This is a genomic window from Chryseobacterium lacus (genome assembly GCF_003336205.1).
Classification (GTDB): domain Bacteria; phylum Bacteroidota; class Bacteroidia; order Flavobacteriales; family Weeksellaceae; genus Chryseobacterium_A; species Chryseobacterium_A lacus.
The window spans coordinates 115,344-173,014 of the sequence record NZ_QPIE01000004.1 but is presented as its reverse complement, the minus strand read 5'-3'; the positions used below and the strand labels follow the sequence as shown (position 1 = coordinate 173,014).

Here is a 57,671-nt window from a genome sequence, read left to right as displayed (position 1 = left end):
ATTCTCCGAATTTTTGGCGGTGCATCAGACTGACAACAGAAGCCTGCATTTCCTCATATTGTTCCGTGGCTTGTGGTGAAGCATAAAATCCGTTGGCTCCAAATTTCTTCTCAGAAAATCCTGCCTGAAACTGAAGCGTTCCGTTCCCGAGCTGGTATTGATTCTGATAAAAAGCACTGTTGATTTTGTAATCAGTATTGTGTCTGTAGCCTTCAGATTGTCCGGAATTTACCTGAAATAAATGCGAAAAAACTTCTGTCCCGAACTGCGAACTCAATCCCATTTGTACAGTAGAATAATCACCGCCCTGCGCTGAAATTTTCACATTATTGTTGGATGAAGTTTTGGTGATAATGTTGATCACTCCGGCATAAGCATTGTTCCCAAAACGCCTTGCTGCAGGGCCTTTTATAATTTCGATCCGTTCAATACTGTTCAGATCTACAGGAATATTCAGGGAGTTGTGGCCGGTTTGCGAATCGTTCATCCGAATTCCGTTGATGAGAATCATCGTTTGCTCGAAAGATCCGCCCCGAATTGAAATATCGCTCTGAACGCCGTTGGAACCTCTTCTGCGAATATCCAAACCCACCGTTTGTTGCAGGAGTTCATCAATGCTCGTCGCCGGCGACTGCTGTATATCTGCCTTCGTGATGAGCACCACATTTTCATTTATTTTTTTATACGGCAGATTCATCATCTTGCCATAGATTTCCACTTCTTCAATCCGGGCTTCCTGCTGCTGTCCGTTCATTTTGGAAACAAGCATCAACAGCCCTGCCATTACAATACATTTTTTCATTTATTCCGTATTAATTCAATATCATCCTGCTTCCAGACAGATCTCTTTCGTTGCCTGTGCACTATTTTTCCGCGCAAATATATTAACACTTTACCAATTTAAAAGCTATACAGTAAATAATATTATGAGAAACTTCAGAGAAATTTATTACTGAAACCTTGTCCCGATTCTTTGCTGCATTTTCCGTAATTTTGCACCATGATGATTCCCATGATCAACGAAGATAAAATCGATATAAAAAAAGAAATCTATATTAAGAATGCGCATCTTAACAATCTGAAAAACATAGATGTTATCATTCCAAAAAATAAACTGATCGTCATCACCGGCGTTTCAGGAAGCGGCAAATCGTCTTTGGCTTTTGATACTCTTTATGCAGAAGGTCAGCGCCGGTATGTGGAAAGCCTGAGTTCTTATGCCCGTCAGTTTCTTGGGAAATTGGAGAAACCAAAAGTGGACGATATCAAAGGACTTGCACCTTCTATTGCGATTCAGCAAAAGGTAATTTCTTCCAATCCTCGGTCTACGGTAGGAACTTCCACAGAAGTTTATGATTATCTGAAACTGCTTTTTGCCCGCATCGGACGCACCTATTCGCCAGTTTCGGGTGATGAAGTGAAAAAGGATCATGTGACGGATGTTATTGATTATATTAAAAACCAAAGACAGGAAACCCTTTTCGCGCTTCGGGCACCTTTGGCATTTGAAAAAGAAAAATTCAATGAAACCCTGAATACACTGAAAGTTTCCGGATTTACCCGTTTGGATATTAACGGCAATACGGTAGAAATTGAAGATCTGGAGAGTTTTGGATTTGTCCCGGAAGAAAATATGGAAATCCATCTGGTGATCGATCGTTTCCAATATGAAGAAGATGAAAGTTTCCTGCAGCGTCTGGCCGATTCTATTCAGATTGCTTTCTACGAAGGCCATGGCTATTGTTCAGTGAAAAGTACCGAAACAAATACGGTAAAGGAATTTTCAAACAAATTTGAGTTGGACGGCATTGAATTTTCTGAACCGAATGTCCATTTTTTCAGTTTTAATAATCCTTACGGCGCCTGTCCGGAATGTGAAGGTTACGGAAAAGTCATCGGTATAGACGAAGATCTCGTGGTTCCCAACAAGAATTTATCGCTTTTTGAGGATGCCGTAGCCTGCTGGAAAGGAGAAAGCATGAGCGAATGGAAAAATGCTTTTATTAAAAGAACCGGAAAAGATTTCCCCGTTCACAAGCCTTATTTCCAATTGACCAAAGACCAGAAAAACCTGCTTTGGAAAGGAGATGGGAGCCGGAGTTTCCCTTCTATTTCTTCGTTTTTCAAAATGGTAGAAGAAAATCTGTATAAAATTCAGTACCGGGTAATGCTGTCGCGGTTTCGCGGAAAAACGACCTGTCCTACGTGTGAAGGGTTACGATTACGGCCCGAAACTGAATGGGTAAAAATCAGTGGACACACCATACAATCGATGATTGAACTTCCGCTTGATGAACTTTTACCCACCATAGAGTCTCTGAAACTGTCTGAGTATGAAACCCATGTCGCCAAACGACTGCTGTACGAAATCTCTACCCGTCTTTCGTTTCTCCTGAAAGTAGGTTTGGGTTATCTGACGCTCAACAGAACTTCCAACACACTTTCCGGCGGCGAAAGCCAGCGGATTAATCTGGCTACGAGTTTGGGCAGTTCGCTGGTTGGTTCTATTTATGTTCTGGATGAACCTTCTATTGGCCTCCATTCACGCGATACCGAAAACCTGATTACCGTTCTGAAAAATCTGCGGGATTTGGGAAATACCGTTATTGTTGTAGAACATGACGAGGATGTGATGCGTGCTGCCGATTATATTATTGATATCGGTCCCGAAGCCGGATATTTGGGTGGAGAACTGATGTTTGCGGGAAATTTTGAAGAACTTAAAAATGCGGATACCCTTACTTCCCACTACCTTACGGGAACATTGGAAATAAAAGTTCCTGAAAAACGAAAAACGCCAAAAGAATTTGTTAAAGTTCGCGGAGCCCGACAGAATAATCTTAAAAATATAGATGTGGATATTCCTTTGGAATGCCTTACGGTGATCACCGGAGTTTCAGGCAGCGGAAAATCAACGCTGATGAAAGAAATTATTTCCAACGACCTGCAGATCCAATTGGGAAAAGGAGGCAAAAAAGGAGATTACGATTCGGTGGAATTTAATAAAAAAACCATTCAGAATATTGAGATGATTGACCAAAATCCAATTGGAAAATCGTCACGTTCCAATCCGGTGACTTATCTGAAAGCGTATGACGATATCCGGGATCTTTTTGCCAAACAAAAACTGGCGAAAATGATGGGTTACAAATCCAAACATTTCTCCTTCAATGTGGATGGTGGAAGGTGCGAAGACTGTAAGGGCGAAGGCGTCATCAGCGTTTCCATGCAATTTATGGCAGATATTGAATTGGAATGTGAAACCTGCAAAGGAACCCGTTTCAAAAGTGAAATTCTGGAAGTAAAATATGATGATAAAAATATCTCCGATATTCTCCAAATGACCGTGGATGAAGCGCTTATTTTCTTCCATGATAACGGCGAAAATAAAATCGTTACCAAGCTGCAGCCGCTTCAAGATGTGGGGCTGGGTTATCTGCAACTGGGACAAAGCTCTTCTACCCTTTCCGGAGGAGAAGCACAGCGGATCAAACTCGCCTCATTTCTGGTGAAAGGGGCGACTACCGAGAAATCGCTTTTTATTTTTGATGAACCTTCTACAGGACTTCATTTTCATGACATCAACAAATTACTGAAATCTTTTCAGGCACTCGTTAATCTGGGACATTCACTAATGGTGATTGAGCACCATCCGGATATTATTAAATTCGCAGATTATCTTATTGATATTGGCCCCGATGCCGGAAAACATGGCGGAGAAATTGTGTTTGCCGGAACTCCTGAAGATTTAATAGATATTAAAGCATCGCATACAGCACGTTATCTGGCAGAGAAATTGTAACCATCTACATAGTTCTAATTATAGCCATGGTACACGATTACGTAGAAAAAGCTCAGGAAGCGGTTTATGACACTTGCGGTTGGCGTGGTAAAGCATGATCAGAAGAATCCGAATTTTGTATTTTTTCTTTTAAATGCAGATGTGCGGCTTTTACTTTTATTTGTTGTTATAAGCAGTTAAGATTTAAAGGTTTGTTTAGATTTGATAACCTAATAATTTTCTTATTTGATAGAAGAAACGTTCAATCAGCCTCAAATCCTGAGTAACAATATCGGCATTGCCTTTAACTTCTTTATCAAATGGAAGAGTCTTGTTATAAGATGTTTTTAAACCTTTTGGGAGAACAATATCGACATAGTAATTTCCCTCATCATCAGGTGTTAAAGAAATATGCGCCACCTCCCCTTCCACAATCATTGGATTTTGAACATATGGTCTCTCAGGAAATGTGCATCTTTTTCATCATCGAATGAATGATTTTCTTGAGTGTTTTCCGAAATAAAAAAATCTTTATTTTTTAAAGAAAACTCACTTTTCTTTATCGATTCATCAATAGTACACAAACCAATTTTCTTTCGGTTTTCATTGAGCTGCTTTATTAAAAGAATGTAGTTCTTCTGTGCGTTTTTCAGGATAAAATCCATAAGTAACATAACAGCAATCGCGAATTGAGATCCCCTTCTCCGTTTGATCCCATATTGAAAGATTACTACCGTTGCTATAGACAAATCCATTAATAGCAAAATGTTTTGAAAAAAACTGATTTCTTCCATTATTTAAGTCTAATAAAAATGAAGCACTTTCTGGTGAAATCTTGCCTTGGTTTAATGCTTCGTTTAATTGTTTCGAAAAATTAATCACCTGCGGACTAAAAATATTATTAGCAAGTTGATGCAAAATGATCACATAAAATCTCTGAGAAAACCCCGCATGAGCAGATCCGAAACCAATATCATATTCGTTCGGAAAACCCTTTTCTGCTATGAGGCTTGCTAAATTACTGGATACAATACTGTCAGTAGTGGTTAGCTCTGTACGAACCTTGGCGTAATCACCTTTTGATAACCTCCTGTATTTCTGATCTAAAACATAAAGCGAGTCTAATTCTTTCTTTAGTTTATAATCGAGATTTATCTGGCAACGCTGCTTTTTGTTTTTAAAACGGATGGGAAAATGATTTTCCAGAAAATTTTTTTGGAAACTGAATTGCAAACATTTTAGCTTACTGTAATTCTTATATGCATGAGGATAATTTTTTATTTTTAAAAAAACTAACATGCTATTATAAAGATCTTTTCCGTGCGGTTGAGGATTATTCTCAAAAGCTTCCCTGTACAAATGCGAAGCCTCTTTCATATTTTGGTTAGTGATAGATATTTCAGCTCTGTTAATTATCTCATAATACTTAATTAAATCAGGATTAGTAATTTCCACGACTTGTGAAAATCCGAAATAACTATGCAGTATAACTAAACATAAAAACAATTTTTTCATAAAAAAAATAGAGGCATGTTAGCTTCTCTCTAACTAAAATTATGGTTCCATCATATAGGTACAACCTAAACGTTGCCATCCCAGATATCACTAGTAGGTTACAAATGTATTTACTCCTTGTGTTGGCCAGTTATACTCCACATAACTTCCTCCACCGGTAGTGTTTCGATTACCACCAACAATTTTTAATTGTTCTTCATTTTTAAGCTGAAATTCAGCTAATTTTTCAAGATTTTCCACAGTAAAAAAAATTAAATTAAGGGTTAGTATTATTTTTATAGAAATCATATTTCATTCTGGCAAATTGTAAACTGGGTAGCCCATATTTCTTTCTCCGGATATTAAACGTATCTAAAGGAACATCAAATTTTATTGTTTTTAATCCATTCGTTTCTCTATCTATTTTTCCAAAATAGTCCTGATGATAATAAAGAAGATATTTTGAGGTAATCATATTTTCGATGTCAAAAGGATTAGCTTTTCCTTCTTTAAGTTTTTCTATCAATAAATTTTTGAGTCCTGCATAATTATCAATTCTTGATAAATGGAAATACATAATCCCAAGCATTATTCTATCTTCTTCTAATCTTCCAACGGTTTTTATATCAGGATATCCATATTGGGTAATAAGCTGTATTAGTCGCTTTGCATTGTACTCATCCACAGAAGGTTCGATGAGTTTTCCACGGCTCAACTGATCTTGGGTAAACATTTCTTTAAGTTCTTTTCTGTATTCCCAATTAATCTGGGCATTAAAAATGCTGTCCAATTGTTTTATATCATTTTTAGAAAAACCGTTAATGATATAGACATTCATTAAATCACTGTCTTGTATAATCCATTTATAAGGATATCCTCTTTCTGCAATAAGATTGGTTAAGTGTGACTTATAATTAATGTTCTTTTTTGTTGATGCTGCATATTTCACATAGTAAACCAATTCTTTTGTAACGGAATAGTTAAGCGGTTCATAAATCGTGAATAAACTATCTAATTTTTTAAAGGCTTCTTCATTTTCACCTATCATTCTTAGACTGTCTGCCTTGTACAATTCTAAATAATAAGGAATATAGTTTATTTCATGTTTTGTTCCAGCATTAGTTTGGTTAGTTTTGCAACTGACAAAATAAAAAATAAACAAAACATAATAAAAATTACTTAATTTTCTATTGATAATAAATGGTTTTGTTTTTTTTAATTCCATTGATACAAACTTTAATCAAATATTTATAAACTAAAAGAAATAAACTCCTAATTTAAAGGAATTAATTTCTATACAAAAAAAATATAACATGGAAACTGGCAGTAAACTAAGAATTTTAAGAGAAAAAGCTAGATTTTCGCAATAACATAAGGAATGTATTTTTATCACTGGTTTTCATATTCCGTACGTCGGTGTTTCCTGAAAAATCAAAAGTAGCAATAGCCCAAATTTTCTCTTCAAAGAAAAAAACTCTAATTTCATATTCTTTGTGAATTTTTCCTGCAACAGCGTTGGGATAATTCTCTGTTCTTTTTCTAAAATCTCTTCCATTAGAATATCTCTTGTATAATTAAGATACAAAGCATCATCAACAAAAACGGGTTGCATTTCTGAAATAGCTTTCGTAATATACCTTCTGTCTGAACTTTCAATACATTCTAAATCTTTCGGAGAAGAAAAAATTTGACTTCCTGATATTTTAAAACCGAGTTGTTTTGTAAAATGAAGAACTTTCAATTTATTTACTTCTTTCACACGAAAGTTTCCGTAAATCTTGGCACCTGATTTTTCTAATAAATAGCTAATGAAATCTGCTATTGATTTGTACTCGGAAAAGAAGAACTTCTCCATATTTTCATCCAAATCCCACAAAAAATTTTAGAACGTTATATTTCCGTTTCTGTAGAAAACAGAGGTAATATCTTTAAGACTAAACTTATTCTCGTTTATAGAAATAAAATGTGAAGATGTATTAAAATCAAAATGTATCCCTGTTATGGACTGGCTGCTGTTGATTCGAATAAACTTTTTATTTTGCAAAGCCAACCAATTGCAGATAGTATCTGTCACCGTGTCGTTGTCTAAACTGATTAAGAGGATCATGGGATTTTGATAAGTGGTGCCTTTTGCATTTTTATTTGTTCTTCAGTAAAAACAAAAGACATTTCTATCATTTTTTGAGGAAATATATAATCATTATTATTCAAACTGAATACACTGAATTTGACGGTTTCCTCCAAGGAAGAAAGCCCTAATTTTTTTCTGTTGTTATTTACTTTATTTATCGTCTTTTCAAACTCCGTATCCCGGGTTTCCGATTTATAATAATTATGAATATAACAACAGTCCTTTTTCGAAGTTTGGTTAAAAATCTGATCTCTTATGGATTCGCCAGTGCCATTATCTGTAAGAAAACCAAAAACAGTAAAATGTCTAAGCCAGAAATCACTGGTTCCATTATTCAAATCAATTAAGAAAGATGCATGTTCCGGAAGTATTTTCCCATTATTGAGTGCTTCGATGAGCTTTTGAGAAAAATTAACTTTTTGCGTACTCACATGATTCATAGCCATTTGATGCCAAATAATAAGATAGAAATTTTGCATCAGTGAACTGTTTATTGAACTTAAACCAATATCATATTCACTGGGAAATCCCTTTTGTTCGATTAATTTTAACAATGTAGTGGAAGTAATACTATCACTTTCTGTAATTTCTTTCTTTTTATTCATAAGATTTCCTTCCGCTAATTTTCGATAATATTGATCTAATTCAAACAATGAATCTAGCTGTTTCTTATAAGTAATATCCAGATTGTTCTTACATTTTTCTTTTCTCTTACCATACTTTTTAGGAAAATTATTCTTCACAAAATTCGCAGTAAAAGGATATTGCAAACATTTCAAAGCTGAGTATTTATCGTATGCATATTCAAATATTCCGAGTTTTTTTGCATTCAGCATGCTGTTATACAAGTCTTTTGCAAATGGTCTTTGGTTAATCGAAAAAGATTTTTTATAGAAAGAATGAGCAATATGGGGCTGATTTTCTAAGATAGCATTTTCTGCCAGACGGATATTGTCAAAATATATCAACAACTCTTGATTCTTCACTTCATAGTTCTGAGAGTGGCAAAATGTGCTTAGAAAAATAAAGATTATTAAAAAGAATTTCATAAACTAAATATAAAAAATGAGAGACTACCAAGTTTTCCTTAATTAAACTATTATATAATAATTTTCCTACGACAGTCTCTCACTATATTTATGGTAAAATTGTTACAGAAGGCTCTTGACATAGAACCGTTTCATTCAGACCAAGAATACCTCCAGGACCACTATAATCTGCTGTAAATGCCATTACAGTAGTCCAACCCGGAGATGGCCAGTCGCATACGGTACGAGTACCTGCACCAGTATCAGGTCCGCCGACACCTATATCTAGTGTCCTAGATCCACCTCTGGTCATTTTCAATTTCTCATTCTCAAGTTTAAAGTTCTCCAACTTTTCTAATGTTTTCACAAAATAATTTTTAATGATTTTGTGTCATTATTGACAATTCAAAACTAAAAAGGCTTCTTTAAACCAAAGGTAAATAAAAGTTTCTTTTTTTGGTAACTTTTGTTTTTTTAACTTTTTACAAAATATACTATGACACTCGGTACCAAACTTCGTAATCTGCGAACAGATAAAGGTATCTCTATGGAAGAGTTTGCTACACAGATAGATATTTCAAAAACCGCTGTCGTAAAATGGGAAGCAGACAAAGCCAAACCAAGTTTGGATAACATTATCAAAATATGCAATTTTTACCGTATCGACATCTATGAACTCTTAGAAAATGTTTCTAATGTGGTTATTTCTCATAACAAATTCAGAAAAGGAAATTATGTGGCACATACTAACAATGTTACCGTAAACAACTATACTCCTACCGAAATTATTCAGTCTATTTTAGAAACTTGAAAAAGTATTTCCGAATTACTTGAAAAGCAAAATGGTTTTATGGATAAATTCATCAAATCATAAGACGGCACCTCTTCCACCAATGTTTTGAAATCCACCTGCACTCCCATTGTACGAAAACCCAAATTTTCTGCTGCATCGCTTAAGCCCAAAAGAGAACTTCCTTCCCTTCTGTAAAAACGGGTTGCATTTATGAAATAGCTTTCGTAATATACCCCCTGCCTGAACTTTCAATACATTCTAAATCTTTCTGGGAAGAAAAAATTTATTTTCACAACTGAGATAGTTGCAAATAGCATCCGTTACGGAATCGTTGGCTAAACTTATCAATAAAATCATTGGATTTTAATTAAGCCCATATTTTGTATATAATCAGTAATATCTTTATCGGTCGCAAAGCTACTGATGCTGACCGAAGCATCCGGAAAAACAAATGCTTTATTTTTTCTTCTGAAAAGACTTTTTTCCAGCATATTTTCCAAATTACTCAAGCCAATTTTTTTTCGATTCTGGTTTTTCTCTATAATGATTTTTCTAATTCTCTCATTCTGATTTTCGGGATATATTGCTTTACTGATATAATAATCAACTTTATTCAATGCCCTTATCGAATCTGTCATAGTTCCGTTGTTTTTAACAATTCCTTGCACTGAAAACAAACGTAATTCATAATTTGTAGTTCCATTATTAAGGTCTATCAGATACGCAGCATTAGCAGGGGTTATTTTTCCGTCGTTTAAAGCCTTCACCAAAAGGTTAGAAAAATTGACAATTTGTGGACTATAAATATTGGTTGCTAACTGATGATGAATAATAAAATAGAAGTTTTGCATGAAATCTTTATTGGCAGAAGTGAGTCCAATATCATACTCGTTAGGAAAGCCCTTTTTAGAAATTAATTGCATCAATTTTACCGCTACAATACTGTCCGTTTGGGTGAGTTCATTTCTGTACTGTGCATAATTGCCCTTAGATAGTTTTCTATATTTCTGATCTATAACATACAGCTTGTCTAACTCGGATCTATAATTCTCATCTATAACATTCCTGCATTTAGTTTGTTTGGTAGATGCATGCATGTTTTTGGCAAAATCATCCTCAAATTGGTAATGAAGGCATTGTAACGAGCGGAATTTTCCAGATGCAAATTTCTGCTTGTTCAATTTTAATGCGACAAGCATACTATTATACAAATCAATTGCCGGTGGCTGTTTATTTTTCTTAAATGCTAATTTATAATGGACAAAGGCAGAATCCCAGCTTTTTTTAGTAATATAGTTTTCTGCTTTATTTACAAGATCATAATAATGAAGTAACGGTTTATTCTGCAATGTATAATCCTGACAATGGTATGCTTTGCCAAGAAAGCATACCATAATAAACAAAATCCTTTTCATCATAAATAAAATGAGAAGATTATGATCAGTGTATTAAGGTTGAATATCACACAGTCGATCAGTGATTTTTTTATTAAAATAAATCATCCCAATCCCTTCCACATAATCATCTCCAGTATAAATATATATTGAAAGCTGACCTGTGAGGTCTGGTTGACATACCTCACCTGCTCCTGTGCTATTTCCTGCACCTTGAACATTTTTCATTGAAAGTCGATTTAGCAACTTTTCTTCCAAAATTGAATTTTGAATTTTTTCTAATGTTTTCATAAAATAATTTTTAATGATTTTGTGTCATTATTGACATATCAAATGTAAAAAGAGGAATTATATCAAAAGTAATAAATTCATTGTATTTTTTTGCAAGTTTTCGTATGCAATTGTACAAATATGTACATATGTCTAAAATCATAATCTAATGGTTAAAGAAAAACTCCGCCAGATCCGTATCAAAAAAGGCATGTCACAGAAATAGTTAGCAGCTGCATTGCCCACAGATGTTTCAAATTATTGCCGCAAAGAGTCGGGTGATGTGCGTATCACTAAGCAAGAATGGGAAAAAGTTGCTCAAGTTCTTGAGGTTTCTTTTGATGAAATATTTGAGGAGGACACTCCCGCTATATCTATAAATTATGAAAATTCTACCATTGCGGAAAACTCAGGAAATTTCAGTACCTATCACAATATTCCAGAATCTATAATCAAAAATTTAGAGGATTTTATAAAACATTTGAAAGAAGAAAATCAGCAACTTCGGACTGAAATCAGGCTATTACAGGAAAAGAAGGAATAGCATGGGGTTGGTCCCTGATCAAACACCGAAGCCTGCTCAGAAACCTGATTTAATAAAACTGTAAATTTACCAGTCCAAGACACCCATTACGAATCATCACCCCCTTAAGGTGAGGATTTTTTTGTTTTAAAACCAGTGTACTTGTGGTTTATTACAACATATTTAGTATTATATTATACTTAATATTTATAAAAAGAATGATACTTGGCATCAAAAATGTATATTTGCAGTGAATTAGTATATTGTTAAACCATTAATGAGTTACGAGTTATTAAAAAGTGTTATTGATCTTGTTCAAAAATTTGAAGAAGAAAATGCACAATCTTTAAAGTATCAAAATGATGTCAAAGGATTTCAGGAGTGGATTACGGACCGGGAAACCAATAAGCCGGAACCGCAATGGGAAGGGAAAGAATTGGGCAGAAGTGCGGAAAGTGTGATCAACACGCTCATTGTCCACATGAACCGGTATGCAAAAAGTTATTCAAAATCTGTGATTCACGATTCGGAATTTTCCACACAGGAAGATTTCATTTATCTGATCAACCTGAAAGCTTTCGGAGCGATGTCGAAAATGGAACTTATTAAAAAAAATATCCACGAAAAGCCTGCAGGTATGCAGATCATTAACCGGCTGATTGCAAACGGCTGGGTAACGCAAACGACATCTGAAAAAGACAAAAGGAGCAAAGTCATCAGCATGACAACCGCTGGTGAAAAAATACTGCAAGAGCATATGGATAAAATCCGAAAGGCCACGAAAATTGTCACAGGAAACCTGAAGGATACGGAAAAAATGGAACTGATCCGGCTGTTAACTGCGCTGAATGATTTTCATCTTCCGTTGTATCAAAAAAATATTCCGCCGGAATTACTTCTGGAAGAAGCTATAAAAACCTCAGAAAAGAAAGAAGAAAAAGAATGAAAATAGCCATTATTGGAGCCGGATTTTCCGGGCTTTCCGCCGCTGCTTATCTCGCCAAAGCTGGACATGAAGTTCATGTTTTAGAAAAACACCACCAACCGGGAGGCCGCGCACGACAGTTTACTACCGAAGAAGGTTTTGTATTCGATATGGGTCCCAGCTGGTACTGGATGCCTGATATTATCGAAAATTTTTTCCGTGATTTCGGGCGTACGACTTCCGATTTTTTTGAACTCATTCCTTTGGATCCGCAGTTTGAAATGGTATTTTCAGACGGAATTACAGCCATTCCCGCAGATGATGAGGAAATGAAAAAGCTATTTGAAGAAATGGAACCCGGTGCCGGTGAAAAACTGGACGCTTTCATGAAAGCTGCACAGTTCAAATACGAAGAAGGAATGGGGAAATTCGTGATCCTTCCCTGCCACAGCTGGCTGGAATTTGCTACTCCGCAGATTGCGCAAAATGCATTGAAGCTCGATCTCTTAACCAATTTCCGGTCGTATGTAAAGAAATATTTCAAGCATCCCAAGCTGAGAGCACTCATGGAGTTTCCAGTCATTTTCCTCGGTGCTTCGCCGGAAAAAATACCCGCCTTATACAGCCTGATGAACTACGGAGGCTATGCTCTCGGCACTCATTATCCGCAAGGCGGTTTTTATAAACTGGTGGGAGCTATGGAAAGCATTGCTTCAGAAGCAGGAGCTCAGTTTCATTATAACGCCTGTGCAGAGAAAATTAAAAGTGAAGAGAAGCGAGTGAAATCCATCACCGTCAATGGTGAGGAACTTGAATTTGATGCGGTAATTGGCGCTTCAGATTATCATCATACCGAAAGTTTGCTCGAAGATACTCATGCCAAAAACTATCCCGAATCGTACTGGAAAAAAAAGACTTTTGCTCCTTCGTGTCTTATTTATTATCTTGGTTTCAATGAGAAAATTCCGAATTTAAAACACCACACCCTGTTTTTCGAACATGATCTCGATGTCCATATTGATGCTATTTATAAGGATAAAAAATGGCCAGAAGAGCCGCTCTTTTATGCCTGCTGTCCTTCCAAAACGGATCCTTCCACCGCTCCGGGAGAGAAAGAGAACCTTTTCTTATTGATGCCTTTAGCCACAGGAATTGAAGATCACGAATCCTACCGTGAAGAATATCTGAGCAGGATGCTTCGCCGTGTTGAAAAACTCACCGGTGTGAAGGATTTACACACCAAAATCGAATATAAAAGAAGCTACTGTGTTTCGGATTTCATTCAGGATTATAACGCCTATGGCGGTAATGCCTACGGACTTGCCAATACGCTCTCTCAAACTGCGGTACTGAAACCCAAGCTCCGGAACAAAAAATTGAAAAACCTGTTTTATGCAGGACAGCTCACCGTTCCCGGCCCCGGCGTTCCTCCGGCGATTATTTCAGGGAAAATTGTGGCCACAGAAGTTAATAAATTACAAAAAAAACAATATGAAAAAACTATTTGACGAACTCTCGACCGAAGTGAGCAAGAAGACCACGCGAAAGTACAGCACCAGTTTTTCGCTTGGAATTCTCGCCCTGAAACCGTCTATCCGGAATGCGATTTATGCCATCTACGGCTATGTAAGGTTGGCGGATGAAATTGTAGACAGTTTTCACGGATACGATAAAAAAACGTTACTGGAACGGTTAAAAAAAGAAACCGAAACTGCGTTACAGGAAGGCATATCTCTGAATCCGATTCTCCATTCGTTTCAGGACAGCGTGAAAAAATATACGATTGATGAATCACTGATCTGGCATTTCCTCCACAGTATGGAAATGGATCTGGAACCTCTGCAATACACTTCTAAAGAATATGAGCGATACATTTACGGTTCTGCAGAAGTAGTCGGGTTGATGTGTCTTCAGGTGTTCACAGAAGGGCGGAAACACCAGTATGAAGAGCTGAAACCTTATGCACAAAAACTGGGATCGGCTTTTCAGAAAGTCAATTTCCTTCGGGATCTGAAAGATGATTATCATGTATTGGGACGAACGTATTTTCCGAATATTGAACTCAGCATTTTCGACGGGCAAACAAAAGATGAAATTGAAAAAGAAATTGCAAGTGAGTTTAAAGAAGCGCTTTCCGGAATCCGAAGACTGCCTTCTTCTTCCCGATTCGGGGTTTATCTTGCATACAAATATTATCTGGAACTGTTCAGAAAAATAAAGAACAAGACGCCTGAAAAAATCATGGAGGAACGCATCAGAATTCCCAATTATCACAAACTTTCACTTACGCTGAAAAGTTATATCCGATACAAAACCACCATGTTATGATGAACTTTGCCACGCTTTGGATTTGCTTTGCTTTATTGGGTTTTCAGTCATCGACAATGGAAACGGATCTTCCACAACTGCGTAAAAATTATACGAAAGTGGTGGAAGACAAAAAACTTTGTGACCGGCTCATTCAAACGCTGGAAAAACAAAACAACAGTGCGACACAAGTGGCGTATCTGGGAGCTTTGCAAACCATCTGGGCGAAACACACTCCCAATCCTGTTTCTAAACTCTCCACTTTCAGGCGTGGAAAAAACAATCTGGAAAAGGCTGTAAAAAGCGAACCAAATAATATAGAAATCCGCTTTCTGCGCCATTCGGTACAGAAAAATATTCCTAAATTTCTGGGGTATTCGGAGCATATAGAAGAAGACAGACGCTTCCTTCAAAAAAATAAACACCAGGTACCGGATCCCGATCTGAAAAATCTTATAGAAGAAACTTTACTTTTAAAAAATACATAAAATGCTGATCAATATCCTCACAGTTATCACCGTATTTATTCTGATGGAAGGCGCTACTTGGCTGATTCACAAATACGTCATGCACGGTTTTTTATGGATGCTTCACCGGGATCACCATGACCACAGCAGCGATGGAGCTTTCGAGCGAAACGATTTATTTTTCGCCATTTTCGCCCTTCCCACGATTGCGCTCATGTATTTCGGATCGCTCAACGGATTTAATACTCTTTTCTATATAGGCCTTGGAATTATGCTGTACGGGATGGCGTATTTCTTCGTTCATGATATTTTTATTCATCAGCGCTTCAAAGCATTGACCCACACCAAAAATCCTTATTTTCTTGCATTGAGAAGGGCACACAAACAACACCACAAACATCTGGGAAAAGAGGATGGAGAATGTTTTGGATTTCTTATCGTTCCGCTGAAATATTTTAAAATGTACCGAAAAGCCAAATCATGATGAAAGAATACACCTATTTACTCGTCCTTTTTTTCACGATCATCATTTGCTTTATCGCTTCTTTCGACCGGCGCATCCGGTTTTACCGATATTTTGGGATTTTCTTACTGGCAGTCACGGTGGTCGCCATTCCGTTTATTCTCTGGGATATTTGGTTTACTGCGCACGGTGTCTGGTGGTTTGATACTCAGTATACTTTGGGAATTACCTTCTGGGGTTTGCCGATGGAAGAATGGCTGTTCTTTTTTCTGATTCCGTTTTCCTGCATTTTCACGTATTACTGTATCGAGAAGTTTTTTGACATCAGCTGGGCCAATATTTTTAACAATTTGATTGTGTTCGTAGCAGTGATTATCTGTTCAGTTATTGCCCTGATTCATTATGATAAAATTTATACGCTGGTGACTGCGGTTGCCACAGTTGCCACGCTTATTTACCTTCATTTTATTTCAAAAAGAGAATGGATCGGAAGTGCTTCGCTGGTTTTCACCATCCTTATGCTGGGCTTTTTTCCGGTGAACGGTGTGCTCACTGGCACAGGTTTGGATTCTCCGATTGTCAACTACAACCCCGGTGATTTTCTTGGAATCCGAATTCTGACAATCCCGGTGGAAGATGCCGTTTATGGCTACACCCAGTTTTTATGGGTACTGTACTTCTTCAAAAAAATTAAAAAATTATACTATAATGAAAAAGATTCCCATATTCCTGATATTAGTGAGCGCACTGATCCTAACGGCATCATGCAGTTCCATTCCTGAAAAAGCCGAACCAGTGACGAATTTCCAGAAAGACCGCTATCTGGGAACTTGGTATGAAATCGCCAGATTTGATTTCAAGCACGAAAGAAATATGAACAACACCATTGCGCAGTACAGCCTTAACGATGATGGAAGCATTCGTGTTCTGAACAGCGGTTACAATTACAAAGAGCAAAAATGGAAACAGGCGGAAGGTAAAGCGAAATTTCGCGGAGACGAAACGGTAGCCGCTTTAAAAGTCAGTTTTTTCGGGCCGTTTTATTCCGGTTATAATGTGATTGCGTTGGATGAAAATTATCAATACGCTTTAGTGGCCGGCAAAGACTTGGATTATCTCTGGATCCTATCCCGCACACCTGCCCTTCCTGAAAACATTAAAAACGATTATCTGAAAAAAGCTCAGGAAGTGGGTTATGACACTTCGCGGTTCGTCTGGGTAGCGCACGATAAGAAGAATCCGAATTTGAAATAGCTTTCAATAGAAATCCTATCTCCCCAAAACGTACACCGCCGGAATTTTATGAAGTTGCGGCGGTTGTTTTTTCCAGTGTTTTATCGTCCGTGTTTTGATGAATTCGCGAGAAGGATGGTTGATATTGGCGGCGATACAAAGCTTCGTGTCCGGAGTAAGGATGTTGCAAAGATCTTCAAAAAGTTGCAGATTCCGGTACGGCGTTTCCATGAAAATTTGTGAAGCTCCGGTTTTCTGCACCTGATTTTCAAGCCAGATAATTTTTGATTTTTTTTCGGATTTATCTATCGGAAGATATCCGTGAAACGCAAATTGCTGTCCGTTGAATCCACTGGAAATTAAAGCAAGAATAATAGAACTTGGCCCATTTATCGGGATGACCTGAACATCATTCTCATGACACCACGCCACCACAGTATTTCCCGGATCCGCAATGCAAGGCAAACCCGCTTCTGACAACAATCCGAAATCCTGGCCTTTTTTTAACAAATCAAAAGCTTCCTGAAGTAACGCAGGATCGGCATGTTTGCCCAAAAGAAAAAACTTAAGATCCGGCTGCTTTTTCTCTGGACAGAAAAACCGGATCACTTTTCTGGCCGTCTTTTCATTTTCCACAAAGAAATAATCCGTTTTCAGGATATATTCACGAATTACAGGTGCGAAATAAGACAAAGGCGTTTCTTCGGAAAGATATGCGGGAAGGAGAAATAACATAGCGTTTTCAGGATAATTACCGATTAGCAAAGGAAGTATGAAGTTTATGTTTCAATTGTTCAGAAGCGTGATTTAGCATCTGATATACATTCTCAAAATCTTCCATATCTCCCCAATACGGATCGGGAACATTTTCATCTTTTCCCAAACCTGCCGCATCCATAAACAAGGAAATTTTCCGACGCTGGCTGTCGGTTTTTGCCATCTTCGAAACATCCTCATACACCGACTGATCCATGCACAGAATCAAATCGAATTCATCAAAATCCTGATCTGTAACCGGCCGCGAGCGCTGATCCGAAATATTAACATCGTGATTTTTCCCTATTGCAATCGCACGATGATCCGGCAGTTCGCCCTGATGCAAATCAATCGTTCCTGCACTGTCCACTTTAAAGTCCGAGGAAAGTTTCTTCTTCAGTATTCCTTCAGCTAAAGGGCTTCTGCAGATATTTCCCAGACATACCACTAAAATTTTCATACTCATTGGTGTTTATACCGGCTAAAATAAACAAAAATGAAGAATATCGCTATTCTTCACTGTTGTCTGTTTTTCTGTCAGATTAATGTTTCAATTTTTCTGTCAGTTCCTTCACGTATTTTTTTATTTCCTTGTCTATTTTAGACACATCTTTTATGGTTTCGCAGGCGTACATGACGGTAGAATGGTCTTTTCCGCCCATTTCTTCTCCAATTTTGGTGAAGGTTGCATTGGTATATTCCTTAGCGAAATACATGGCCAGCTGTCGCGGCAAAGCAATTTCTCTTTTTCGGGTTTTGGAAAGCAACTGATCGCGCTGAATTCCGAAATATTCGCACACCACTTCCTGAATATAAGGAATGTTGATGACTTTTTTCTTGGTAGAGGCAATTTTGCTGATGGTTTCTTTCAGCAGTTCCAGCGTAAGTTCCGACTTATAAACGGTGGAATAGGCGATCACGGAATTGATGACTCCGATTAAATCTCTTACACTGCTTTTCACTTCGTTGGCCAGAAAATCCAGCATATCTTCGGAAAGTGAAATTCCGTCGCGGCTCAGTTTGTCGATAATAATTTTTCTGCGGGTATCGAAATCAGGTGCTTTTATTTCAGCGGTAAGTCCCCATTTGAATCTGGAAACAATACGCTCCTGAATATCCATGATGTCCACCGGAGCACGGTCGGAGGTCAGAATAATCTGTTTTCCGTTTTGGTGCAGATAATCGAAAATATGGAAAAAGCTGTCCTGTGTTGCAGATTTTCCTGAGAGAAACTGGATATCATCAATAATGAGAACATCCACCATCTGATAAAAATTAGCAAATTCTGTCTGTTTATGCGCCTTGGCAGCGGACACAAATTGCTGGATAAATTTTTCTGAAGAAAGATACAGCACTACTTTGTCCGGAAAACTGCTTTTCACTTCCAGTCCGACGGCGTGACTCAAATGTGTTTTACCAACACCGTAACCGCCATGAAGAAACAATGGATTGAACGCCGTGGAACCTGGTCTTTTAGCGATTGATTTTGCTACAGAAGAAGCGAATTTATTGCTTTCGCCTTCCACATAATTATCAAAAGAAAAATCAGCTTTCAAATTGGAATCGATATTCACTTTGGGAATTCCCGGAACCGTGAAAGGGTTCACGAATTTCTGGGCGGAAAAATGTTGCGGTACTGTTTCCTGTACTTTTGGTGTAGGCACAGTCTGTCCTTTTACATTGACGGTAATCGGTTTTTCTTTTCCGGCAGGTTTGTTTTCCATCACCTGATACCAGAGTTTCACCCCTTTGCCGATGTATTTCTTCAGCGCTGCAGACAGTAAAGACAGATAGTTGTCTTCAATGTATTCCTTATAGAAATCACTTGGCACCATCAGGGTCAGGTTATTATCAACCAAAGAAACAGGCTGCACTTTATCGAACAGCAGATCGAAGGAATTTTCAAGTTTTTTCAGGTTGGAAGTGTTTTCTGCGGCATTGAGATTATCCCTCATAAACTGAAGGCATTTCTCCCAAATCAATACTAATTTTTCATCCATTTTCTAACTTCAATTTATCATCGGGATTATTAATTTTTATCGTGAAAGCAAAGATGATCAATTTAATTATTAAAAAAAAACCATTGCACTCTTGATTATTTAAAAATATATTTGTATGTATAATATTACACTTAAAATGATACACACAACACACTCATTACGAGTACGTTATGCAGAAACTGACCCTATGAAATACGCTTACTATGGCAACTATGCAGCGTACTTGGAGGTAGCCCGTGTTGAGCTTTTCCGCACCATCGGAATGTCTTATGATGACATCGAAAAAAAAGGAATTTGGCTTCCGGTTTCGGAATTTAAAATTAAATATCTGAAGCCTGCGCTGTATGATCAACCTCTGGAAATTCACACCTTTATTCGCCAGATTCCGGGAGTGAGAATTGTATTTGAATATGAAATTTACAACGAAGCGAAAGAGAAGATTACCGAGGCGGAAACAACCCTTTTTTTTCTGGATTCAAAAGATAACAAAATTATTCGGTGTCCGCAATTCCTGATGGAACTCATCATGAAAAACTGGAAAGAAAGTTGAGAACCAAATCTACTTTTTATTTTTTCACCAGTTCTTTTCTCACCCTGCTCAAACTTTCGGGAGTGACGCCCAAATAGGAAGCCACCATCCATTGCGGAACGCGCTGCAAAATATTGGGATACATTTTTATAAAATTCAGGTATCGCTCTTCGGCAGTTTCCGCGAGCAGTGAATTCACGCGGTTTTGGAGATTTCTAATGTGTTTCTGAAGCAAAAGGTCATTATTGGTAACGGTTTCGGGAAATGACTGATTCAGATTCTGGAAAAAATCAGGACTTAGAAAAAGAACTTCGGAGTCTTCAATCGCTTCGATGTAATAATTTGATTTTTCATTAAAATACAGCGAACTTCTGTCGCTCATCAGCCAACTTTCCGGCGCAAACTGAATGATATGTTCTTTTCCGTTTTTGGCAATCGAATACATCCGAAGCAATCCTTTTTCCACAAAATAGGTGTGGCGGCACACTTCGCCCTCTCTAAGCAACAGTTCCCCTTTTTTTATACTGCGGACAGTATAAAATGAGCCGCACAACGCCGTTTCTGAGCGGGGAATTTCCAAAACCTCCGACAGATAATGCTCAATATTTTCCATAAAAAATCAATTGTTCAATAAAGTAACAAAAAGAAACTTATATTCCGAAATTTTTTTACTACTCTACTTCCATCCTCCTCCCAATGCCCTATAAAGTTCTATCCCCGCCTGCATTTTTGCATATCTTGCGTTGGAAATATTCAGTTCGGCATTCAGTTGGTTCACACTTGCATTCAGTACTTCGAGGTAATTTGCCATTCCATAGTTGACGAGTTCCTGTGAAAATCCGACAGATTTTTCGTAAGCGTCCAGTTCCTTAGATTTCAGGCTGATAAAAGCGTCCTGAGATTGATACATTTTAATGGCATCGGAAACTTCCTTTCCGGCATTCAAAAGGCTTTTTCTGAAGTTCAGATACGCCCGTTCCTGATTGGCCAAGCTTACTTCATACTGAGTCCGGATTTGTCTTTTATTGAAAACCGGCTGCAATAATCCTCCCACCACATTGGCAAAAATCGAATTCACGCTAAAAAGCTGATCAATTTCCACGGATTGCAATCCGGAACTTCCGGTAATCCGCAATGACGGGTAGAATTGCGCTTTGGCAGCGTTGGTAAGTTCAAAGGCATTCATCAGTTCAAATTCTGCCATGCGAACATCCGGCCTGTTAGAAAGCAATTGTGCAGGATATCCCAAACTGATGGCTTCCGGAAAATTCTGTTGGTTTACCGAACTACGCGTGATTGCCTGCGAAGGTTCACCCATCAGAAGACTCATGGTATTTTCCAACAATTCTATCTGAACATCCATAGTGATGAGTAGGGCTTCGGCATTATATACCAACGCCTGGCTTTGCTGCACTGCGACTTCGGTCAGGGTTCCGGCATCTTTCAGTGCTTTGGTCGTTTCAAGATTCTTAGTTCTGATTTTTATCGTTTCGTTGATGATTCTTTTCTGTTCATCAAAAGTCAGCAACTGATAATAAGCATTGGCAACAGCCGCCACCAGATCGCTTTTGATGGCCTGATGTCCTGCAACAGATCCGAGATAAGTGGCTAATTGTGCGCGTTCCTGAGCTCCTAATTTTCCCCAAATATCAATTTCCCAATTCAGACTTCCGGTAATATCAAATTGGTGAACATATCTTCTCGCACCAATGATTTGCCCGAATTGTGTGTTCAGCGATTGCGTACTGAAAGTATAATTTGGTCCAACATTTATGGTAGGTAAATAGGCAGCTTTACTTTGTTTCAGGAATGCTTCCGCCGAAACAATATTCTGCAGCGCCATTCTGATATCCAGATTATGATCCAGTGCTTTTGAGATATGATTCTGCAAAACTGGATCTGTAAATATTTCTTTCCAGGAAACGGATCCTAAACTTGTGCTGTCTTGCGGTAATTGATCCGATCTGAACAAGGTTTCCTGCGGAATAATATTGTCCGGTCTTTCGTAAGGTTTCCGGGCTACACAAGAAGTTAAAATTGCCATTGCACCCAGCGTAGCCGCTATTGATGATCTGTTTTTCATATTTTTAATACCCATTAAATGTACCACTGCATTATTCATTCAAGTTTATTTTTTCTGCTTTCACAGGACTTATTTTTTCCTGAAGCCATTGGAAAATAACATATAACACAGGAATTGCCAAAACTCCGAAGAACGTTCCGATGAGAAGTCCCGCAGCAGCTCCCGTCCCGATGGAACGGTTACCAACAGAACCGATTCCTGTAGCAAATACCAGCGGAATCATTCCGAAAATAAAGGCGAAAGAGGTCATCAGAATCGGACGCAGCCTGGCTTTCGCAGCATTCACGGCGGACATGGCAATGGATTCTCCATGATGCCTTCGCTGAACCGCAAATTCTACGATAAGGATGGCGTTTTTACCCAAAAGTCCAATTAACATGATAATCGCAATCTGGAAATAAATATTGTTTTCCAGCCCAAACACGCGCTGTCCGAAATAGGCTCCAATAACGCCTAATGGCAGCGACAGAATCACTGAAAAAGGCAATAAATAGCTTTCGTATTGCGCTGCCAGAATAAAATACACAAACAAAAAGCTGAGAAGAAATACCACATATGTTTGTGAACCTGCTTTCATTTCTTCTTTTGAAAGACCGGTAAATTCTACATCATAATCGGCGGGGAGATTTTGTGCGGCCACTTCCTGAACAGCTTTTATGGCATCACCGGTGGAATATCCAGGGTTACTAGATCCACTGATTCCTACGGAAGTAAATAAATTATACCGCTCCAGCGACTGTGGCCCGAAGGATTTTTTCAGCGTAACAAACTGGGAAATAGGAGCCATCGCTCCGGAATTGGTTTTCACGAACAATCCATTGAGACTCTCCGGAGATTGCCTGTCTGCAGGCAAAGCCTGAATCATCACCCGAAACTGCTTTCCGTATTTTGTAAAATCTGAAGAATAAATTCCCCCGATATATCCTTGCATCGTACTCAGGATATTATTCAGAGAAACACCGCTTTCCTTTGCTCGTGGAACGTCAATGACCATTTCAAACTGGGGATAATTAGTATTAAAAGAAGAAGAAGCAAACTGAATTTCTGGCCGCTGCATCAACGCTGCGATGTAATTCTGAGTTACGGTATTCAGTTCTGTAATTTCGCCTCCGGATTTATCGAGAAGTACAGCAGAAAAACCGTCGCTTTGTCCAAATCCAGGTACACTTGGTGGCGAGAAAAATATAATTTTTGCATCAGGATATTTGGAAGCAATTCCAAAAAGTCTTCCGGTAATTTCATCTACACTTTGTCCGTCTTCTTTTCCTCTTTCGTCAAAAGGTTTTAGCCGAACGAAAGCCTGACCAACATTCGATCCTTGTCCTGACATAAATCCACGGCTTGCTGTGAAAGTAACATTCAGAACGCCTGGAATTTTTCTGGCTTCTTCCTGAAGATCTTTCAGTATATTGTAAGTTCTTTCCATGGAAGCTCCGGGAGGAAGCTGCACATCTGTAAAGATAATTCCACGGTCTTCTTTAGGAATAAATCCTGTCGGCATTGTGGAATTGGCCCACCAAAAGGTAAGTCCGCCTGCTGCAAATATTAAAATCGTAACCCATTTGTGCCTCAACAAAAACCCGACGGCATGACCATATTTTTTGATAGTTGCATTAAATCCTACATTGAATTTTGTAAAGAATTTCTGCATGATATTCATATTGGAATACTCTTTCTGGTGATGCGCAGGAGGTTTCAGAAAAATCGCACACAACACCGGACTGAGGGTAAGTGCATTTACCGCAGAAATTAAAATCGCAATAATCAGAGTAACACCAAACTGCTGATAAAAAACTCCAGTAGGACCTTGCAGAAACGTTACAGGAATAAAAACGGCAGCCATCACCAATGTAATAGAAATAATGGCTCCGGTAATTTCATCCATTGCTTCTATGGTCGCTTTTCTGGCATCAGCAATACCCTGTTCCATTTTTGCATGAACGGCTTCCACTACCACAATAGCGTCATCCACCACAATACCAATGGCCAAAACTAATGCGAAAAGAGTAAGCAAATTGACAGAATATCCCAATAAATTCAAGAAGAAAAAAGTACCAATAATAGAAACCGGAACTGCAATCGCGGGAATAATCGTTGAACGGAAATCCTGAAGAAAAATAAACACGACCAGGAAAACCAGAATAAACGCTTCTATTAAGGTGGTAATCACTTTACTGATAGAGGCTTCCAAGAAATCATTGGTATCAAAATTAATGCTGTATCCGATTCCTTCGGGCAATGTTTTTTCAGTTTCGGTCAAAAAAGTTTTAATTTCTTTGATAATCTCCTGAGCATTAGAACCCGGAGTTTGAAAAATACCCATACTTACAGAACGTCTCCCGTTGTTCTCCCCGATTCCTCCATACGAAAGGGCATCCAGCCTGATTTCGGCCACATCTTTCAACCGAAGATAATCTCCATTTCCGAGGGCACGAATAATAATATTTTCAAATTCTTCTACTTCATTATATTTTCCTTGGTAGGTAATCACATATTGAAAAGAACTTCCGCTGTTTTCTCCTAATTGTCCCGCTGCAGCTTCTCGGGATTGCTCATTGATCGCGTTTGAAACCTCTAAAGGTTCCAGTCCGTACGCTGCCATTTTTGCCGGATCTAGCCAGATTCGCATCGCATAGGTTTTTCCTCCGAAAGCCATTGCATCTCCTACTCCATTCACTCTTTTCAGTGCCGGAATAATATTGATATTCATGTAATTCTGAAGCCAAACCTCGTTGAGATCAGGATTGGAAGTATAGAAGGAAAGAAACATCAGCGCACTCGTCTGTTGTTTGTTCACCTGCACACCAGAGCGGGTAACTTCCGAAGGGAGAAGCGGCATGGCGCGCTGTACCTGGTTCTGTACATTGACGGCAGCGATATCCGGATCTATTCCCTGTTTAAAGAAAATCTGAATACTGGCTGAACCGTTATTTAAGGCAGTTGACGAAATATAATCCATCCCCTCTACTCCGTTGACTTGTTCTTCAATGGGAATGATGACACTGTTCATCACCGTTTGGGCATTAGCTCCGGTATAGTTCGCTGAAATACGTACCGTTGGCGGTGCAATATCCGGATATTGTGTTACCGGAAGTGATACTAATCCAAGGATTCCCAAAATTACAATGAGAATGGAAACCACAGTGGACAATACCGGCCGGTCTATAAATCTTTTTACCATAACAAATTAAAATACAGGTTGAATGGCGTTGATAATATCATCAAATTTCTTAGGCTGCGATTTCACCGGCATCCCAGGCTTCAACGTCCCCACTCCTTCAGCAACAACTATTTCACCTTTCGCAACGCCTTCTTTTATCACCACCATATTATTCACGCGGTCTTCCACGCTAATTACTGCACTTCTTGCAGTATCCTGTTCCACTTTATAAATATAAACCAAACCTTGTTGTTCATAAGTTGCACTTTCAGGAAGCACCAACACATTATCATACGCAATCGGAATTCTGACGGTTCCGCTGTTTCCGTTACTTAGTAATTTCTGCGGATTAGGAAATGAAACCCGAAACTGAATACTTCCCGTTGCCGGATCTATCTGTCCGGTTACTGCTTCTATCCGGCCTTTTTCAGAATATACGTCACCATTGGCCAGAAGCAATTCTACCATCGGCATATTTTTCAATTTTTCCGACATCGTGGCTCCGCGCGAATCCAGAAGAAAATCCAAATATTCTTTTTCATTCATCGAAAAATAAGCATATAACATACTGGTATCCGAAACCGTGGTAATGGGAGAAGGATCGCCCGGCCCTACTAAACTTCCGGTTCTTAGGTTGATTTTTCCAACAACTCCTGAAATAGGAGCACGAATAACGGAATAATTGATATTTTCCTGAATTCCCTGAAAATTAGCCTGTGCCTGAGAAACTCCTGCACTAGCTTGTTGTTTGGCTGCAATGGATTGAGACAGTTGCGCCTGAGTTCTGGCCAAATTCGCCTGCGCAGTCTGAAGCTGAACGGAACTGATGATATTTTTACTCACCAAAGGCTGAAGTTTTTCTACTTCCACTTGTGCCGCATTAACGGCGGCTTGCGCGGCTTTCACATTGGCTTCTGCTGCAGTCACACTGGATCTGGCGGCACCAATTCCGGCTCTTGCAGCCGAAGCATTTTCGTTCAATGTATTGGTTTCAATTCTGAAAAGTGGCTGTCCTTTCGTAACATATTGCCCTTCATCGACCAAAACCTGAGTAATGTAACCTTGAATTTTTGCACGCACATCATTATTATTCCGTCCCTGTATGGTAGTAGGGAAAGTAGAATATCCGGTAACATTTCTGGTTTCTACCACAACAGTCGTTACTGCTTTGGGGGTTTGAGGCGGTTTTTCTTCTTTTTTACAGGCAGAAAGAGACAACATTGCCAGTGCTAAGATGATTATTTTATGATTCATATTAATTTGAAATTTCTTTTAAAGTTTCTCTCAGATTAGAGATATTATTTTCCAATAAATCTTTATACAAATTGAAATTGGCATGATGCTGCTTCCGATCTCGATTAAATTCCTGAAGCTGTTTCACAATCGAAAGTTCTTTTTCCAGACGTTGTATCACCTGTTCGAAGCGGATTTTAATATAATCTTCATTCAGGAAAAAATGGCGTTTTCTTTCATCAGCAAGAGTTACGTCCACAATCAATCTTTGAGATAGCAACAGTTGCAATGAGCCGGAAACAGAACTTTTCGAGGATTTAAAAATATCGACCAATTCATCAAAAGTAATTCCTTTTCTTTCAAAATCGAAAATTAGAAAAGAATAAATTTTGGCAGCCAATGGCGGAAGATGGTACACTTCAATATAATATTTTACCATTTCCAAATAGATGGATTCATTGATTTCAAAAGGGCCTAATAAAGTTCTGGAATGCATCACAGCGCAAAGATAAAAAATTAGTTCGTTTTTTAGCGAACCAATTTCGATGATAGATAAAAAAAATAGGTGATTCTCAGAAATCTACACTGAATTATTCCAGAAAAACTCCGGTTGTTCTTTTCACTACTTTGATGGTGAAAGAACTGTGCGTACTTCCAATATGTTGCAGACTGGTGAGTTTGGTTACCATAAATTCGCGGTATTCCTGAAGATCTTTCACACAAATTTTCAAAATATAATCGTAATCGCCGCTCACGTGGAAACATTCCAGTACTTCCGGAAATTCGATGATTTCCCTTTCAAATTGGGTGATGTATTCCTTTCGGTGTTGTGCTAATTTTACATGGCAAAGCGCAATAAAGTTCTTTTGAATTTTTTCTTTATCTACGAGAGCGACGTACTTTTCAATAACTTTCTGTTTTTCAAGCTTTTTAATTCGCTCAAAAACTGCGGTTACCGACAAATGAAGTTCGCTGGCTAATTCTTTGGTCGTTTTTTTGGCGTCCTGCTGCAGCAAAACCAGTAGTTTTTTATCTTTTTTGTCAAGATTCATCCGAAAATATTTTGGTGAAAGTAGGTTTAATCTTTCAAAAATAAATTAATAATCCGAAAAAACTTCATTTAACTGATTTATATTCTGTATTGAACAAAATTTATTGTTTAAAAGTCTGAAAATAATCACTTTTAGGAAAATTAAAAATAGAATCATGATGAAAAAATTCAATGGTGCAGATCAAATTCAGGATCTGCAGTTTTTCGGAGAATTCGGAGGGGTAAATCCTTCTATATCCGACAGTTCCACGTACACTTTTCTTTCCGCCAAAACCATGTCTGACACTTTCGAAGGCAATACGGACGGATGTTATCTGTATTCCCGCCATTCGTCGCCCAGCAACTTATATCTTGCGGAAGCTTTGGCAAAAATGGAAGGAACAGAAAGCGCTAATGTGACTGCTTCGGGAATGGGTGCGATTACTTCTGCACTGCTTCAACTCTGCAAAAGCGGGGATCATATTGTTTCCAGCAGAACCATATATGGCGGAACGTATGCTTTCATGAAAAATTTTCTGCCCGGTTATAAAATAGAAACTTCTTTTGTTGATATTACTGATTTACAGAAAGTTGAAAGTTCCATTACGAAAAATACCAAAGTACTTTATTGTGAAACCGTGAGCAATCCTCTTCTGGAAATTGCCGATTTGGAAGGCCTTTCAAAAATTGCCAAAAAACACCATCTGAAACTGGTGGTGGACAATACTTTTTCGCCGCTTTCTGTAACACCTCAGCTTTTAGGCGCCGATGTTACGCTTCATAGTCTCACCAAATTCATCAATGGCAGCAGCGATACTGTTGGCGGAGTTTATTGCGGAACCCAGGAATTTATCAATGCTACGAAAGATGTCAATTCCGGAGCGTGTATGCTTTTGGGACCAACGATGGACAGCCTTCGTGCAGCAAGTGTTCTTAAAAATCTGAGAACCCTTCCGATCCGTATGAGAAAGCACAGTGAAAATGCGCTGTTTCTCGCTGAAAACTGGGAAAAAGACGGATTGAAAGTGAAATATCCCGGACTGAAAAGCCATCCTCAGCACGAACTTTTTAAAACAATGATGCATGAAGAATTTGGTTTTGGCGGACTGGTTGCGCTGGACGTGAAGACCGTAGAAAAAGCAAACGAACTAATGGAAATGATGCAGAACGAAAACTTGGGTTATCTGGCGGTAAGTTTAGGTTTTTATAAAACACTGTTCTCAGCATCCGGAACTTCAACATCATCAGAAATTCCTGAAGACGAGCAAAAAGAAATGGGCTTGTCACCGGGACTTATCCGCTTTTCTATCGGTCTGGATCACGATATCGAAAGAACTTATCTCAAAATGAAAACATGTATGGAAAAAGTTGGCGTTTTGTAAAACAGCTCCAATCACAAAAAAAAGACTTTCCGTGCTGGAAAGTCTTTTTTATTGATCAAAACCATTTGGATGGTTTTTCTTAATATCTTCCACTGTTCCGAGGACTTTTTCTTTTAGGGAATCCTGATATTGCTGTAGTTTTTCAGCTACTTTTTCATCAGCACTTCCGAGGATTTTTGCTGCCAAAATACCGGCGTTCATCGCTCCGTTCAGTGCTACCGTTGCCACAGGAATTCCTGACGGCATTTGCAAAATCGACAAAACAGAATCCCAACCGTCAATGGAGTTTGAAGACAAAATAGGTACGCCAATCACAGGCAAAGTAGTACAGCTTGCCACCATTCCCGGAAGATGTGCAGCGCCGCCGGCTCCGGCAATAATCACTTTTAAACCGCGCTCTTTGGCGGTTTTGGCATACTCAAACATTCTTTCCGGTGTGCGGTGTGCGGAAACTACCGTTAATTCGTAAGGAATGTCGAGAGATTTCAAAAAATCTGCCGCCTGTTGCATTATCGCCAAATCGCTTTGGCTGCCCATGATGATTCCGATCATAATTTTGTTATATTTTTTAACGAGACAATATCTATTGTAAACTAAGATTTCACTTTTATCAAAGATTTAATTCGGACCAGTTTTTCCATCAACTCTTCCCGCGAATCTGCCAAAACATTGATGTGGCCCATTTTTCTTCCGGGTTTTGTTTCGGATTTTCCGTACAAATGAACATAAGTTTTCGGGAGTTTCAGGATTTCTTCTATGCCTTCATATTTTGCTTTTCCCGAAAAACCTTCTTCACCCACCAAATTCACCATTCCTGAAAAACTGAGGATGTCGGTATCTGCCAAAGGAAGATTTTTCAGAACACGATACATCTGTTCAAACTGCGAGTTGGAGTTTCCTTCCTGAGTCTGATGACCAGAATTATGCAGGCGCGGTGCCGTTTCATTCACCCAAACTTTCCCATTTTTATCCAGAAAAAGTTCAATGGCAAACAATCCGGGAGAATCGGCCGCTTCGATAAACTGTTGAGCAATTTGCCCAATCTGATGCTGAACATCCTCAGAAATACTGCTGGGACAAATATTAAAATCCAAAAGATTCAGCTTCGGATCGGCCACCATTTCCGTGACGGGAAAAGTTCTGGTTTCGCCCTTTTCATTTTTGGCTATGATAATGGAAAGTTCTTTGTCAATATCCACCAAAGTTTCCAGAACAGAAGGAACGTCCCACAATTTCTCTATATCCGCTTCGTTTGTGATGACCTGAACTCCTTTGCCGTCATAACCTCCGGTATTCATTTTTTGAACAAACGGCAACGGAAAATTTGCTTCAGATTTTCGTTGAATCACCTGAAATTCCGGGCTTGGGATCTGATGTTTTTTATAAAATTCCTTCTGAAGGATTTTCTGCTGAATGGTTTTGATGATTTCGGGGCTCGGAATTATTTTGATTCCACATTCCTGAAGTTCAAAAAGCGCATCTACATTCACATGTTCAATTTCAATGGAAACAACATCTTTTCCTTTTCCGAAATTGAAAACCGATTCGTAGTCGTTGAAATTTCCTTCTGTAAAATAAGAAATAGAGGAACACGGAGCATCTTTCGCAGGATCCAGAGTGAACCATTCATCATCATATTTCAGCGCATTCTGTATCAACATTCTGCCAAGCTGGCCGCCACCGAGGATTCCTATTTTCATTCTTCTGATATTAATTTTACAAAAATAACAGATAATATGACGTGTACCAAGATTTTTGTAAATTCGGGCATAAATTAGCTTTATCGCTCTCGCGACACTAAACATGGAAACCACTTTTTATTTATTTTCGGGCCTGCTCATCTTCCTGAGTGTTTTGCCCATTTCCAAAAACCAACACTGGATCTTCAGAGTTCCTGAATTTTTGAAAATCCAACTATTCTTTTTTCAGTTGGCAACCATCGTAACCGGATTTATTTTTCTGGAAAAAAACACGCTCTTCTGGTTTGTTGTGGGAGTACAGTTTCTGCTGATGCTTTATCATTTGTACATTTTGATACGCTACACTACTTTCTATAAAAAAACCGTAATGCCTCCCGCAGAAGCGGATACTATTTCCATCATTTCCTGTAATATTTATCAGTTTAATCAGGATTTTGAAAGATTTCATCAACTCATTCGAAAGTACCAACCTGATATTTTCATTACTATGGAGAGCAATGCAGCATGGGAAATGGCCAACCGCAGTCTGGAACAGGAATATCCTTTCACGGAGAAAGTTACGCTGGAAAACACCTACGGAATGCATCTGTATTCTAAAATTCCTATTGAGAACTGTAAAGTTCATTTTTTTGTTGCCGATGACATTCCTAGCATAGAAGCAAAATTTAAAAACACAAATGGCCGACTTTTTACTGTTTTTGCAGTTCATCCGCCACCTCCCAGTCCTACGGAAGAATCCACCTCTAAGGAACGCGACGGCGATTTGCTAAGCGTGGCTAAAATATGCAGGAAAAACAACATTCCCACTTTGGTGATCGGTGATTTTAATACTGTGGCATGGTCCGACACTTCTATACTTTTCCGGAAAATGAGCGGGCTTATAGATGCGAGAGTAGGGCGCGGAATTCTGGCAACATTTCACGCTAAATACTGGTTTTTCAGGGTTCCGCTGGATTTATTATTTCACAGCCCGGACATTTTCATCGAAAAACTAAAAACCCTCGAATATATCGGTTCTGACCATCTTCCTATTTATTGTACTTTTCATGTAGATGTCCACCGCCATCAACAGGAAAAAGAAGTACAGCACATCAAAAAGGAAGAAATCAAAGAAGTGGAACAACTGATACAAGAAGGAAAAGAGGAAGAAAGTAGCAACAGAACTCAGGTTTCCTGATTCTCTTTTTCTAAATTAAAAAATCATGACATCTTTCACTACGCTGCCTTTCTGTGTGTGTTGAAGCAAATCGGTTTCAATAAAGTTTTTAATTTTTTCTTCATCGCCGTTATTTGGAAACAGCACATGAACGTTCGCCCCTGCATCTAATGTAAAAAACAAAGGTAATCCGGTTTCCTCACGGAATTTCCAGATTTTATGAATAACCTCCATGGTTCCGGTTTTCATAAGGATAAAAGCCGGCTCGCTCATCATCATCATGGCGTGAAGGGTGAGCGCTTCGTGTTCAACTAATGTGATAAATTTTTTTAAATCCCCGGATTTCAGAATTTCTTTCATCGGAACAAAATTCTCTTTTGCTTCCTGAAAACGCCGTTCTGCATAAGGATTTGTGTTCATCAAGCCATGACCAATTGTGGAACTAACGGACTTTTGGCCTTCGTGAATGAGGAGCACCCAATCGTTAAAGTTTTTAAACACAGGATGAACAGCATAGTTAGGATACTGAACGGCGAATAAATCTGAACTGCCTTCTACTTCTGAGGTTTCGCCCCAAACGACCAATCCATTGTACAGACTTCGACACGCACTGCCGCTGCCCAGTCTTGCCAAAAAACTTTCTTTTTTTATTCTGAAATCTTCTTCCGTTTTTCCTGAGAAAACTTCATCCAGTTGCATCAGACATTTCGCTATGGCTCCGAAACCGGAAGCGGAACTTGCAATTCCGGAACTATGAGGAAAGGTATTTTCGGTTTTGATGATATACTTTCCCTGTAAAATCCAAGGCAGATAAGGCTCAATACTTTTGAAATATTTATGGATTTTTTCCGAAAAATTCACTTCTTTATTGCCGGCGAGAAAAGTTTGGACGCAAAAAGGTTCATTCGCCAAAAACTCTATGCTCGTGTTGGTTTTGCAATGGTTCAAAGTGTAACTGATGCTGGGATTCGCAGGAATCTGATTTGCATATTTTCCCCAATATTTGATAAGCGCAATATTGCTGGGGCACGATGCAGCAACGGTTTGCGATGAGACCTGAACGTTTTGAATTCCTAAAAACTGGTTTTCCATATATTTTTATTCAGCGCTAATGAGTAAAATCAAACGCCGTGTTATTTTTATCTTTTATATAATTTTCGAGATGAAAATCAATGCTTTCATTCACAGGAATAAATTCAAAATTGAGAAGTTTCCTGATTTTTTTATTTGAAACCAAATCATTGTTGGACACGGTGTCAAGATTCACTTTGTTCATCATTCGCAACATTGGAAATGCCCAGCCAAAAAGCAAATTCATCAAATATCCCATCGTAAGAATCGATTTTGAAATAACCTTTACAGGCTTCAAATGGAGTTTTTTCCGTATATAATTGGCAATATCCCTGTACTTTTTATTTTCAGAAATAAGAATGAATTTTTGATCGAAAATATTTTTGTCCATAAGCTCAACAGCGATAGTTGCTACATCGCGCACATCAACATAAGCCGCGGTTCCGCGCATGGCAAACGGATATTTCTCAAAACTCCCGAAAAGTTCGCCGCTGCTGCTGTTCCAGTTGCCGCTTCCAATGATGATTCCCGGATTGATGATGGTTACATTCAGGCCTTCTGCGGCCGCACGCCACGCTTCCATTTCTGAAAAATGTTTGGAAACTGCATAATCGGAATGATCGAGTTTAGGATTGAAATCAGACTTTTCGTCTATCATTCCCTCCTCATTCAGGCCATCAAAAACCGCCATCGAACTTACGAACAGAAATTTCTTTACCGACGAACCATCACACGCATACAAAAGGTTTTGGGTACCTTCAATATTGGTGTTAAACATTTCTTTTCTTTTCGCAGGATGAAAACTGACTACAGCTGCACAGTGATACACCTCTTCTACTCCATTTAAAGCTGATTCCAAAGAATCCATATCCTCAAAATCGATATCTATCCATTCAATTTTATTAAAAAAATCATCCGGATGATCAGTATAAAATTGATACGAATGACGGACTTCTTTCAGATTGCTTGATTTCCTTTTTGCTGCACGCACCTTTTTACCCCGTTTCAGTAGCTCTAAAACGATCACTCTTCCGAGAATTCCTGTTGCACCCGTAACGAAAATCACAGCAGCTGAAAATTGAAAGTTAGGAGTTGAGAATTCATCAAATTTATTTCTTTAAGATCGGTTTATAAAGTGGAACTTCCTAAGAGAAACTCTTCAGCAACACGGTTGAAATCTGTTGGATTTTCCGCCTGCACCCAATGTCCGGCGTTTGGAATAGTCACCAATTGGAAGTTAGGAAACTGTTGTCTGATCTGAGATTCATCCTCAGGAAGAATGTAATTTGATTTTGCACCGGAAACAAAAAGTGTCTCGCCTTCATAAACTCCAGGTTTTATTGCATTGGAAACGAAATCTTCATATTTTTCTGAAAGGGTTTTCAGATTGAATCTCCACGCCAGTTTTTTATCATCGGTCCAGTATAAATTTTTGGAAAGAAACTGAATGACAAATCGTTCCTTAATGAATTGGCTCATCACTTCTTCCACTTCGCTTCGGGAAGTTGCGGTTTCAAAATCGACGCTTTCCAGTGCTTTAATAATTCCCTGGTGATGCGGAGGATACGCTTTCGGACCAATATCCACCACGATGAGTTTATCGACTTTTTCAGGATAATGAATAGCAAACTGCATCACCGCTTTTCCACCCAAAGAGTGTCCCAAAAGATGTGCTTTTTGCATCCCATGATGTTCCATATAACGCAAAATATCTTCCGCCATCACATCGTGCGACATTTCTTCAGAATGAAAACTTCTGCCATGATTCCGAAGATCCATAAGATGCACCGGCATGATTTCGCCGAATTCTTTCCCGAAACTTCCCCAGTTATCAAGCATTCCGAATAATCCGTGAAACACCAATAAAGGCGATCCGGATTTTTCTTCTCCGTATATTTTTGAGTGTAAAATCTGATTCATTAAAAAAAATTAAATTTTTAATCTTTGATATTCGTTGGTACATCTTTCCCAATCAAAGTTGGTAAACATTTAATGATTACTTCACTAAATTTTTGAAGTTCCGCATAAAAGTGTTCTTCAAGAATATTCTTTTCGCCAAACAAATCAATATCTACCGACAACCAAAAAGAGATTTTTTGAAAAAATCCCAAACTGTGATTTTAGATATCATATTTCAAAGTTACAAAAATTACCACACCATCAATCTTTTCAAATAAGCCTGCACGGTGTTTTCCATTCCCATGTATAATGCTTCGCTGATGAGGGCGTGACCGATGGAAACTTCCAGTAAATTAGGGATATTCTCTGCGAAATATTTCAGGTTTTCTAGCGACAAATCGTGTCCTGCGTTGATTCCGAGGTTGTATTTCGAAGCTTCTTCTGCTGTCTTGATATAAGGTAAAATCGCTTTTTCTTTATCAGCAGCGTAATTTTTGGCGTACGCTTCTGTGTATAGTTCGATACGATCCGTTCCCGTTTCGGCTGCAAACTTTACCATTTCAGGATTTGGATCCAGGAAAATGGAAGTACGAATTCCGGCATTTTTAAATTCAGCAATAACGGATTTCAGGAAATCCAGATTTTTTTCACAATCCCAGCCTGCATTGGAAGTAATGGCATTTTCAGCATCCGGAACCAAAGTCACCTGTTCTGGTTTTACCTCCAGAACCATATCAATAAACGGGCGATGCGGATTTCCTTCAATATTAAATTCGGTGTATACCAAAGGTTTAAGATCGTAAACATCTTTTCGGGTAATGTGTCTTTCGTCCGGCCTTGGATGTATGGTGATTCCGTGCGCGCCAAATTCCTGAATTTTCACTGCAGCTTCGGTAACACTGGGCAAATTGCCGCCGCGCGCATTTCGGATTGTCGCAATTTTATTGATATTTACGCTGAGTTTCGTCATAATATTTTCCGTAGATGTTAAATTTTAACCTGCATGATTTCGAGATCGAAAATTTTCGCAGAAGCCAGAAGATGATCAAAAATATCGGCCTGTATTTCCTCATAATCCTGCAAAGCAGCCTGAGTGGCAAAACAATACACTTCCAGAGGCATGCCCTGCGAGGTAATTTCCAGTTGGCGAACCAACACTACTTCATCCTGATCGATGGATTTATTCTGTTTTAAAAAATTGAGTGCATATTTTCGGAAAACACCAATGTTGGTGAGCTGCCTGCCGTTGATAAGGAATTCTGCATTTCTCATTGTGGAACGCTCCGAAAATATTTCCGAAGATTTCTGTTCCAGATAATCAGAAATGAGATTGACTTTTTTCAATTCTTCCAACAGTTCTTCATCAATAAACTTAAAGGAATTAATATTGAAAACAATCGATTTTTTAATTCTTCTTCTGTTGCCTTCTGCCATTACCTGCATATTTTTGATTTCGGTAGAAAGCAGGTCGTAGGTAGGAACGGTAGAAATGGTTTTGTCGAAATTGTGAATTTTCGTGGTCAGCAAATTAATATCTGCAATAGTTCCTTCTATGTTGTATTTTGGAATTCCGATCCAGTCGCCCACTTTCAGATTTCGGGAAAGCGAGACATGAATTCCGGTAACAAATCCTAAAATGGTATCTCTGAAAATGAGGATAATCACAGCCGTCATGGCAGTAAGACTTCCCCAAATCGTCGATGTGCTGACACCGAAAATAATGGAAATTGCTAGAAAAGAAAAGAGAATTCCGCCGATAATGTTGAGCGTAGATGTGATGGCCCGAATAGCCGTGATCCGGTAGAAATCGTTTTTCAGAACATAAAATCTCTCGATAGATTTCAAAAATCTTTTGTAAAGCACATATCCGGCGATGATCATGAGAACCGCACAAATGAGTTGCAGCAAATCATGACTATTGGGATGCCTTCCCATTACGGGTTTAATCAATTGTTGAGCAAAACCCAATGCAATAAAATTGGCTACAGAGTTCAACACTTTGCTTTCATACATTGCCTGTATAAGAGGTGTCTTTTTGAATTTCCAATAAAACGCAGAATGAATCAATTTGAAAAGACTTTTAAAAACAAAATCGGCAATGATTACAATCAACACAAAAAACAGCAATTTGGCCGCTATCTGAGAAGTTAGTACTAATGGATCAGGTACATTATCTTTCATAAAATAATGGATCTGTTCGCTTAATGCTTCGAAAAAGCCTTTCGTTTCTTTGAATTCGTCTTTCATAAAAAGCAAAAATAAGAAATCTCCTTTGAATGCTGAACAAAACTTTGTATTTAGTCTGTAACTCTGCTTTTAGAGATCGTTTCCATAAAGACGGTATTTCGTTTATTGCACCTGTTGTAATAAAACACAATGTAAATATTCAAATAAATTATAATTTCTTGCCTTGATTATCAATTATTTATTACATTTGTTCGTACATTAACAAATCAAATCCAAATTATTATGAGAAAACTCAGCTATCTATTTTTAATGTTTATTCTCTTCAGCCTTACAGGCTGTAAGATGACAGAAGACGAACCGGCACCCTTCACTACACCCAAACCTGTGGCTTTCAAAAAAGGAGTCGTTAACGGAACGGTGTATGCGGAAAACGGAGTGAAAACCATTGGCGGCGCAATTATTTTCACTTTTGATGACAATCACAAAATTCATATGACAACTTCTGGAGCCGACGGAAAGTTTCATCTGGAAGCTCCTGCCGGAAACCGAATTATTCATATCCAAACCGGCGACGGATCTAACTTTCGGACAGAAATTCCTCTGGTCGTAGTGAATAACGAAACTCATACCCTTCCGGCTAGTGTTTCCAAACTCAATCAAATTGCCAATATGGCTTATGTAAAAGGATCTTACGATGAAATAGAGGATATTGTCATTGGACTTGGTTATACGGTTTCTCAGATTTCGTACGACGATTTAAAAAACATGAGTACCATTGCCGCATACGATGTGATTTTCCTGAACTGCGGTTCCAGAACACAGGGGAATTCAGGAACGGCAACTCCGAATAATGATACAATGATTTATGATAATCTTGCTACTTTTGTTACCAATGGAGGAAGCTTGTATGCGTCAGACTGGGATGTTGCCTATCTCTTGGGAGGAAATTCCAATACCAACGCATGTAATACCGCAGGCGGATTTATTCCGGATGCCTTACTGTGCTCCACCAACACAGGTCCTTCCACCACTTTCACAAATTGTACTGTGGCCAACGCAGGCCTTGCCGGTGCTTTGGGATTCACCTCTCTGGATATCCAGTATGATTTGGGATCATGGCAAAGAATTATTAATTATGATGCCACGTTCTGGGATGTTTTGGTAAGCCACAGCAGCGAACCTCTGATGATCAGAACCAATAAATTTCAGCAACCTACGGCTCCACAAATGGCTGTGGGAAATTCTGCCAACAGCGGATTTGTAACCATCTGTCATGATGATAACGGCACTTCCGCTACGATCACCATCAGCCAAAGCGACCTTCAGGCACATTTGGGACACGGCGATACGGTAGGACCCTGTGCAACATCCACCAACAGCGGAAATATTTATTACACTACTTTTCATAACCATGCAAGTGGAAACATCGGCAACACCGGACCGATTTTACAATATGTTATTTTAAATCTTTAAAACAAAAAGTAATTTCACAGAAAAGCGGCAACAAAATTGCTGCTTTTTTTATTTTTTAGTTATAACTTTATGCAGGAAGGATTGATTATTTTGGTTTGTATCATTTTGCTTATTCTAGGAATTGTAGGAACCATAGTTCCCGTATTGCCCGGACTTTTACTGAGTCTTTGCGGACTTTTAATTTACAAATTCGGAACAGATTCTGAACTTTCAATGGTGTATGTCTGGATTTTTTCAGCTTTAACCCTTCTTTCTGTGTTTCTGAATTATATTATTCCGGCAAAAACCAACCGAAAATATGGCGGCACCAAATGGGGCAGCATCGGTTCGATTGTCGGAACTTTTGCGGGAATGTTCCTGATTCCCGTTCCTTTTGGATTTCTGATCGGAATGTTTCTGGGCGTATTCATCGGCGAACTGCTTCACGATGTTAGCGACAGCAAGAAGGCTTTCAATTCTGTAAAAGGCGCTTTTATCGGATTTGTTTTGGGAACAGGTTTTAATTTTTTAGTAGGCGTGGCTATGCTGTTGGCGGTGGTTTTGGATCTTTTGTTTTGATTTTTACCAGACAACAGGAATCTTACTCTTTGAAACCAGATATTCATTAATTCTGGAAAAAGGCCGGCTTCCGAAAAAGCCACGGTAAGCAGAGAAAGGTGAAGGATGCGCCGCTTTGATAATGCAATGCTTTTGTGTATCGATCAATTCTGATTTTTTTTGAGCAAAAGCACCCCACAACAAAAAAACAACATTTTCTTTTTTATCGGAAATCTCTTTGATAATAAAATCCGTGAATTGCTCCCAACCCAGATCCTTGTGAGAATTGGGCGAATGCGCCCGCACTGTAAGCGTCGCGTTCAAAAGGAGTACGCCCTGTGTTGCCCAGTCATCCAGCTCTTTGGAAGTTCTCTCTGTACCCATATCGGTTTTCAGTTCAGCAAAAATATTTCTGAGCGAAGGTGGTGCCTTCACTTTTTCGGAAACAGAGAAACACAAGCCATTCGCCTGATCATCATTATGGTAAGGATCTTGGCCAAGAATTACAACTTTGATCTCTTCAAAAGGTGTAAGTTCCAATGCGCGAAATATTTGATTTTTGGGCGGAAAAACCTTCGATTCGGCATATTCCTGATTGACTTTTTCCCACAAATTTTTGAAATAAATACTGCTTTTTATCGGCTCTAAAATATCTTCCCAAGTCATAATAAAGTATCAAAATGGGTTTCAAAAATAAATAAAAAATGTACAATATTTGCATGATGCCTGCAAGAGAAAAGAAAACTCACTATTTTTGCAGTGTGCACATCCAGAAAGAAGATTTAGAAGAACTCGAATTCCCGGAACTCCTTTCGGAGATTGCTCCGTTCGCGTACTCCCCGAAAACAGAAGATAAAATCATGAGCCTGCTTCCCATGAGCAGGGACGAAGCTGAAATTTCTTTAAAAAAGACCTCGGAGTTTCTTACCAGTTTTGAAAGTTCCAATGCCATTCCTTTTCATGAATATGAAGATATTGAACAGGAACTGAGACTCATGATTATTGAGAATTTCCATCTGGAAAACAAGGCGTTTCTGAAAATCAAAAATATTACAGAGCAAATCGGGAAATTACAGAAATTCTTTCCCACTTTTTCCGAAACTTTTCCTTTGCTTTTGAAAGAAGTTCAGGCTTTAGAATTTCACAAAGCTATTATTGAAAAAATTGACAAAGTTTTCAACCGTTTTGGAGAGGTAAAAAGCGAAGCATCGCCGGATCTTAAAGTCCTGAGAACCGAAATTCAACATGCTAAAAAAGCCATTCAGGAGAATTTTAACAGGGCATTAGCCACCTATTCTCAAAACGATTTATTAGATGAAATTCGCGAAACCATCCTGGAAGACCAACGTGTGCTGGCTGTGAAATCCGGATTTAAAAAACGGGTACCGGGAAGAGTGTTGGGTATTTCCAAAACCGGTTCTATCACGTATATTCAGCCCGAATCTGTCCTGAAACATTACTTCAAACTCCGCGAAAATGAGGAAGAAGAAAAAAAGGAGACCGACCGGATTCTGCGCAAGCTTACTGCTGAAATTGCTGAATATCAACCATGGCTGGAATCATACCAAAAATATATTTTCGATTTGGATCTGATAAGAGCCAAAGCAAAATTCGCAGAAAAAATAAATGCGGTCCTTCCTAAGATCAACAGCCATCCTACGCTTCGGCTGAGGGATGCTTTTCATCCGTTGCTTTGGCTGAGAAACAGTGTTGAAAAAAAGAAAATTTATCCACAATCGCTCACGCTTACAGAGCATAACCGCATTATTTGTATTTCCGGGCCCAATGCCGGTGGAAAATCCATCACCTTGAAAACGGTAGGATTGCTTCAACTGATGATTCAGAGCGGGATTCTGGTACCGGTACATCCGAAATCGGAAATGTTTTTTTTCGACAAAATCATGACCGATATCGGAGACAATCAATCGATTGAAAACCATCTATCCACCTACTCTTCCCGGCTCAAAAAAATGTCGGGCATCATTCGGGAAGCCGATCATAAAACACTGTTATTGATCGATGAATTTGGCACTGGATCAGACCCTGAACTCGGCGGCGCATTGGCTGAAAGTTTTCTGGAATATTTTTACGACAAGAAGAGTTTTGCCATTATCACCACGCATTACACGAATATCAAACTGGTCGTGGAGCAGCTTCCGAATGCGGAAAATGCAGCCATGCTTTTTGATGAACATTCCCTGGAACCTTTGTACAAACTGGAAGTTGGACAGGCCGGAAGTTCGTTCACTTTTGAAGTGGCTGAGAAAAATAAAATTCCGCGATTTATCATTAAAAAAGCAAGAGAAAAAGTGGAAAAAGATGTGGTGAACCTAGATAAAACCATCGTAAAACTGCAACAGGAAAAATTTGAAGTTGAAAAATTAAAGACGAATCTTACCGAGCAGAAGGAATCTGTAGAAGATAAGCGAGGAAATCTCCAGAAGCTCAATGAGCAGTTGCAGCAGAAGCTTTATAATTTTCAAAAACTGTATGAAGAGGAACACCGCAAACTTCAGTTCGGGAACAAAATTGAAACTTTTATAGATTCGTATATCAAAGGAAAATCCCGGAAAGATGTGGTGAAAGATTTTGTTAAAATTCTGGAGCAGGAAAAATTCAGGCGTTTGGGAAGTGATAAAGATGAGAACAAAAAACTGCAGGTTATCAAACGGAAAATTACCCAACAATTGAAAAAAGTAGATGTAATAGAAAAAATTGCGGAAACCAACGAGAAAATGGATCAGCAGCGCAAAGATGAACGGGCAATTTGGCTGAAAACCGGACAGCGCGTTCGTATCACCGGATCTACCAGTGTTGGAACGATTGAAAAAATCACCAAAACTAAAGTGGTAGTAAACTACGGCACATTCAAAACTACCATAAATGCAGATGAACTGGAAAGGGTGTAGAAAACAATAATCAACTGAATATCAATGGAGATCTTTATTATTTTTACTCTTATTTTATTGAACGGAATTTTCTCCATGAGTGAAATCGCACTGGTTTCTGCGAAAAAATTTAAGCTAGAAAGTGCGGCCCGCAAAGGGAATTCCCATGCACAAAAAGCCCTGAATCTTTCAGAAAACCCGAATATTTTTCTTTCCACCGTTCAAATCGGAATTACCCTTATCGGAATTCTTACCGGAATTTACAGTGGCGAAAAAATTACAGTAGACGTCAAAACATTTTTCAGCAATATTCCTTTACTGATGCCTTACGCCGATACTTTGTCGGTAACTGTTGTGCTTATTATCCTCACTTTTTTTTCTATTGTTTTAGGAGAATTGATTCCGAAAAGAATCGGGCTGATGTTTCCGGAGAAAATCGCCATTTTGATGGCGCAGCCGATGACTTTGGTCTCAGTGATTACAAGGCCTTTTATTTGGCTTTTAACAACTACCAATAATCTGATTTTGGGTATTTTTGGAATTAAAGGCGGAAATGAAAACATCGTCAGCGAAGAAGAAATAAAAGCGATGGTGAAAGAAAGTGCAGATGGAGGTGATGTTCAGGAAATAGAACAACAGATTGTACAGCGCGTTTTTGCCCTGGGCGACCGTAAAGTAAGAGAATTGATGACGCATCGCCAGGATCTTATCTATTTTGATATTCAGGATGATGGTTTTACCATAAAAAGTAAAGTTCAGGAATCGCCACATTCCGTATATCCAGTGGTTCATAAAAATCTTGACAATCTTCTGGGATTGGTTTTGCTGAAGGAAATTTTCCCCGTAGCCGGTTCGGAAGTTGCTTTTGACCTGCAGAATTACCTCAGACAACCCATCACTGTCTACGAAAATACGCCCGCCTATAAAGTTCTGGAAAAAATAAAAGAAGAACGAATGCACTACGCTTTTGTGGTGAACGAATACGGAACTTTTGAAGGCATGGTAACGATGGACGATCTTCTGGATGCCCTGATCGGAAATGCAATAGAAGATCAACATGAGGAAGCTAACATGACAGAATATGAAAAAGGACGTTATGAAATGGACGGGTCATATCCTTTTTACAAATTTCTTCATCAATTGGACATGGAAGAGGAATACGAAGCCGGCGATTATCACACTGTAGCGGGATTCATCATTAATGAACTTCAGCATTTTCCGGCTGCGGGAGAAACGATGGAATGGAAAGGGCTTTTGTTTAAAATTTTACATGTAGAAGGTGTCCGAATTGACAAAATTGAAGTCACGAAGCTAGAGTCAGATTGAGTGTAGTTTTCTAACTTTACCAACGAGATTGATTTTTTAAAATAAACTTTTAGATTTTAGCGTAGTTTCAAGATAAATCTTGAGAGAATTGTTATAACGAAGCAAAATCACTTTTCCACATTTTCAGTAATATTTTCATCGGTAACAAGAAATGCTTCCTCTGTTTCTTCAGTAGTTAGTGGAAGGTACTGTCGTTTTTCTATTTTATAAACAGCATATAAAATTCGGGGAAGTGACAGCAGCAGCGGCCCGAAAACCAAACCCATAGCTCCAAAAAGCTGCAACCCGAGAATAACGCCAAACACTGTGATCAGCGGATGAATGTCTGCCATTTTTTTTAATAAAGTAAAACGCAGCACATTATCAATTCCTCCAACGAAAATAAGGCAGTACAACGACAACAACAATCCGGAATTGACATCGCCCGTCGCCATCTGGTAAATGCAGAGCGGAACCCAAACGACCATCGTTCCGACAACAGGAACTATGGAAGCCAAACCTGTCATCAATCCCCAAAAGACAGCTTGCTCCACACCGAAAATTGAATAGCCGATAATCGCAATAATGCCCTGACTGACGGCCATTATTGGAACTCCATACGCATTGGAACGGATGAGATCCAGATTTTCTTTGATGAAATACCGTTTTGATTTTTCTGAAAAAGGAAGCATTTCCTTCAGGCTGCGCTCCATGCTGCGGCTTCCCATCAACATAAAATAGAGAATAAAAAGCGCGACCAGAATATTCGCGAAAAACTGTCCGACCCAATTGAGCGTAGACGGAATATAACTGATAATCCTGTTCACCACATTCAGTAAATCGTGAGAAGTAAACTCTATATCAAAACGCTGTATGAATTCATGATTCTGAAGATAACGGACGATAGGCTGAAAACGTTCGATGATTTTTTGCGGATCTTTCAAAGCGTCATTAATCTGAGGAATCAAAATTTCCAAAACAATCCATATTGGTATTCCGAAACATACGATAATGGACAAAATAATGAGAATTGTAGCCAGATTTTTGTTCCATCGATTCCTTTCTACCAATCGGTGATAGAAGTTTCTGGTGACAACATATAAAGTTACTGCGCCAAGAAATCCCGTTACAAAATAACTAAGTTGAAAAGCGATGACTAAGACAAGAAATATAGAAAACAGAACCAGTGCGCGCAGAACCGTTGTCTCTTTAAAAAGTTTATCCATAGTCATTTTTCTTTACTCAAATGTACTAAAAACTCTTTTGTGAGCAATAAATTTGTTGGTTCTTAAATGTGCGACGAATTGGTTCTGATTATCTTATTTGAAAAGAAATTACTTGGAGAATTCCTTTATTATTCTTTCATTAAATGCTGGAATATCCTCAGGAGAACGGCTGGTGGTAAGATTTTCGTCTGTGACAACTTCTTCATCAACCCAATTGGCACCTGCATTTTTAAGATCTTTATGAATGGCTTTATAGGAAGTCATTTTTCTACCTTTCACTACCTCAGCATCAATTAAAGTTTGCGGACCGTGACAAATGGCGGCCACAGGTTTTTCTGCTTCAAAAAATTTCTTTACCCAAGCTACGGCTGCTTCATCAGAACGCACAGCATCAGGATTCAGCACACCTCCGGGAAGCAATAAAGCGTCATATTCCGAATGATTTGCTTCTTTCACGGTTTTGTCCACCGCAATGCTTTCTGCCCATTCATGATCTACCATTCCACGGATTTCACCGGATTTCAGGGAAATAATTTCTACCTGAGCACCATTTTCTTTTAATGCGTTAATGGGTTCCACAAGTTCAGACTGTTCATAACCGTCGGCGGCGAGTACTGCAATTCTTTTATTATTTAGATTTTTCATTTTTTTAAAATTAATTTTATTCATAAAAAATGGCCTTTTGGCCACGTTTATTTTGCCTTAAGGTTGATTTCCTTTTTGGCTAATTTCGTCAGATCCTTGTCGCAGGTTTTCTCTTCGTCGAGAGTTTCCAACATCAAGTTGAGGACTTCTTTTTCTTTGAGAAGCTTAGCATAAGTAGCCAACGTTCCATAAGAAGCGATTTCGTAATGCTCCACTTTTTGTGCAGCAGCGATAATCGCAGCATCACGTACCGATCCCGGTTGGGTTTCTTCCATGATACTTTCTGCTTCCTTGATGAGACCATCCATTGCATCACATTTTTCTGCTTCTGGTTTTAGTTTCAACGCTTTAAAAGCATCTTCCAAACGGGTGACCTGTGTTTTTGTTTCTTCCAGATGATCATCTATTGCTGCTTTCAAATTTTCTGAAGTCGCATTCTTTTTCATCTTTGGAAGTGATTTCACTAAGGCTTTTTCAGCCCAATACATGTCTTTCATGCCATCAATCATGAAATCTTTCAGTTCTTCTGCAGCGTCAGCCTTTGGTTTTATTTTGCCTGCTGCGGTACTTTTCTTTGCCATAATAATTTTTTTAATATTAAAATTGTTCGATTCGGAAAACAAAAATAAGGCTGAAAAAATGTTATTCCATAGTTTTGATTCAATTATGTAAAACTATTCAGATAAACTATAAATCATTTTTTTTCTCATTTCTGTGCAAGAGAATTGCGGTTCCTCTTCTTCAGGAATAGAAATTAAAACAGTAAATTTGTGATTCTTAAAAATGTAAAAAAAATATACATGTCACAGGCAAAAATTTATTACACGCTTACGGATGAGGCACCTATGCTTGCCACCCATTCTTTTTTACCAATTGTAAAAGCTTTTACCCAACCTGCCGGTATTGAAATTGCGGTTCCGGATATCTCCTTAGCTGGTAGAATTCTTGCGGTTTTCCCTGAAAATTTAACGGAAGAACAGAGAATTCCAGATGACCTTACTGCCTTGGGCGAGCTGGCCAAACAACCGGAAGCCAATATTATTAAGCTGCCTAATATTTCCGCATCAGTACCCCAGCTGGAAGAGGCGATCGCTGAACTTCAGCAACAAGGTTATGCCGTTCCGAACTATCCTTCGGAACCCAAAAATGAAGAGGAAAATGCCACACAAAAAAAATACAGCAAAGTTCTGGGTTCCGCTGTGAATCCGGTATTACGGGAAGGGAACAGCGACCGTCGCGCTCCCAAATCGGTAAAAGATTATGCTAAAGCCAATCCGCACCGCATGGGCGAATGGAAAGCAGACAGCAAAACAGAAGTAGCGCATATGGAATCCGGGGATTTTTATGACACCGAAAACTCGGTTACTGTGGATCATGACGGGAGGTTTCGGATTGTATTTTATGGAAATGATGGAAAGTCAACTGTATTGAAAGACTTTGCTCCACTGAAAGCCGGAGAAATTATCGACAGTTCTTTAATGAGTCTTCGATCACTTCGCACTTCTGTTCAGGAAGCGATTGAAAAGGCCAAGAAAAACGATATATTGCTTTCTGCACACCTGAAAGCGACCATGATGAAGATCTCTGATCCCGTCATTTTCGGTGTTATTGTAGAAACTTATTTTAAAGAAGTGTTTGAAAAGTATCAGGAAACGTTCCGCAAATTAGACATTAATCCAAATTTTGGACTGGCTACTTTGTACGAAAAGATTTCCGGACACCCACAGGAAAATGAAATAAAAGCAGATATTGAAAAAGCAATTGAGCAAGGACCGCGGATTGCCATGGTGAATTCTGACCAGGGAATTACCAATTTTCATGTTTCTTCAGATATTATTGTGGACGCTTCTATGGCGGCACTGGTTCGTGGCGGCGGCAAAATGTGGAACAAAGACGGGAAAGAGGAAGACACATTATGCATCATTCCAGATAGAACTTACGCTGGATTTTATTCGGCTATTGTAGCAGATATGAAGCAGAACGGCGCTATTGATCCGCAAACTTTCGGCTCAGTTCCGAATGTGGGTCTTATGGCTCAGAAAGCAGAGGAATATGGTTCACACGACAAAACTTTTCAGTTACCCGCCGACGGGACTGTAAAAGTAGAAAATGAAAATGGCGAAACCCTTCTGCAACAGAAAGGTGAAAAAGGAGATATTTTCAGAATGTGCCAAACAAAAGATGCTCCCATTCAAGACTGGGTGAAACTGGCTGTGAACAGAGCGAAACTCTCCAATACTCCTGCTATTTTCTGGCTGGACAAAGAAAGAGCTCATGATGCACAACTGATTATAAAAGTTGAGAAATATCTGAAAAACCACGATCTTGCCGGAGCGGATATCCGTATTATGGATGTGAAAGATGCCGTAAAAGAAACATTGAGAAGAGGACGAGAAGGACAGGATACCATTTCTGTATCGGGAAATGTTCTGAGAGATTACCTTACCGATATGTTTCCGATTCTGGAACTGGGCACTTCCGCTAAAATGCTTTCTATCGTTCCTTTAATGAACGGAGGCGGGCTTTTTGAAACCGGTGCTGGCGGTTCTGCTCCAAAGCATATCGAACAATTTATAGAAGAAGGCTATCTGCGGTGGGATTCTCTTGGTGAGTTTTTGGCATTGCAGGCCTCTTTGGAACATCTAGCTCAGACACAGGATAATGAGAAAGCCATGATTTTGGCACAAGCTCTGGATGCAGCCAACGCAGAATTTCTGAAGGAAGATAAATCTCCTTCCAGAAAATTAGGAGGTATCGATAATAGAGGTTCTCATTTTTATCTAGCAATGTATTGGGCTGAAGCTTTATCCCAGCAAACACAGAACCATGATCTGGCTGAAAAATTCAAGCCTGTGGCCGAAGCTATGAGAGCGCGCGAAGCTCAGATCAATGAAGAACTGATCGGCGCACAAGGAAAAGCACAGGAAATCGGCGGTTATTACCATCCGGATTCTTCCAAGTTAAATACTGCGATGCGACCCAGCAATACACTGAATGGGATTATTAGTTCGCTGCAATAATACCAACGTACTTCAATACGAAATAAACCTTCCGAATTTAGTTTGGGAGGTTTTTTTTTGTGTTATTATTCAATAGACAGATATTCTTTCAAAAAAAGAAGGCTACCCTAAGGCAGCCTTCCATTACTAAAAGTATTGTAGGTTATTTTTTAACCACTTTCACCGTTTTTACAGAACCGTTTCTGTAATCCAGTTTCAGTATATACAATCCTGATTTTAGTTCTCCTAAATGGATTTGAGTACCTGGAGTAGCAATGGTTTTCACCATTCTTCCGGAAGCATCTATTACGGATACTGATTTCAGGTCTTTTACATCAGAGATGTTGATCACGTCTGTAAATGGATTTGGATATACCTTCACTTCGCTGGTGGTTACTTTTGTTTCAGTAATTGCTAGAGAAGAAGTAAGAGCATACTCTACATCGTCAATAAGAACACTATTCGATGGTGTTGGATTATGTCTGAATGCTAAAGTTGTCACGCCAGTAGGTACACCTATAATTTCAATAATGAAATTATTTGCAATGGTTGTACTTGTTGCTATGAATGACCCTAAAATAGTAAACGTTGATTGATCGGTAGGATTATTTAAGTATCCTACTTCGATCACTCCGCCTGCAGTAATATTCGCTCTTGCTTTGAATTTGAGACTGTAAAGTCCCGTATCCAGATTACTAACAGCCGGCATTGCTACCATCGCTATATTGGAAGCACTGCTGGAATACATATACATCACATTAGGACTCGTACCGAAAGTTCCGCTTCTTGTATCTACAGTACCTGTTGTTCCAACTTTTTTCCAACAATTCGGAAGCGCAGGTGTTGTAACGCCATCAAAATTCTGTGAAAAAGTTTGTACAATATCACACGCTGTGGTCAGCGCCACTACAGATGACCAACCACTCTTGTCAGAAGCAGAACATGCGGATCTAATCCATGCATAATACGTAGTTGCTGGTGTTAATCCTGTTAATTGTGCAGAAAGTCCCGTAGAAGTTACAGAATTAGTAGCATCCAAAACTGTAGAAGCAGTAGGTGCAACGTTTGAGGCACTATAATACACTTCGTAACCAACACCAGGTACTGGAGTTGCTACAGTCCAAGTTAAATCTGCAGTAACAGGAGTCACACTTGCTACTGTCAGGCCTGTTGGCGCAAAGCATGTAGGTGTTGCGGTTACCTCAAAAGTCATGTCAAGATATTCGCCTCTTGTAAATACAAGACATGGATTGGATGGATTACTGGAACTATTATGAACGACCATTCTCATTCTGTAATTGCCAAGAGGTGTACCAGCAGGTACCGTGATATTTCCTGAAGTTCCATTTGTATAAGAAGTAGTATTATACACTCTTTCTGATGCATCAAACTGCAGATCATTATTCCAGTCTATCCACACTGCTACACCTGAAGTAGACCCACCTCCTACAGTAAACGCAATTGGAGTAGTGCTACCTGCATAATTAGCTAATTTCTGCGAAGCAGAAAGGTTTTGATAACCGTTCGTTCCCGCCGCTGCTGTGGGAGAATTATAATTTAAGTTAATTACAGCACCGGTGGAAGTAAAATTGGTGAACCAGGTGTTTTGATTTGTTGTACTTACTGGGCAATATCCTGTTGACGCCACTACTGGTCCAGTCCAAATACTAACATCGGAAGCCACACATTTAGCTCTTACCCATATATAATATACGGTATCGTTAGTGAGACCATTAATGGTTGCAGATACTGTTGCAGATGTTACAGAATTTGTAGCATCCAAAATGGTAGTGGCATCTGGGGCTGTATTCACGGTACTATAGTAGATTTCATATCCATTAGCCGGAGCAACACTTGGCGCTGTCCATGATACACTTACCGATGCTACTGTGCTTCCATCTAATACCAATGCAGTGGGTTCAGAGCAGGAGGGCGTTACATCGATATAGATATTATCAACATACAGTCTGTTCATATCAGCATCAGAATATGCATTAAATCCGAAATAATATACTCCTGTGGCAACTGGAACAAAGTCAACAAAATTATTTATAGCTGTGGTTCCGTTTACAACATTTGGATGATCAGCCAATATAGTATTCATTGCCGTGCTAGAAGCGGCCGTACCATAAGCGATCTTTAATTTTTCTGGGTATGTTGTACTACTTGCATTTCCATAATCATATTTAATACGATAAGAAATACCTGCAGTCATATTGATACCTTGTGTAAAGAACCAGGCGTTAGCGGGATTAGTACTATTATACACATAATTTAGCACTTTAGTATTAAAATCACCTGAACCTACGTAGGTATTCCAGTTATTACCGGATCCAGCGTTTTCTAACATTGTACAAGCTGGCATACCAGGTACAGTCACACTTTCAAAGTTCTCTGAATATGGAACATTAGTACTGTTACATGCAGTAGTAAAACTTCCTACAGATACCCATTCGCTGAACTCCGTTGCAGAGCAATTTGCTCTAACCCAAACATAATATACTGTATTGGAAGAAAGCCCAGACAATGGAGCGCTGATACCCATAGAAGTAACTGAGTTGGTACCGTCTAAAACTGTAGTACTTGTAGGAGCAGTGTTCACTGTAGAATAATATACAGAATATCCATTTGCAGGAGAACTCGGTGATGCAGTCCAGTTTACGGTAGCTGCATTCGAAGTTACACCTGAAATACTCGTTCCAAAAGGATCTATACAAGCCGGAGCTTGTTCCCAGAAAACATCATCCCAATAATAAGATTTACCGTCTGCATCATTTTTAATGGCAATTCTAGCTCCGGACGGAACTGTATTAGGAACTGCAACTGTATATTCGGAATCAGCAGCTGTATATGAAGTATTATTAATTGTTAAGGATTGAATTAAATTAAATGAATTATAATCGTTAACATCCGTTACGTAGCCGACATGGAGTATTCCCGGCGCCCCTGAACTTACTCTTGCTTTAAATCTTAACCAATGAGTACCTGCGTTCACATTTGAAGTAGAAGGCAGTACTACAATAACAGGATTAGCAGTAGCAGCTGCATTCTGATAAATATTGCGAGTTCCAGATGCAGGAGTCGTTGTGGTAATGGTCTGGTTTCCTGCAGATGTAGGAGGTACCAACCTGAACCAACACTGAGGCACTAAATCTCCCGTTGTATATGAATCAAAATTCTCAGTCACAGTAACAACAGGATCACATACAGTAGTGAAATTTCTCGCAGAACAGGTAGCTGAAGTAGTTCCCGAAGCACCGTATGCTGAAATGGTGTAATAGTAGATGGTTCCTTTGGTTAATACAGTAGACCCATTGTAAGTATAGGTGGTAACATTCCCCACATCTTCTGAATTTAAAATATCAGTACCTCCAGATGTGGTTCCTATTGAAATGCGATATCCACTTACGGATGCCACAGGATTCCATGTAAATGTAGGAGTGAGACTCATATTTTGTGCATTTGCAACAGGAAGCGTAACCGTAGGACAAGGAACGGTAGTAGTTATAGTAAAGGTACGTTCTGTACATCCTGTAGATTCCCCCGATACGTTATAAGAATACACGGTAAAATAATACTGAGTTCCATACATTAATCCCGCTGTATATTGATACGAGGTAACTGCACCAACATCTACTTTATTCATAAGATCTGTACCTCCAGGGGTTGTCCCAAGGGACACTCTATATCCGGCTGCATTTGCTGCTGCGGACCAAGTGAATGTAGGAGTAGAACTCACTGTAGTAGATCCAGCACTTGGAGCTGTCAATGAAGGACATGCAGGAGGCAATGGAGTGAGCCCAATTAATCCCGTTCTGGATTTAGTTGGGCTTCTGGTTCCTGTAGGTGGAGAAGCCGGGTTAGGAACAGTAGTATCACTTCTGTAATAAAGAGTAGAATTAGTAACACCAGAATAAGTATAAAACCTGTTCGATGAGGCAGTATAACCCGGAGTATCCTCCAAGACGGCAACTACAAGATTATCGGTATTATTGTAAGCAAAAGGAGCATTAAAGGTAATTGTCACTTCCCCTCCAACATTTGCTACATTACCGGTAAATACTTCCGTCAGAGATGCGACAGGAATCCAGGCTGTGGTTCCTGAAAATGTAGATAAAGTAGTATGTCCCACATAAACTTTCCATCCTACCGAATTTGAAATATCCGCTGCAGCCGGAAGAAAAAACTTAACTGCGGTGATATTTCCTGCAGATGCTGCACCAATTTCTGTCTTGGTAAAAATCTGCTGGGTGTAGCTGTAGCCGTAGTTAACATCAATGGGAGCGATTCCCGTCTGTGTTGTTCCCGAACCCAGATTAATCTGAGCATTGGTCACCGTGGCTATCAGAAATAATAGACACGAAAATAAAATTTTCTTCATACTTGTATTAATTTAAAGTTAATCGCAACAAATATAGAATAAAAAATCATATAATATTAAAATAAGTTAATTCATTGAAAAATTATAACGGAATATCTAATTTTGATTAATGAAAACTATGAAATCAAGCTGCATATTGAAATTTTCACATCAATATAATTTCAATATATAATAATAAACGAGACAAATACTGACATATAAATGTAAATATCGTAAAAAATTGCAACAAAATTTAGCAATTTACAAATTAATTGATTTCAATGGGAAGATTTGGAATATTTTCTTTAATATGAATCTGTATACAGATATCATTCCTATAAAATATTCCTTCAGTGATAGATCAGCGCACCCTAATCTCCATGAAAAACACTATTAAAGCAATCAATTCAGGAACAATTCATATTTATTTCGCTCTGTAAAAGCCTCCAGAATGTCGTGATTAATATGTACGGAGCTTTTCATGGAATGCAGTTCTATATGACTGTTATCTGCAAGATTGCGAAGATAAAAATGAATTTTATGCTCACCGTTGTTCTGCTGAAGTATCTGTTTGAAAAAATCAACATCTTCTTTCCGGAGATCCTGTATGTTCATCACCACTGAAAGGCTTTTTGCAAACCTTTCGAACGCTTCCTTCAGCTCAATCACATCCATAATGTTCACAAAAACACGTCCGTCTTTAGAAATGGTAAATTTGATTTTCAGGATCACAAAACGCTGAATATCCAGTTTATCACGAAGTCTCAGGTAATCGCGGTCGCCAAGGCGGAATGAATAGCTTCCGGTATAATCTTCCAACGTAATGAAAGCGACTTTTTCGCCGCTGTTTCTGCCATCTCGAATGGTGTATTCCGTCACAAGCCCGGCCACAGTGTATTCTTTTGCATTGGCGTTGAACTTCTGCTTTTCCCGAAAATCAGAAATTTCTTCGAAAAGCCGAATTTCTTCTGCGCCGAAATTCCGATCCCGAAAGGCATCGATTTCGTCCAGATTCAGAAAATTGAGTTGACCTTTTGCATCCACATTTTTAAGAGGTTCTTCTTCAGGCATTTCTTCTCCTTCTGCCAGTTCCATGTCAATAACCTCATCGGCAGCGTCATCGTCAGAAAACTTCACTGTTGAAAGAACGGTTTCCACCGGTATAATTTCCTCTTCTTTCCGAATTTCGAGTACTTCCTTTTTTGAGAAAACGCCCTGTATGAACTTATAATGGAATTTAAACTCGTCCAACGGATGTGCAGAAAGATAAAAACCGATAATTTCCTTTTCTTTATTGAGTTTGTACATATTGGGCCATTCGGGAGCGGGCAGAATTTTCGGAGGTTCTATTCTTATTTCATCAGCGAAATCTGCAAACAGGGAATTTTCCACTTCATTTTTATTTTCCTGATAGCTTTGTCCATACCTCAATAATTTCTCGATATTGGTTCGGCCTGCATTATCAATGTCAAAATATTGCGCACGGTGCCAGGTATCGATCTCATCAAATGCACCGGCAGTTACCAAGCTTTCCACTACTCTTTTGTTGATTTGTGAAGCAGGTATTCTTTCAAAAAAATCATAAATATTTTTGAACCTTCCATTTTTTCTGGCTTCTACGATGGCTTCACTCGGGCCTTCTCCGATCCCTTTGATAGCCCCGAGCCCGAAACGAACCTGTCTTCTGTCGTTCACCGCAAATTCATACTGGCTTTCGTTCACATCCGGCCCCAAAACATCCACACCCATATTTTTACAGTCTTCCATAAACATGGTGATTTGCTTAGTATTATTCAGGTTGTGGGTCATGACACACGCCATATATTCAGCGGGATAATTAGCCTTCAGATATGCGGTATGATAAGCTATCAATGCATAACAGGTAGAGTGCGATTTATTAAAAGCATATTCTGCAAAAGCTTCCCAGTCTTTCCATATTTTGTTGAGTTTTTCTTCATCCAGATTATTACTTCTTCCGCCTTCCAAAAACTTAGGATACATTTTATCCAGTACATTCTTCTGTTTTTTCCCCATCGCTTTCCGCAAGGTATCCGCTTCTCCTTTAGTAAAATTGGCCAGCTTTTGCGAAAGCAGCATTACTTGCTCCTGATAGACGGTAATTCCGTAGGTTTCTGCTAAATACTCTTCGGTTTCGGGTAAATTATAAACAATTTCTTCGATGCCGTGTTTCCGGTTGATAAAATTCGGAATATATTTGATAGGCCCTGGACGGTAAAGCGCGTTCATAGCAATTAAATCCGCAAAAACCGTCGGTTTCAGCTCTCTCATGTATTTTTGCATTCCCGGGCTTTCATACTGAAAAACACCTACCGTTCTTCCTTCCTGAAACAGCTGATAGGTTTTTTCATCATTGAGTGGAATTTCATCTGTATCAATACTAATCTGATGGTTTTTTTGGATTAATTTAATCGCATCTTTAATAATGGTGAGCGTTCTGAGTCCCAGAAAATCCATTTTCAGAAGGCCTGCATTTTCCGCCACAGAGTTGTCAAATTGCGACACAATAATATCGCTGTCTTTCGCCGCAATTGTGATGGGCACCAGATTAGAAATATCTTCCGGGGTAATAATCACTCCGCAAGCATGAATTCCGGTATTCCGGACTGCACCTTCCATTTTTTGTGCGGCAGCCATCACGGGATGGCGATAATCTTCCTCATCGCTGAGGATTTTTTTCATTTCCTCGACGAGCATTTTATCTTCCGGTGGAAGTTTGTCGTATTTGGAAAGCGCTTTGGCAATATTCATTCCCGGTATGGAAGGAACTAGTTTCGCAATCGTATTGGTGTCAGCAATTGAGAGTTCCAGCACTCTTCCAGCATCTTTCACCGCAGATTTACCGCCCAGAACGGAATAAGTGATGATTTGCGCCACATTGGTTTTACCGTATTTGTCCACCACCCATTTGATCACTCTGTCTCTTCCTTCATCATCAAAATCAATATCAATATCCGGCATGGAAACCCGTTCAGGATTCAGGAAACGCTCAAAAAGGAGATCATATTCAATAGGATCCACATTGGTAATTCCAATACAGTAAGCTACGGCAGAACCGGCCGCCGATCCTCTTCCCGGACCTACCGAAACGCCCATTTTCCGGGCTTCATTACAGAAATCCTGAACAATGAGAAAATAACCGGGATATCCTGTATTAGCAATGACTTCCAGTTCAAAATCCAGCCGTTCCGCAATTTCCGGCGTTATTTCTTTGTACCTGTGCTTCGCTCCTTCGTAGGTTAAATACCTCAGATAAGCATTTTCTCCGCGTTTGCCTCCATCTTTTTCATCTTCTTCGCTTTGAAATTCTTCAGGAATATCAAATTTGGGAAGTAGAACTTCGCGGCTTAAGGTATACGATTCAAATTTCTGTAAAAACTCATCGTAGGCTTCAAAAGCATCGGGATAATTTCTGAAAGCCTGTTTTAGCTCTTCTTCATCTTTAATATAAAACTCTGTGGATGGAAGTCCTTTTCTTTTTCCAAAACCTTTTCCAATGGGAGTTGACAGTTTTTCGCCGTCTTTGATGCAAAACAGAATGTCCTGAATTCCCGCATCTTTTTTCTCTGTATAATAGGTTTCGTTTTGCGCCAAAATTTTCACACTATATTGATCGGCGAATCGGAGGAGAACATCGTTCACGTGTTCTTCTTCCAACACTTCATGGTTCTGAATCTGGACATAGAAATCATCCCCGAAAGTTTCTTTCCACCATTTGAAAAGTTCCTCTCCTTTCTGTTCCCCAAATTCCAGAATCGTGGAAGGAATATCCCCGTTAACACCCGATGTCAGGGCAATAAGGTCTTCTTTATATTCAGCAATCATTTTTCTGGAAATTCTGGGAACTCCGAAATAATATCCGTTCACAAAGCCCAGACTGGAAAGCTTCGCCAGATTCCGGTAACCATTGAAATTTTTCGCCAGAAGCACCACCTGAGTTCTTCGGTCCGGATCATCTTTGGTAAACTGTTTTTGTTCAGGACGGTCTGAAATGAAAAATTCGCATCCCAAAACAGGCATCAGCAGCGGAGCGGGTTCAGTTTCAGAAAAATCTTCTCCATTTTCTTCCGCCTGCTTTTTTCTTTCCGCATATTCCTGATGTTCCTTCTGCAGAGGTTCATTTCTTTTTTCCACCTCAGCGATGAATTTAAATGCGCCCATCATATTGCCGATATCCACCATTCCCACTGCTGGAAATTTATTTTCGACGGCTTTATTGATGAGCTCCGGAATACCCGTGGAAGCCTGAAGCGAGGAATATATACTGTGATTATGAAAATTGAAATACCGGCCTAAATCCACATCGGGAGTTTCGCCCAATACCACTTTGGACTTTTTCTTTTTCAGTGCGGTTACCTGCCTTCTGATCACGATTTCAAAAGGGCGGATTGGTTCAGGATATCTGCTGCGGAATTCCTGGATTAGTTCTTCGGAAATCTTTAAATCCGTTGCATTAATAACCCCGATTCGCATCATTTCAAAGAAACACTGCGCTGTCGCATTCACATCGGCTGCAGCATTATGCGCTTCCTCGAATTTGTATCCGTACAGTTTTTCGTAAATTTCTTCCAGTTTCGGCGATTTGAATTTGCCGTTTTTCCCGCCCTGAAGCTGACAAAAATCGGTACCGAAAATCATGGTATCGGCTTTGGGAAGTTCCTGAAGATTATTTTCAATTTCTTTTCTGAAAAATTCAGCACCGATAATTTTATAATCGAATTCTACATTCTGTCCCACACCGAATTGTGCTTTTGTGAGCGCAGCGTTGAACTCATGCAGTACTTCGGACAGATCGCGGCCTTCCTCCTGAGCCAATTTCGTGGTAATTCCGTGGATCCGTGAAGCATTAAAGGGAATATCATAGCCTTCAGGTTTAATGATATAATCCTGATTTTCGATAAGATTACCTTGTTCATCATGAAGTTGCCACGCCAACTGAACCATCCTGGGCCAATTGCCTGAATCCGAAACGGGAGCATTAAAATTTTGAGGCAAGCCCGTGGTTTCGGTATCAAAAACTAAATACATTAATGGAGAATTTCGGTAAAATTAGAGGAAAATTAATTGAAAAAAAAATTGCGACATATGGATCCAGATTCTTTTTCTATTGAAATAATTTGCAAATGACTTTTCTGACACGCCTTACTATGAAGATATGTTTGAATTTGCAATAACGGCTTGGAATTTAGGGAACATGATGGTGCTGATGCCCTTGAAAGATAGCG

General features: G+C 39.1%; 52 protein-coding genes (2 of these 52 cut by a window edge). 19 read left to right on the top strand and 33 right to left on the bottom strand.

The genetic code is table 11. From position 1 onward, the window contains the following. A protein-coding gene (locus tag DQ356_RS06285) for a TonB-dependent receptor (RefSeq protein WP_114303623.1) crosses the window boundary here: on the bottom strand, positions 1-802 show its 5' end (the start). 1,004 nt of this gene lie to the left of the window's left edge; 802 of the gene's 1,806 nt are visible here — the first part of the coding sequence; its start codon is at positions 800-802; its stop codon lies off the left edge, out of view. Positions 803-1,012: 210 nt separating this feature from the next. Here DQ356_RS06285 and uvrA point away from each other — a divergent pair, with 210 nt between their 5' ends. Then, on the top strand, positions 1,013-3,802 hold the full coding sequence (uvrA, locus tag DQ356_RS06280) for an excinuclease ABC subunit UvrA (RefSeq protein WP_114303787.1): 2,790 nt from the start codon (positions 1,013-1,015) through the stop codon (positions 3,800-3,802). Between the two features lie 195 nt (positions 3,803-3,997). On the opposite strand, the gene DQ356_RS06275 is transcribed toward uvrA, so the two are convergent. The 7 genes from DQ356_RS06275 to DQ356_RS06240 form a co-directional block, all read right to left on the bottom strand. Continuing rightward, a complete protein-coding gene (locus DQ356_RS06275; protein ID WP_228420665.1) occupies positions 3,998-4,219 on the bottom strand; it encodes a hypothetical protein in 222 nt (73 codons plus the stop codon). A gap of 165 nt (positions 4,220-4,384) precedes the next feature. After that, entirely contained in the window at positions 4,385-5,236 is an 852-nt protein-coding gene (locus DQ356_RS06265; RefSeq protein WP_147267614.1) for a hypothetical protein, read from the bottom strand. 150 nt (positions 5,237-5,386) lie between these two features. Beyond that, the gene (locus tag DQ356_RS11220; RefSeq protein WP_166413069.1) at positions 5,387-5,536 is read right to left on the bottom strand and encodes a hypothetical protein; all 150 of its coding nucleotides are present in this window, start codon (positions 5,534-5,536) and stop codon (positions 5,387-5,389) included. Positions 5,537-5,552: 16 nt separating this feature from the next. Then, positions 5,553-6,500, bottom strand: a complete 948-nt coding sequence (locus DQ356_RS06255; protein ID WP_114303619.1) for a hypothetical protein — start codon at positions 6,498-6,500, stop codon at positions 5,553-5,555. 174 nt (positions 6,501-6,674) lie between these two features. Next, entirely contained in the window at positions 6,675-7,142 is a 468-nt protein-coding gene (locus tag DQ356_RS06250) for a hypothetical protein (RefSeq protein WP_126723241.1), read from the bottom strand. 236 nt (positions 7,143-7,378) lie between these two features. Next, the gene (locus DQ356_RS06245) at positions 7,379-8,392 is read right to left on the bottom strand and encodes a hypothetical protein (RefSeq protein ID WP_114303617.1); all 1,014 of its coding nucleotides are present in this window, start codon (positions 8,390-8,392) and stop codon (positions 7,379-7,381) included. Between the two features lie 151 nt (positions 8,393-8,543). Then, positions 8,544-8,801 carry a hypothetical protein gene (locus DQ356_RS06240; RefSeq protein WP_126723240.1) on the bottom strand — a complete coding sequence of 86 codons (258 nt, stop codon included), beginning with the start codon at positions 8,799-8,801 and terminating at the stop codon, positions 8,544-8,546. Between the two features lie 129 nt (positions 8,802-8,930). Between DQ356_RS06240 and DQ356_RS06235 the strand changes: the two genes are divergently transcribed. Further along, entirely contained in the window at positions 8,931-9,245 is a 315-nt protein-coding gene (locus tag DQ356_RS06235) for a helix-turn-helix domain-containing protein (protein ID WP_114303615.1), read from the top strand. Positions 9,246-9,580: 335 nt separating this feature from the next. Here DQ356_RS06235 and DQ356_RS06230 read toward each other — a convergent pair whose 3' ends face one another. Both DQ356_RS06230 and DQ356_RS06225 read right to left on the bottom strand, forming a co-directional pair. Further along, a complete protein-coding gene (locus tag DQ356_RS06230) occupies positions 9,581-10,645 on the bottom strand; it encodes a hypothetical protein (RefSeq protein WP_114303614.1) in 1,065 nt (354 codons plus the stop codon). A 30-nt stretch (positions 10,646-10,675) separates the two neighbouring features. After that, positions 10,676-10,912, bottom strand: coding sequence for a hypothetical protein (locus DQ356_RS06225; RefSeq protein ID WP_114303613.1), 237 nt, complete (start codon positions 10,910-10,912; stop codon positions 10,676-10,678). 217 nt (positions 10,913-11,129) lie between these two features. On the opposite strand from DQ356_RS06225, the gene DQ356_RS06220 reads away from it, so the two are divergent. From DQ356_RS06220 to DQ356_RS06185, 8 genes are all read left to right on the top strand, one after another. Next, positions 11,130-11,435, top strand: coding sequence for a transcriptional regulator (locus DQ356_RS06220; RefSeq protein WP_228420663.1), 306 nt, complete (start codon positions 11,130-11,132; stop codon positions 11,433-11,435). A 256-nt stretch (positions 11,436-11,691) separates the two neighbouring features. Continuing rightward, positions 11,692-12,360 (top strand): MarR family winged helix-turn-helix transcriptional regulator, encoded by a 669-nt coding sequence (locus DQ356_RS06215; RefSeq protein WP_114303612.1) that lies wholly within the window; start codon positions 11,692-11,694, stop codon positions 12,358-12,360. After that, the gene (locus DQ356_RS06210) at positions 12,357-13,847 is read left to right on the top strand and encodes a phytoene desaturase family protein (RefSeq protein WP_114303611.1); all 1,491 of its coding nucleotides are present in this window, start codon (positions 12,357-12,359) and stop codon (positions 13,845-13,847) included. The genes DQ356_RS06215 and DQ356_RS06210 overlap by 4 nt, the downstream gene beginning before the upstream one ends. Then, a complete protein-coding gene (locus DQ356_RS06205) occupies positions 13,831-14,667 on the top strand; it encodes a phytoene/squalene synthase family protein (RefSeq protein ID WP_114303610.1) in 837 nt (278 codons plus the stop codon). The genes DQ356_RS06210 and DQ356_RS06205 overlap by 17 nt, the downstream gene beginning before the upstream one ends. Beyond that, positions 14,664-15,134, top strand: coding sequence for a hypothetical protein (locus tag DQ356_RS06200; RefSeq protein ID WP_228420661.1), 471 nt, complete (start codon positions 14,664-14,666; stop codon positions 15,132-15,134). Before DQ356_RS06205 ends, DQ356_RS06200 begins: the two co-directional genes overlap by 4 nt. Position 15,135: 1 nt before the next feature. Further along, entirely contained in the window at positions 15,136-15,597 is a 462-nt protein-coding gene (locus DQ356_RS06195; protein ID WP_114303608.1) for a sterol desaturase family protein, read from the top strand. After that, complete coding sequence (locus DQ356_RS06190; RefSeq protein ID WP_228420659.1) at positions 15,594-16,358, top strand: lycopene cyclase domain-containing protein; 765 nt, start codon at positions 15,594-15,596, stop codon at positions 16,356-16,358. Before DQ356_RS06195 ends, DQ356_RS06190 begins: the two co-directional genes overlap by 4 nt. Further along, positions 16,285-16,830, top strand: a complete 546-nt coding sequence (locus tag DQ356_RS06185; protein ID WP_114303607.1) for a lipocalin family protein — start codon at positions 16,285-16,287, stop codon at positions 16,828-16,830. The genes DQ356_RS06190 and DQ356_RS06185 overlap by 74 nt, the downstream gene beginning before the upstream one ends. 15 nt (positions 16,831-16,845) lie before the next feature. On the opposite strand, the gene DQ356_RS06180 is transcribed toward DQ356_RS06185, so the two are convergent. The 3 genes from DQ356_RS06180 to dnaA form a co-directional block, all read right to left on the bottom strand. Then, the gene (locus tag DQ356_RS06180; RefSeq protein ID WP_114303606.1) at positions 16,846-17,544 is read right to left on the bottom strand and encodes an SAM-dependent methyltransferase; all 699 of its coding nucleotides are present in this window, start codon (positions 17,542-17,544) and stop codon (positions 16,846-16,848) included. A 16-nt stretch (positions 17,545-17,560) separates the two neighbouring features. Continuing rightward, on the bottom strand, positions 17,561-18,025 hold the full coding sequence (locus DQ356_RS06175; RefSeq protein ID WP_114303605.1) for a low molecular weight protein-tyrosine-phosphatase: 465 nt from the start codon (positions 18,023-18,025) through the stop codon (positions 17,561-17,563). 82 nt (positions 18,026-18,107) lie between these two features. Then, complete coding sequence (gene dnaA, locus DQ356_RS06170; protein ID WP_114303604.1) at positions 18,108-19,565, bottom strand: chromosomal replication initiator protein DnaA; 1,458 nt, start codon at positions 19,563-19,565, stop codon at positions 18,108-18,110. A gap of 136 nt (positions 19,566-19,701) precedes the next feature. On the opposite strand from dnaA, the gene DQ356_RS06165 reads away from it, so the two are divergent. After that, positions 19,702-20,115, top strand: a complete 414-nt coding sequence (locus DQ356_RS06165) for an acyl-CoA thioesterase (RefSeq protein ID WP_114303603.1) — start codon at positions 19,702-19,704, stop codon at positions 20,113-20,115. Between the two features lie 16 nt (positions 20,116-20,131). On the opposite strand, the gene DQ356_RS06160 is transcribed toward DQ356_RS06165, so the two are convergent. From DQ356_RS06160 to DQ356_RS06135, 6 genes are all read right to left on the bottom strand, one after another. After that, positions 20,132-20,707 carry a Crp/Fnr family transcriptional regulator gene (locus DQ356_RS06160; RefSeq protein WP_114303602.1) on the bottom strand — a complete coding sequence of 192 codons (576 nt, stop codon included), beginning with the start codon at positions 20,705-20,707 and terminating at the stop codon, positions 20,132-20,134. Between the two features lie 63 nt (positions 20,708-20,770). Next, entirely contained in the window at positions 20,771-22,177 is a 1,407-nt protein-coding gene (locus DQ356_RS06155; protein WP_228420658.1) for an efflux transporter outer membrane subunit, read from the bottom strand. A 31-nt stretch (positions 22,178-22,208) separates the two neighbouring features. Beyond that, the gene (locus DQ356_RS06150; protein WP_114303601.1) at positions 22,209-25,358 is read right to left on the bottom strand and encodes an efflux RND transporter permease subunit; all 3,150 of its coding nucleotides are present in this window, start codon (positions 25,356-25,358) and stop codon (positions 22,209-22,211) included. A 6-nt stretch (positions 25,359-25,364) separates the two neighbouring features. Further along, a complete protein-coding gene (locus tag DQ356_RS06145) occupies positions 25,365-26,591 on the bottom strand; it encodes an efflux RND transporter periplasmic adaptor subunit (protein WP_114303600.1) in 1,227 nt (408 codons plus the stop codon). Between the two features lies 1 nt (position 26,592). Further along, a complete protein-coding gene (locus DQ356_RS06140) occupies positions 26,593-27,066 on the bottom strand; it encodes a transcriptional regulator (protein WP_114303599.1) in 474 nt (157 codons plus the stop codon). Between the two features lie 94 nt (positions 27,067-27,160). Then, the gene (locus DQ356_RS06135) at positions 27,161-27,622 is read right to left on the bottom strand and encodes an Lrp/AsnC family transcriptional regulator (protein WP_114303598.1); all 462 of its coding nucleotides are present in this window, start codon (positions 27,620-27,622) and stop codon (positions 27,161-27,163) included. Between the two features lie 157 nt (positions 27,623-27,779). Here DQ356_RS06135 and DQ356_RS06130 point away from each other — a divergent pair, with 157 nt between their 5' ends. Next, entirely contained in the window at positions 27,780-28,982 is a 1,203-nt protein-coding gene (locus tag DQ356_RS06130; RefSeq protein ID WP_114303784.1) for an aminotransferase class I/II-fold pyridoxal phosphate-dependent enzyme, read from the top strand. A 48-nt stretch (positions 28,983-29,030) separates the two neighbouring features. On the opposite strand, the gene purE is transcribed toward DQ356_RS06130, so the two are convergent. Next, on the bottom strand, positions 29,031-29,534 hold the full coding sequence (gene purE / locus DQ356_RS06125; RefSeq protein WP_114303597.1) for a 5-(carboxyamino)imidazole ribonucleotide mutase: 504 nt from the start codon (positions 29,532-29,534) through the stop codon (positions 29,031-29,033). Positions 29,535-29,575: 41 nt separating this feature from the next. Next, the gene (locus tag DQ356_RS06120) at positions 29,576-30,682 is read right to left on the bottom strand and encodes a 5-(carboxyamino)imidazole ribonucleotide synthase (RefSeq protein ID WP_114303596.1); all 1,107 of its coding nucleotides are present in this window, start codon (positions 30,680-30,682) and stop codon (positions 29,576-29,578) included. A 103-nt stretch (positions 30,683-30,785) separates the two neighbouring features. Here DQ356_RS06120 and DQ356_RS06115 point away from each other — a divergent pair, with 103 nt between their 5' ends. Further along, complete coding sequence (locus DQ356_RS06115; protein WP_114303595.1) at positions 30,786-31,859, top strand: endonuclease/exonuclease/phosphatase family protein; 1,074 nt, start codon at positions 30,786-30,788, stop codon at positions 31,857-31,859. Between the two features lie 15 nt (positions 31,860-31,874). Here DQ356_RS06115 and DQ356_RS06110 read toward each other — a convergent pair whose 3' ends face one another. From DQ356_RS06110 to DQ356_RS06090, 6 genes are all read right to left on the bottom strand, one after another. Further along, complete coding sequence (locus tag DQ356_RS06110) at positions 31,875-32,930, bottom strand: diphosphomevalonate/mevalonate 3,5-bisphosphate decarboxylase family protein (RefSeq protein ID WP_114303594.1); 1,056 nt, start codon at positions 32,928-32,930, stop codon at positions 31,875-31,877. Positions 32,931-32,946: 16 nt separating this feature from the next. Further along, entirely contained in the window at positions 32,947-33,975 is a 1,029-nt protein-coding gene (locus tag DQ356_RS06105; protein ID WP_114303593.1) for an NAD-dependent epimerase/dehydratase family protein, read from the bottom strand. Between the two features lie 62 nt (positions 33,976-34,037). Continuing rightward, on the bottom strand, positions 34,038-34,829 hold the full coding sequence (locus DQ356_RS06100) for an alpha/beta fold hydrolase (RefSeq protein ID WP_114303592.1): 792 nt from the start codon (positions 34,827-34,829) through the stop codon (positions 34,038-34,040). 17 nt (positions 34,830-34,846) lie between these two features. Next, positions 34,847-35,020, bottom strand: coding sequence for a hypothetical protein (locus tag DQ356_RS11215; RefSeq protein WP_166413067.1), 174 nt, complete (start codon positions 35,018-35,020; stop codon positions 34,847-34,849). Positions 35,021-35,058: 38 nt separating this feature from the next. After that, complete coding sequence (locus tag DQ356_RS06095; RefSeq protein WP_114303591.1) at positions 35,059-35,778, bottom strand: pyridoxine 5'-phosphate synthase; 720 nt, start codon at positions 35,776-35,778, stop codon at positions 35,059-35,061. Between the two features lie 17 nt (positions 35,779-35,795). Beyond that, a complete protein-coding gene (locus DQ356_RS06090) occupies positions 35,796-37,055 on the bottom strand; it encodes a mechanosensitive ion channel family protein (protein WP_114303590.1) in 1,260 nt (419 codons plus the stop codon). A gap of 222 nt (positions 37,056-37,277) precedes the next feature. Here DQ356_RS06090 and DQ356_RS06085 point away from each other — a divergent pair, with 222 nt between their 5' ends. Together DQ356_RS06085 and DQ356_RS06080 are read left to right on the top strand one after the other, a co-directional pair. After that, positions 37,278-38,468: a lacto-N-biose phosphorylase central domain-containing protein gene (locus tag DQ356_RS06085; protein ID WP_126723239.1), complete on the top strand. Its 1,191-nt coding sequence runs from the start codon at positions 37,278-37,280 to the stop codon at positions 38,466-38,468. A 69-nt stretch (positions 38,469-38,537) separates the two neighbouring features. Further along, entirely contained in the window at positions 38,538-39,026 is a 489-nt protein-coding gene (locus DQ356_RS06080) for a DUF456 domain-containing protein (RefSeq protein ID WP_114303588.1), read from the top strand. Positions 39,027-39,029: 3 nt separating this feature from the next. On the opposite strand, the gene DQ356_RS06075 is transcribed toward DQ356_RS06080, so the two are convergent. Further along, entirely contained in the window at positions 39,030-39,671 is a 642-nt protein-coding gene (locus DQ356_RS06075; RefSeq protein ID WP_114303587.1) for a uracil-DNA glycosylase, read from the bottom strand. Between the two features lie 95 nt (positions 39,672-39,766). Here DQ356_RS06075 and DQ356_RS06070 point away from each other — a divergent pair, with 95 nt between their 5' ends. Further along, entirely contained in the window at positions 39,767-41,914 is a 2,148-nt protein-coding gene (locus DQ356_RS06070; RefSeq protein ID WP_114303783.1) for an endonuclease MutS2, read from the top strand. Between the two features lie 24 nt (positions 41,915-41,938). Next, positions 41,939-43,219 carry a hemolysin family protein gene (locus DQ356_RS06065; RefSeq protein ID WP_114303586.1) on the top strand — a complete coding sequence of 427 codons (1,281 nt, stop codon included), beginning with the start codon at positions 41,939-41,941 and terminating at the stop codon, positions 43,217-43,219. Positions 43,220-43,326: 107 nt separating this feature from the next. Here DQ356_RS06065 and DQ356_RS06060 read toward each other — a convergent pair whose 3' ends face one another. The 3 genes from DQ356_RS06060 to DQ356_RS06050 all read right to left on the bottom strand — a co-directional run bounded on the left by DQ356_RS06060 (position 43,327) and on the right by DQ356_RS06050 (position 45,650). Beyond that, positions 43,327-44,424 (bottom strand): AI-2E family transporter, encoded by a 1,098-nt coding sequence (locus tag DQ356_RS06060; RefSeq protein WP_114303585.1) that lies wholly within the window; start codon positions 44,422-44,424, stop codon positions 43,327-43,329. Between the two features lie 108 nt (positions 44,425-44,532). Continuing rightward, the gene (locus DQ356_RS06055; protein WP_114303782.1) at positions 44,533-45,069 is read right to left on the bottom strand and encodes a type 1 glutamine amidotransferase domain-containing protein; all 537 of its coding nucleotides are present in this window, start codon (positions 45,067-45,069) and stop codon (positions 44,533-44,535) included. Positions 45,070-45,116: 47 nt separating this feature from the next. Further along, complete coding sequence (locus DQ356_RS06050; RefSeq protein ID WP_114303781.1) at positions 45,117-45,650, bottom strand: YciE/YciF ferroxidase family protein; 534 nt, start codon at positions 45,648-45,650, stop codon at positions 45,117-45,119. A 219-nt stretch (positions 45,651-45,869) separates the two neighbouring features. Here DQ356_RS06050 and DQ356_RS06045 point away from each other — a divergent pair, with 219 nt between their 5' ends. Continuing rightward, positions 45,870-48,089 (top strand): NADP-dependent isocitrate dehydrogenase, encoded by a 2,220-nt coding sequence (locus tag DQ356_RS06045; protein WP_114303584.1) that lies wholly within the window; start codon positions 45,870-45,872, stop codon positions 48,087-48,089. Positions 48,090-48,231: 142 nt separating this feature from the next. Here DQ356_RS06045 and DQ356_RS06040 read toward each other — a convergent pair whose 3' ends face one another. Together DQ356_RS06040 and dnaE are read right to left on the bottom strand one after the other, a co-directional pair. Continuing rightward, positions 48,232-52,449, bottom strand: coding sequence for a fibronectin type III domain-containing protein (locus DQ356_RS06040; RefSeq protein WP_114303583.1), 4,218 nt, complete (start codon positions 52,447-52,449; stop codon positions 48,232-48,234). Between the two features lie 381 nt (positions 52,450-52,830). Then, positions 52,831-57,474 (bottom strand): DNA polymerase III subunit alpha, encoded by a 4,644-nt coding sequence (gene dnaE, locus DQ356_RS06035; protein ID WP_114303582.1) that lies wholly within the window; start codon positions 57,472-57,474, stop codon positions 52,831-52,833. A gap of 127 nt (positions 57,475-57,601) precedes the next feature. Here dnaE and DQ356_RS06030 point away from each other — a divergent pair, with 127 nt between their 5' ends. After that, a protein-coding gene (locus DQ356_RS06030; RefSeq protein ID WP_114303581.1) for a hypothetical protein crosses the window boundary here: on the top strand, positions 57,602-57,671 show its 5' portion. The gene runs 557 nt beyond the window's last position; the window shows 70 of its 627 coding nt (coding positions 1-70); it begins with the start codon at positions 57,602-57,604; its stop codon lies off the right edge, out of view.

Bases quoted from the DNA above. Each gene is read 5' to 3' on its own strand.
- uvrA (WP_114303787.1), top strand. From the start codon at position 1,013: ATGATCAACGAAGATAAAATCGATATAAAAAAAGAAATCTATATTAAG.
- DQ356_RS06275 (WP_228420665.1), bottom strand. From the start codon at position 4,219: ATGATTGTGGAAGGGGAGGTGGCGCATATTTCTTTAACACCTGATGAT.
- DQ356_RS06255 (WP_114303619.1), bottom strand. From the start codon at position 6,500: ATGGAATTAAAAAAAACAAAACCATTTATTATCAATAGAAAATTAAGT.
- DQ356_RS06235 (WP_114303615.1), top strand. From the start codon at position 8,931: ATGACACTCGGTACCAAACTTCGTAATCTGCGAACAGATAAAGGTATC.
- DQ356_RS06230 (WP_114303614.1), bottom strand. From the start codon at position 10,645: ATGATGAAAAGGATTTTGTTTATTATGGTATGCTTTCTTGGCAAAGCA.
- DQ356_RS06225 (WP_114303613.1), bottom strand. From the start codon at position 10,912: ATGAAAACATTAGAAAAAATTCAAAATTCAATTTTGGAAGAAAAGTTG.
- DQ356_RS06215 (WP_114303612.1), top strand. From the start codon at position 11,692: ATGAGTTACGAGTTATTAAAAAGTGTTATTGATCTTGTTCAAAAATTT.
- DQ356_RS06210 (WP_114303611.1), top strand. From the start codon at position 12,357: ATGAAAATAGCCATTATTGGAGCCGGATTTTCCGGGCTTTCCGCCGCT.
- DQ356_RS06205 (WP_114303610.1), top strand. From the start codon at position 13,831: ATGAAAAAACTATTTGACGAACTCTCGACCGAAGTGAGCAAGAAGACC.
- DQ356_RS06200 (WP_228420661.1), top strand. From the start codon at position 14,664: ATGATGAACTTTGCCACGCTTTGGATTTGCTTTGCTTTATTGGGTTTT.
- DQ356_RS06195 (WP_114303608.1), top strand. From the start codon at position 15,136: ATGCTGATCAATATCCTCACAGTTATCACCGTATTTATTCTGATGGAA.
- DQ356_RS06190 (WP_228420659.1), top strand. From the start codon at position 15,594: ATGATGAAAGAATACACCTATTTACTCGTCCTTTTTTTCACGATCATC.
- DQ356_RS06185 (WP_114303607.1), top strand. From the start codon at position 16,285: ATGAAAAAGATTCCCATATTCCTGATATTAGTGAGCGCACTGATCCTA.
- DQ356_RS06180 (WP_114303606.1), bottom strand. From the start codon at position 17,544: ATGTTATTTCTCCTTCCCGCATATCTTTCCGAAGAAACGCCTTTGTCT.
- DQ356_RS06175 (WP_114303605.1), bottom strand. From the start codon at position 18,025: ATGAAAATTTTAGTGGTATGTCTGGGAAATATCTGCAGAAGCCCTTTA.
- dnaA (WP_114303604.1), bottom strand. From the start codon at position 19,565: ATGGATGAAAAATTAGTATTGATTTGGGAGAAATGCCTTCAGTTTATG.
- DQ356_RS06165 (WP_114303603.1), top strand. From the start codon at position 19,702: ATGATACACACAACACACTCATTACGAGTACGTTATGCAGAAACTGAC.
- DQ356_RS06160 (WP_114303602.1), bottom strand. From the start codon at position 20,707: ATGGAAAATATTGAGCATTATCTGTCGGAGGTTTTGGAAATTCCCCGC.
- DQ356_RS06155 (WP_228420658.1), bottom strand. From the start codon at position 22,177: ATGAAAAACAGATCATCAATAGCGGCTACGCTGGGTGCAATGGCAATT.
- DQ356_RS06150 (WP_114303601.1), bottom strand. From the start codon at position 25,358: ATGGTAAAAAGATTTATAGACCGGCCGGTATTGTCCACTGTGGTTTCC.
- DQ356_RS06145 (WP_114303600.1), bottom strand. From the start codon at position 26,591: ATGAATCATAAAATAATCATCTTAGCACTGGCAATGTTGTCTCTTTCT.
- DQ356_RS06140 (WP_114303599.1), bottom strand. From the start codon at position 27,066: ATGCATTCCAGAACTTTATTAGGCCCTTTTGAAATCAATGAATCCATC.
- DQ356_RS06135 (WP_114303598.1), bottom strand. From the start codon at position 27,622: ATGAATCTTGACAAAAAAGATAAAAAACTACTGGTTTTGCTGCAGCAG.
- DQ356_RS06130 (WP_114303784.1), top strand. From the start codon at position 27,780: ATGAAAAAATTCAATGGTGCAGATCAAATTCAGGATCTGCAGTTTTTC.
- purE (WP_114303597.1), bottom strand. From the start codon at position 29,534: ATGATCGGAATCATCATGGGCAGCCAAAGCGATTTGGCGATAATGCAA.
- DQ356_RS06120 (WP_114303596.1), bottom strand. From the start codon at position 30,682: ATGAAAATAGGAATCCTCGGTGGCGGCCAGCTTGGCAGAATGTTGATA.
- DQ356_RS06115 (WP_114303595.1), top strand. From the start codon at position 30,786: ATGGAAACCACTTTTTATTTATTTTCGGGCCTGCTCATCTTCCTGAGT.
- DQ356_RS06110 (WP_114303594.1), bottom strand. From the start codon at position 32,930: ATGGAAAACCAGTTTTTAGGAATTCAAAACGTTCAGGTCTCATCGCAA.
- DQ356_RS06100 (WP_114303592.1), bottom strand. From the start codon at position 34,829: ATGAATCAGATTTTACACTCAAAAATATACGGAGAAGAAAAATCCGGA.
- DQ356_RS06095 (WP_114303591.1), bottom strand. From the start codon at position 35,778: ATGACGAAACTCAGCGTAAATATCAATAAAATTGCGACAATCCGAAAT.
- DQ356_RS06090 (WP_114303590.1), bottom strand. From the start codon at position 37,055: ATGAAAGACGAATTCAAAGAAACGAAAGGCTTTTTCGAAGCATTAAGC.
- DQ356_RS06085 (WP_126723239.1), top strand. From the start codon at position 37,278: ATGAGAAAACTCAGCTATCTATTTTTAATGTTTATTCTCTTCAGCCTT.
- DQ356_RS06080 (WP_114303588.1), top strand. From the start codon at position 38,538: ATGCAGGAAGGATTGATTATTTTGGTTTGTATCATTTTGCTTATTCTA.
- DQ356_RS06075 (WP_114303587.1), bottom strand. From the start codon at position 39,671: ATGACTTGGGAAGATATTTTAGAGCCGATAAAAAGCAGTATTTATTTC.
- DQ356_RS06065 (WP_114303586.1), top strand. From the start codon at position 41,939: ATGGAGATCTTTATTATTTTTACTCTTATTTTATTGAACGGAATTTTC.
- DQ356_RS06060 (WP_114303585.1), bottom strand. From the start codon at position 44,424: ATGGATAAACTTTTTAAAGAGACAACGGTTCTGCGCGCACTGGTTCTG.
- DQ356_RS06055 (WP_114303782.1), bottom strand. From the start codon at position 45,069: ATGAAAAATCTAAATAATAAAAGAATTGCAGTACTCGCCGCCGACGGT.
- DQ356_RS06050 (WP_114303781.1), bottom strand. From the start codon at position 45,650: ATGGCAAAGAAAAGTACCGCAGCAGGCAAAATAAAACCAAAGGCTGAC.
- DQ356_RS06045 (WP_114303584.1), top strand. From the start codon at position 45,870: ATGTCACAGGCAAAAATTTATTACACGCTTACGGATGAGGCACCTATG.
- DQ356_RS06040 (WP_114303583.1), bottom strand. From the start codon at position 52,449: ATGAAGAAAATTTTATTTTCGTGTCTATTATTTCTGATAGCCACGGTG.
- dnaE (WP_114303582.1), bottom strand. From the start codon at position 57,474: ATGTATTTAGTTTTTGATACCGAAACCACGGGCTTGCCTCAAAATTTT.